Consider the following 57,671-nt stretch of genomic DNA (forward strand, 5'->3'; position numbering starts at 1 on the left):
AAGTGTCTCACTGCAATATACCAATAACCATTTCAAAGACAAGAACGGTAAGCCGATTCCAATACCATTAGAAAAAGTTCGTTTTGTAGGGGCTGCAGCAAATGCAGAACGTTACTATGGTGTATCTCTACTACATTTGGTCAAGCTTCCCACAATCAGGATTTTGTGGTATTACTCTCCGGTGGTTTTATAGTAGATGTGCCTAAAGCATTAATTACCCTAAATATAACAAAACCCTACCATCGCAGGGTTTTACCTATTATTAATGATTAGTTTGCAATACCTTTATGTCTTAATAAGGCGTCTAATTGCGGTTCGCGTCCGCGGAAGCGTTTAAACAGTTCCATTGGTTCTTCAGAACCACCACGGGTTAAGATTTCATCTAGGAAAGATTTTCCGGTGATCGGGTTAAAGATGCCTTCTTCTTCAAAGCGTGAGAAAGCATCGGCTGAGAGAACTTCCGCCCATAAATAGCTATAGTAACCTGCGGCATAACCACCTGCGAAAATGTGACTGAAACTGTGCGGAGCTCTTGCCCAATCTACGCTTTTAATCACTGCAACTTGAGATTTTACCGCTTTTAAAGTGTCCAAAATTTGATTGACTTTTTCCGGCTCAAAAGTGTGATGTAAGCGGAAATCGAAAATGCCAAATTCAAGCTGACGTAAGATAAACATTGCTGCTTGGAAGTTTTTGGCTTTCAATAGTTGGGTGAGCTTTTCTTTTGGCAATGGTTCTCCTGTTTCATAATGACCGGAAATAAACGCTAAGGCCTCTTCTTCCCAGCACCAGTTTTCCATAAATTGACTTGGTAATTCTACCGCATCCCAAGGTACACCGTTGATACCGGCGACATCAGACACATCAATTTGAGTGAGCATATGGTGAATACCATGACCGAATTCGTGGAATAGCGTTGTGACTTCGTCATGTGTGAATAAAGCCGGTTTGTTGCCGATAGGTGCGTTAAAGTTACAGGTTAAATAGGCAATCGGTGTTTGGATTGAACCGTCAAGTTTGCGTTTTCTGCCGATACAATCATCCATCCACGCACCACCACGTTTGTTTTCACGAGCGTAAAGATCGAGATAAAAACTTCCGCGGATTTGATCTTTTTCGTCAATTAAATCAAAGAAACGAACGTCTTTGTGCCAAGTATCTACATCAAAACGTTCTATCGCACGGATATTGAAAATACGTTTAACCAACTCAAATAGACCGGAAATAACGCGATCTTCAGGAAAATACGGGCGAAGTTCTTCATCGTTAATGGCGTATAAATGTTGTTTTTGTTTTTCGCTGTAAAAACCGATATCCCAAGGAGCAAGCTCCGTTACGCCAAAGTTTTTTTCACAATAGTCTTTCAGTTCTTGTAGTTCTTTTTCTCCCTGTGGTTTTGCCCGTTCTGCCAAACTATCTAAGAAATCTAAAACTTGCTGTGGGTTTTCTGCCATTTTGGTGGCAAGAGAAAGCTCGGTGTAAGTGTTAAAGCCGAGTAATTTTGCCAATTCTACGCGTAAGGTCAGGATTTCTTCCATAACTTGACTGTTATCCCATTTACCGGCATTTGGTCCTTGGTCTGAAGCTCTTGTGGTGTAGGCTCGATACATTTCTTCACGTAACGCACGGTTTTCACAATAGGTCATTACAGGTAAATAGCTTGGAATTTCAAGGGTAAATCGGTAGCCTTTTAAATCTTTATTTTCGGCGGATTGTTTTGCGGCCAGTAGGGCGGATTCCGGTAAGCCTGTGAGTTCCGCTTCATCTTCTATCACTTTTTCCCACCCCATTGTGGCATCAAGTACGTTATTACTGAATTGTGAGTTGAGTTCGGATAGGCGGGATGAAATTTCGCCGTAACGTTTTTGTTTTTCCTCTGATAAAGCGATTCCGGAAAGATCGAAATCACGTAGTGAATTTTCAATGGCTTTTTTTTGCGCTACGGAATAAGTGGTAAATTCAGGGCTGTTTTTAAGTGCTAAATAAGCGTTATAAAGTCCTTTATGCTGTCCCACCCAAGTGCTGTATTCGGAAAGTAATGGAAGGCAGGCTTGATAGGCTTCACGTAATTCCGGACTATTCTTCACCGAATTTAGATGAGAAATCGGCGACCAAGCACGGCTTAGACGATCGCTGACTTCCGTTAAAGGCGAAATGAAGTTTTCCCAAGTAAAATGCGGTTGATTTAGCACTTGTTCTATCGTATCACGACAATCTTGAATGAGTTTTTCAACAGCGGGTTGAACGTGTTCAGGGGTAATTTGTGAGAAAGGCGGTAGGCCTTGGAGATTAAGTAGTGGATTTGACATAAATGTTCCTTTTTCTAAAACCGTTCTTTATGTGGCTGCAAATTCTATAATATCAAGGTTGAAAAATCTAAAAAATCAGCAATAATTGCTCACATTCTATGATTCTAGGAACATTATGAAGTACATTTATATTTTATTGGGGTTTCTTTCTCTTGGGCTCGGTATCATTGGTATTTTTCTTCCGATTTTGCCGACAACGCCGTTTCTTTTACTTACTTTATTTTTCTTTGCTAAAGGTTCAAAACGTTTGGAGACTTGGTTTCTTAGTACTGCCGTTTATCAAAAGCATTTGAAATCTTTTAATGAACGCCGTGCAATGACAAAGAAAACGAAGATTTCTATTTTGTTTGTTTCAACAATGATGTTGCTAATCGGTTTTTATTTTACACCTAGTGTGATTGGCAGAAGCGTTATTGCTGTGTTGATCGCCGTAAAATATTGGTTTTTCTTATTTTGGATTAAAACTGAAGAAATGGAAAACGAGGCTGAAAATGAATAACTTTTCCTTATTCGGTTTAAAAAGTGCGGTCATTTTTTCCGTTCTTTTTCTTCTGAGTGGCTGTGATAAATTAAATAGTCCAAAGACGCAGAAAAACCAAACTGAATCAACAAGTTCGGTAACGCAGTCTGTTCCTAAAACGGTGGAATCTTATCGTGAGAAACTGATTCGTGGCATAAGATTTGAGCCTGTTTTAGAGCCTTGGCAAGTAAAAGAGGAAGAACAACTTTCGCTTATTCGTGATTTATTTGAGGGGTTGACGGCTTATGATGAGCAAGGAAATATTGTACCGGCAGCCGCCGAAAGTTGGCAAACGCAAGATAATAAAATATGGCGGTTTGTGTTACGTGAAGGTTTAATGTGGTCAAATGGCGAACCTTTAACGGCGCAAGATTTTGTGTTTTCTTGGCAGACACTTTCCCAATCGCAAACACCGCTGAAATCTTATTTATTATATTTAAATTTGAAAAATGCAAAATCGGTACTGGATAAAAAACAGCAGCCTGAAAATCTTGGAATCTCTGCCGAAAATGACCGCACTTTATTAATTTCTTTGGATAAACCTACCCCTTATTTACCTGAAATGCTGGTTCATATCGCATTGTTGCCGCAATATCAGGGGGCAAAGGCGCAGGTATCAAATGGCGCTTATATGTTTTCATCACGTGATGGAAACGGTGTCCATTTAGTGAAAAATCCATATTATTGGAAGAAAGAGAATGTGTCGTTCAAACGTGTGGATTATGTGCCTTACGATGGAGAAGAAACGCTTTCAAGATTAGATGTCGTGTGGGATATTGGAGATACAACAAATAATATTCAATATTTTCCAAAACTATGCGGTTATTTTTATGAGTTCAACTTGCGCGATCCCAAATTAAGCAATCCTTTAGTGAGAAAAGCGATTGCCTCAAGGGTTTCTGTTGTCGGGATTACGCATAATGAAATGCCAAATGGCATTCCTAGTTCTTATTTTTTGCCAAAAGCGATGTTGCAAGGGGCCGATTCAAGATGGGAACCTGTGGTGGCGGAACAGCTATTGGCGAAAGCTAACATAACAGAAAAGCAGCCATTAATTTTACAGTTGAGTTATGATGATTCTCCACTACATCGCAGTATTGCAAATCGATTAGCGCAGCAATTATCGGAATCGGATTTATTACGACCTGAAACGCAATCAATGAGTTGGCAACAGCTACAAGAGAAGCGGGTGAAAGGAGAATTTCAGTTGGTACGTTCCGGTTGGTGTGGGGATTTTAATCATCCTATGGCATTTTTAGGATTATTTTACTCAAAAAGTCCGGATAATAAGAGCGGTTATGTGAATCCGCAATACGATAAACTTTTTGAGCAAGCATTAAAAAGCGCATCAGAAAAAGAGCGATCGGAAATTTACTTAAAATTAAGTGAGATCATTCAGCAAGAAAATATCGTTCTTCCACTGTTTCAATATACGACACCGGTTTATATTGCACCTTCAATAATGGGAGCGAAACAAAACCCGATAGGATCGATTTCCAGCAAAGACCTGTGGCGAAAAGTAGAAATCACCGAATAACCATAATAAAAATGCCCCGTCAGGAAACAAACGAGGCATTTTTTGCTTAATTGTCTTTATCTTTTTTAATTTCTTCGCATTTTTCAATATCGCTACATTTGCCATAAAGATACAAACTGTGGGCTTTTAATTGAATACCGTATTGTTCGCTAATTTCTTTTTGACGCTGTTCGATAAGATTATCGGAGAACTCAAACACTTTACCGCAATCTTCACAGATGATGTGATCGTGGTGTTCTGTCGGAGCAAGTTCAAAAACCGATTTATTCCCTTCAAAATTATGACGAATTAAAATGTGTGCTTCGTCAAATTGGTTTAATACGCGATAAACCGTGGCAAGACCGATATCACTACCTTGTTCTAACAAAATTTTATACACATCTTCTGCTGAAAAATGCTCATTTTTGTGATTTTGCATTAATGCTAAAATAGTTAGACGAGGTTCGGTGATTTTTAAACCGGCCTTTTTTAGCAATTTAATATTTTCTTCAGACATAAAGTTTCCTTTTTTTAGAATGTTAGGCAAGTTCGGCTAAACACATCTCTTCATAAATTTGTTTACACCATTTTTCTACGCGTTCCGCCGTAAGCTCCGGTTGGCGATCTTCATCAATACATAAACCGATGAAAGTGCCGTCGTCTAATAGTGCTTTTGAGGCTTCAAAAGTGTAACCTTCCGTCGGCCAATTACCGACAACAATTGCACCACGAGGTTCAACAATATCGCGCACCGTGCCAATGGCATCACAGAAATAATCCGCATAGTCTTCTTGGTCGCCACAACCGAAAATTGCGACTAATTTGTCAGTAAAATCAAGTTCCTCTAATGTTGGGAAAAAATCATCCCAGTCGGCTTGGGCTTCACCATAATACCAAGTAGGGATACCAAAAAGTAAAAAATCGTAGGCTTCAATATCTTCTTTTGAGGTTTTTGCAATATCACGAATATCGACTAATTCATTGCCTAATTGTGTTTGAATCATTTTGGCGATATTTTCGGTATTGCCTGTATCGCTACCATAAAATAGACCCACTACTGCCATCTTTCTTTCCTTCGAATAAATGTTTAAAAGCTATAAAAACCAAGGGAAAAGCCCCTGTCAATCGCGCGAACTATAGCATAAATCAATTCTCATTTGAACCAATTAATTCTTATTTAAAAACCGATTGATTGCCCGAATGACAAACTCGGGTTTCTCTGCATGAACCCAATGCCCACAACCATTCACCGTAAATGAGGTAGCATTCGGAAATTGTTTTAAAATACTGGGGGTATCCTCCACTTTGATGTAAGACGAATCTCCCCCTTTTATGAACAATGTCGGTGTATCGGTCTGAACGAATTGCCAGTCCATCAAATGTGGGTAATTGTTGAAAAGTGCGGTCAAATTGAAGCGGAAAAATTCAGGTGAATTCGGATCAAAAGATTTCAGCATAAATTGTACCACCGCAGGATCTTGGATTTTTTGTTCTAAAATCGGTTTGGCTTCTTGACGGCTTTGTGGGGCAGCATTCTTGACAGAAAATAGCCCTTTAAATACATCTTGATGTCCTTCGTTTCCGTAAGCAACAGGGGCAATATCAATCACAATTAATTTTTCAACGAGTTCGGGATAAAGTGAGGTCAATTTCATTGACGTTTTTCCACCCATAGAATGCCCGATCAGAATCACTTTTTCTAACCTAAGATGTTGAATAAGGGCGAATACATCTTTTGCCATTAAATCGTAATCCATTGATTCCGAATGAAAACTTTGTCCGTGGTTGCGCAAATCAACCCGCAAGATAGAATAATTATCACTAAAGGCACGTGCGATAACGCCAAGGTTATTCATATCGCCGAATAAACCATGAATAAAAACCAGAGTGGATTGATTAATTGCTTGTTTTGTTTGGTGAAATTGATAGTTTAATAATTGGGAATTAGACATATTTTTCGCGTGAGAATTTGTGAGGAAATCGTTATAATGAGCGGAAATTCTAGCAAATGGAGAGACAAAAATGAAGATAATAGAAGTGGATGAAGAATTGTATCAATACATTGCAAAGCAGACCCAATCTATTGGTGAAAGTGCCTCGGATATTCTTCGCCGTTTGCTTAATTTGCCTGCCAATTCGAGCAGCACCTTAGATTTCGTTTCTTTTGATGATACAAGGAAAAAAAGTGCGGTTAAATCTGATGATGTTTCTGTAGAGGAAATTAATTCAAATAAGGCATCTCAATCGCACATTGAAGTTGTAGAACCTGCCGCACCTAAAGTCGTGAAAAAACAATCGAATGAAGCTATTAATCAGATTTCGGATAAAGTTCGTGCTTTGTTAAATTCTGTCGAATTTAGAGAAGAGAGCAAAGCGGTAGTGCGTTTTTTAGCGATTTTACGTGTTCTTTATCGTACGGATCCGGAAAGTTTTGCCCAAGCGACAGAGTCTTTACAAGGACGTACCCGTGTTTACTTTGCCCGTGATGAAGCGACATTATTGATGGCAGGTAATCATACCAAGCCAAAACAAATTCCGGATACGCCTTATTGGGTGATTACCAATACAAACAGCGGACGTAAAATGCTGATGTTGGAAGGCGCAATGCAATCTATGAATTTGCCTGAAAGTTTGATTGACGAAGTGCGGGCATATTTTGTCAGCAACTAAACTATTTCCTTGGCAGGTTTTTGCCAATGATCCTCTGTATTGCGGAAAAATCGCATTGCGTTCATCGCAAGGCGATCTTTTTACGTGGGCTGATATCGCTTATAAGATCAATCAGATGGCGGCATTTTTGCAAATGCGTGGCATAACGGGTGGTATTATATCTAAAAGTGCGGTCGCTTTTTATGGTAAAAATTCAGAAAGCATTCTTTTTCTCTATTTGGCGGCGATTCAATGCGGTGTCAAGATTCTAGGTTTAAACCCGGCATTTCCTGAGGAAAAAGTGAATGAGCTATGCCGAGAATATGGCATTGATTTATGTTTGCGTGATGAAGATCTTGCACAGGCTTATTCTATTTCACCACAGAATGTTTTTACTCAGGCGGATTTTTCTCAACCTGCAACGATGACGCTTACCTCAGGTTCAAGCGGTATGCCGAAAGCTGTGGTGCATAATGTTCAATCTCATTTGGATAATGCTGTCGGTGTGTGTCGATTAATGAATTTTGATTCCACCCAATCTTGGTTATTTTCTCTGCCTTTGTATCACGTTTCAGGGCAAGGGATCGTGTGGCGCTGGCTGACCTGTGGAGCGGAATTGCATTTCCCACAAGCGGATTTTTATGCTTCATTATTACAATCTACCCACGCTTCGTTAGTGCCGACCCAATTACAGCGTTTACTTGATTATTTGGTGCAATATCCTCAAATGGATTTCAGTACGCGTCATATTTTATTGGGTGGCGCGCATATTCCGGTTGAACTGACTCAAAAGGTTCACCAATATGGGATTGCCTCGTACAGCGGTTATGGTATGACGGAAATGGCATCAACGGTTTTTGCGAAAAAATCCGATGATTTTTCGGGCGTGGGGCAACCGCTTTTGGGACGAGAGTTTCGACTGGTTAATGATGAAATCTGGCTTAAAGGTGCGGGGCTTGCTTTAGGGTATTGGAAAAATAATGAAATTAAACCGCTGACAAATGAGGAAGGTTGGTTGCAAACCAAAGATAAAGGTGTTTGGCAAAATAATGAATTGGTGATTATCGGACGTTTAGATAATATGTTTATTTCCGGTGGAGAAAATATTCAACCGGAAGAAATTGAAAAGCTACTCTTACAATCAGGCTTCGTGAAACAAGCCTTCGTATTACCGAAGGAAGACGCAGAATTTGGCGCAAGACCGGTCGCAATTCTTGAGTTTCACGAACGGTTCACGGAAAGTGCGGTCGAAAAGTTACGCATTTTTTTACAAGAACGTTTAGCCCGTTTTAAGCTACCCGTTGCCTATTATGCGTTGCCCCAAAATTTACAACAGGGTGCCATTAAAATTTCACGTAAGGTGTTGGCGCAATGGTTGGCGCAGCAAAAATATGACAAATAGAAAATATAACAACATAGGAAGAATATGAAATTATCCCGTTTTTTAACCGCACTTTCCGCAAGTCTTATTATGGGCTTTGCGTTATCTTATCCGGCTGTGGCGGAGCAGGCAACATCTTTGCCGACCGAGCAAAGTTTGAACGCTGATTTGGCGATTGCGCAGAAAATGGCTGATGGGGAGTTGAAAAAAACAAAGATTGAGCGGTTACAAGGCTCGCTTAATTTGTTGCAACGCATTCAAACTCAGCAAAAAAATAATAACGAATTAGATAATGCACTGAATAGTGCAGATGCGGAGATCCAAAAAAATACCACGGAATTACAGCGTCTGAAGAAATCATTAGAGCAAGTAAAGTCTGATGATTATAAGGCGCGTTCATTAGATGATTTACAAGAGACGCTTGATAAACTCAATGCTCAGCAGCAGGAAACACAAATTGAATTGACGGCAGCTAATACTTTAGTTGCCGGGCAGAGTTCCGTTTCAGAGCGTGCGCAAACTACATTGGCGGATAATTTAAAACGTAGCCAAGAGTTAAACCAACAACTTTCCGATAGCGCATTAAGTAGCGAATTGCAACAGCAATACCAGTTGGAATTGCAGCTTATTGATCTCAAAAATAACGCCAATCAAACGTTATTGAAAAACAGTGATCAGCTTTCTTTGCTTTATCAAAGTCGCTATGACTTGTTGAATATGAAACAGCAGCTTCAGCAACAGCAGATAGCGGCAATTCAGGAGGCGATTAATCAAAAGAATTTGGAACAAACCCAAGATAAGGTTGAACAAGCACAGCAACGACAACAAAGTGCGGTTAAAAATGACTACATTCAGAAAGCCTTGGATTTCAATGCCCAGCTAAGTCAGTTTTTGTTACAGCAAACAGAAAAAACAAATACGCTGACGCAAGATGAACTCAGAATGCGTAATGTGTTGGATAACTTAACTCAAACACAGCGTACTCTTGATGAACAAATTAGTGCTTTGCAAGGGACGTTAGTGCTTTCGCGTATTATTCAACAACAAAAACAAAAATTACCGACAAACTTAAATATTCAAGGGTTATCAAAGGAAATTGCCGATTTACGAGTACAAATTTTTGATATTACCCAGCGTCGTAATGAGTTATACGATCTTGACGCCTATATTCAAAAAATTGAAACGGACGAAGATCAAACCTTTACAGCGGCAGAAAAGACACAGTTGATAAGTTTGTTTACAGAACGCCGCAAAATGGGATCTGATCTTATTAAGTCACTAAATAATCAGTTAAATTTAGCGATTTCTTTAGAACTCACCCAACAGCAAATTACGCAGATTAGCGATCAAATTCAGTCAAAGTTAGAGCAACAAAGTTTCTGGGTAAAAAGTACTAACCCGATTAATTTAGACTGGCTGAAGATGTTGCCGATGTCATTAAATGAACAAGTTAATAGCATTGTAAAGCATTTAGGATTGCCGACTAATTATGATAATTTGCCATCGTTGCTCACTTATGTCTTTCTTCTATTGTTGATTGGTGGGGCGATTTTAAAATTCAAACCAAAAATTAAGCAACGCTTAGCAATGATTAACGGTGAAATAAATACCTTGCGTGCGGATACGCAGTGGCATACACCGTTGGCGTTAATATTAACCGGATTATTAAATTTATCCGGCACACTTTGGTTCTTAGCGGTTTGTCAATTGATCGGTTTTTTCTTCTTCCGTAACCCACAAGAATTTTGGGATTGGTCGTTCCGAATGGCAGGCTATTGGTGGTTCTTTAATGTGTGGTTTGCGATTTATCGTCCGAACGGCATTTTTGTACAACATTTCGGTTTCGCCCAATCGGATGCGGAAAGATTTCGCGGCGTAATAAAACGTATCATTATCGCAGTTATACTGTTATTAAATACCTCGGTATTTAGTTATGCGCTGGATAATGGTTTGGCGAATGATGTATTGGGTGAATTAATTACTATTGCTTCACTTGTTTTCTGCCTTGTAATTATTGCACCTCGTTTTAATCGTGCATTGCGTGCTTATGAAGAACATCAATTGCAACGCAATAATCTTATCGTAAAAGCGATTCAGATTTTGCTACAGCTTACACCAATCGGGTTTATCATCTTAGTAGTGTTGGGGTATTACTACACTGTATTAAATCTTATTCAGCATATCATCAATTCTTATATTGCTTGGTGCATTTGGTTTATTTTACGTAACGTGATTTACCGTGGAATTACGGTATCATCTCGCCGTTTGGCACATCGTCGCTTAATGGAAAAACGTCGTCAAAAAGCAGAAGAATTTAATGATGGTTCACCTTCAGATGATGTGGTTGTAATGAATGATCAAGAGGAAGGGTTAGCGTTAAATGAAGTGAGAAATCAATTATTACGTTTTGCTGATCTCTTTATCTGGACAGCATTGTTCGCTATTTTTTACTTTGTTTGGTCGGATCTTGTAACAGTAGCCAGTTATTTGCGTGATATCACATTATGGCAACAAATTTCTGTCGTTGATGGTGCGAATGTGTCGGAAAGTATTACGCTCTTTAATTTATTGGTCGCTTTGGTTATTGTCGTGATCACCTATGTATTGGTGCGCAATATTTCAGGAATTTTGGAAGTGATGCTTTTCTCGCGACTGAAATTATCGCAAGGAACACCTTACACTATTACTACATTATTAACCTATATTACCGTTGCCATTGGTAGTGCGTGGGCATTTGCAACATTGGGAATGTCTTGGTCGAAATTACAATGGCTATTCGCTGCACTTTCTGTCGGTCTTGGTTTCGGTATGCAAGAAATTTTCGCAAACTTTGTTTCCGGTATTATCTTGCTTTTTGAACGACCGATCCGAGTGGGAGATACGGTAACGATTAACGGCGTAAGCGGCACGGTTGCGAAAATTCGGATTCGTGCGATTACATTGATTGATTTTGATCGGAAAGAAGTGATTGTACCGAATAAATCCTTTGTTACGGGACAGGTGATCAACTGGGCGCTTTCAAATACGATGACCCGTTTAGTGGTGAGCGTTGGAGTTGCCTATGGTTCTGATTTGGAATTGGTGAAAAAATTATTACTCCAAGCCGCCAATGAACAGCCGACGATTTTAAAAGATCCTGAACCGAGAGCATTTTTCTTAACTTTCGGGGCAAGCACATTGGATCACGAATTGCGTGTCTACGTAGGACAGCTTTCTGAACGCACAAATACCATTGATGCACTCAATCGCCGGATTAACGAACTCTTTGCCGAAAATAATATTGATATTGCATTTAATCAACTTGATGTCTTTATTAAAAATAATGATACGGGTGAAGAAATTTCTTTCGTCGAGGCGAACAGCACAAAATTAGCCGCAAAATAAGAGAAAACAAGAGGTAAAGTATGGCAGGCAACACAATTGGACAACTTTTCCGTGTGACTACCTTTGGTGAATCGCATGGCATCGCACTTGGTTGTATCGTAGACGGCATTCCGCCGAATATGGCACTGTCCGAAGCGGATATTCAACCTGATTTAGATCGCCGTAAACCGGGGACATCCCGTTACACCACGCCGCGCCGTGAAGCGGATGAAGTGCAAATTTTGTCCGGTGTTTTTGAAGGTAAAACCACCGGCACCAGTATTGGTATGATCATTAAAAACGGCGATCAACGCTCTCAAGATTATGGCGAAATTAAAGATCGCTTCCGCCCGGGGCACGCTGATTTTACCTATCAACAGAAATATGGGATTCGCGATTATCGTGGCGGCGGACGTTCTTCTGCGCGTGAAACCGCAATGCGTGTAGCGGCAGGAGCTATTGCGAAAAAATATTTGCGTGAACAGTTCGGCATTGAAGTGCGTGGTTTTTTAAGTCAAATCGGTGAGGTAAAAATTGCACCGCAGACAGTCGGAAAAATTGATTGGGAAAAAGTAAATAGCAACCCGTTTTTTTGTCCTGATGAAAGTGCGGTCGAAAAATTTGATGAATTAATTCGCGAGCTAAAAAAGGAAGGCGACTCCATTGGGGCGAAACTTACGGTGATTGCCGAAAACGTTCCCGTAGGGTTAGGCGAGCCGGTATTCGATCGTTTGGATGCGGATCTTGCGCACGCATTGATGGGAATTAATGCGGTGAAAGGTGTGGAAATCGGCGATGGTTTTGAAGTGGTGAAACAACGAGGGAGCCAACATCGTGATGAAATGACTCCAACGGGTTTTGAAAGCAATCACGCAGGCGGTATTTTGGGCGGTATTAGTTCAGGTCAACCGATTGTTGCAACAATCGCTTTGAAACCGACTTCCAGTATCACCATTCCGGGGCGTTCTATCAATTTAACGGGTGAACCGGTAGAAGTAGTCACTAAAGGCCGTCACGACCCTTGCGTAGGGATTCGCGCCGTACCTATTGCAGAAGCAATGATGGCGATTGTGTTATTGGATCATCTATTACGCTTTAAAGCTCAGTGCAAATAATATAATGTGTAACTGTGGCATAATGCCGATAAAATGAGTAACAAAATGGAAAAATTTTTACTGAAAACTGCGGTCATTTTTACCGCACTTTTTTCTTTAAATTTACAAGCATCTCCGCAAGATTGGCAACAAATTAAACGTCCTATTCCGAGTGATGACGGTAAAGCCAAACCCATCGGTAGTTATTCCAATGGCTGTATTATTGGCGCACAAGCCTTACCTGCAAAGGGAGAAGGTTATCAAGTGATTCGTATGAACCGTAATCGTTATTACGGACATCCGGATATGATTCGATACCTTAAACGTTTGGGGGAAAAAGCCAAGGCCGCAGGTTTACCGACAATACTTGTGGGCGATATCGCTATGCCGGGGGGCGGACGTTTTTTAACGGGGCACGCAAGTCATCAAATGGGCTTGGATGCGGATATTTGGTTGCGTATGGGGGCGATGTCGGATAAGGATGCCCTTAATTCTGATGGAAAAGGATTACTGGTTGTTAATCGCCAAGCACAACGGGTTGATGAGCGGGTATGGAATAACCACCATGCTACACTCATTAAGTTGGCGACAGCCGATCCGAATGTTACCCGTATTTTTGTGAATCCGGCAATTAAACTAAAACTTTGTCAAACAGCCGGTAATGATCGAGGATGGTTGCATAAAATCCGTCCTTGGTTTGGTCATGATTCGCACTTTCACGTACGTTTAAAATGCCCTGCAGATGCCGCATATTGCGAAGATCAAGCACCGATTCCCGCCGGAGACGGTTGTGGTGATGAACTTTATTCATGGTTTGAACCGAAAAAAACAAGTGCCGGAGCAAACAAACCTAAAGTTATTCCGCCTGAACCGTTTTTATGTCAACAGGTGCTAAGTTCACCGAATCGACACGAATGGTTAGAGTAAGGCTAAGTAAGATACTGGGAAGAGAAAATGGAATTAGGCATTGATGTTTTAGCGGTACTTTTCGTTGTGGCGTTTGTTGCCGCATTTATTGATGCGATTGCAGGTGGCGGTGGCTTAATTACCATTCCCGCCTTGTTGATGACAGGAATCCCCCCGGCCGCCGCTTTAGGCACAAACAAGTTACAAGCAATGGGCGGTGCATTTTCAGCCAGTATGTACTTTCTGCGTAAAAGAGCGGTCAATTTGCGGGAATTTTGGTTTATTCTCATCTGTGTTTTTTTAGGTTCTGCGACCGGCACAATAATGATTCAACTGATGGATGTCTCGGTTTTCAAAAAATTGTTGCCATGGTTGATTCTAGCTATCGGTCTGTATTTTTTATTTACCCCGACATTGGGGGAAAGTGATCGTAAACAACGTTTAAATTACTTTGTTTTTGGCTTAATAGTTAGTCCTTTTTTAGGTTTTTATGATGGATTTTTTGGACCGGGAACCGGCTCCATTATGAATTTGGCTTGTGTAGTGCTATTAGGCTTTAATTTGGCGAAAGCAACCGCACATGCCAAAGTGATGAACTTTACCTCAAACCTTGCTTCTTTTTTATTTTTCTTAGCCGGCGGACAAATCTTATGGACAGTAGGGATTGTGATGATGCTAGGTAGTTCTGTGGGGGCAACGTGGGGAGCTAAAATGGTGATGACAAGAGGCAAAACACTCATTCGTCCCATGGTTGTCATGATGTCATTCACTATGACCGCCAAAATGGCGTATGATCAAGGTTGGTTTAATTTTTAAAGTGCGGTCGATTTCACAATAATTTTGTTATGACGGATTCTCAAAAAAATATACGTTTAACGGCTCGAGTTGGTTATGAACCTCATTTTTCATGGTCGTATTTAAAACCTCAATATTGGGGAATATGGGTTGGTATTTTACTTTTGCTGTTGTTGGCGATGATTCCTTTTCGTCTGCGCGATAAGATTGCCGGAAAACTGGGTAAATGGATTGGACGCAAAGCGTTAAAGCAACGTAAGCGGGCACAAACCAATTTGCAATTATGCTTTCCGAATTGGACGGAACAACAACGTGAACAGGTGATTGACAAAATGTTTACCGTTGTCGGACAGGTGATGTTAGGTATCGGCGAGATTGCCGTTCGTTCCAAAAAGCATTTACAAAAACGCAGCGAATTTATTGGCATTGAGCATATTCAAAAAGCGAAAGCGGAAGGGTATAACATTATTTTAATGGTACCGCACGGCTGGGCGATTGATGCCTCCGGTATTATTTTACACACTCATGGTATGCCGATGACCTCAATGTATAACCCTCATCGTAACCCGTTGGTCGATTGGCTTTGGACGATCACACGTCAGCGTTTCGGTGGAAAAATGCATGCGCGTCAGAACGGTATTAAACCTTTTTTAAATTATGTGCGCAAAGGCGAAATGGGGTATTACTTACCCGATGAAGATTTCGGTGCAGAGCAGAGTGTGTTTGTGGATTTCTTCTCAACTTATAAAGCAACTTTACCGGGCTTAAACAAAATGGCGAAACTTGCGAAAGCGGTCGTTATTCCGATGTTTCCACGTTACAACGCCGAAAGTGGAAAATATGAAATGGAAATTCACCCCGCTATGGAACTAAGCGATGATCCCGAACAATCCGCCCGTGCAATGAATGAAGAGATCGAATCTTTTGTCACGCCGACACCGGAGCAATATGTTTGGATCTTACAATTACTGAGAACCCGTAAAAACGGAGAAGATCTTTATGATTAAGGTGCTATTTTGTTAAATAGTTTCGGGCGGGTACAGGACCCGCCCCTACCAACATAATCAAATTTTTTTGTGCAACTGCTGCATAATATCGTAAAATTCATTGTATTTTATGACCGCACTTTTTCTTCGAATTAGGCCGCAAATTTCAGCGTATTACGCTTCGGCTGAATTTGGTGGATCGTATTTGTTACCGTGCCGACAATTGATAAATCTGCCCAATTTTTGGTTTTAATATTTCTCATTTGAGAATCAAGTGCCATAAACATAAACTCATTGTTATGTGCGATGAATTCATAAACGTGAAATTCATTTTCAACTTTAAGCACCACAAGATCGCCTTCCGAAAGCATCTCATTTTTTTCAACGACTAACATATCGCCTTGTTCAATTCCCCATGCAAGCATATTCGGATTCGTTACGCGAATAAAGCAAGTTTGTTGCGGACGTTTAATGCAATAGAGATTTAGATCCAGTTTTTTACTGAATGTGGATCTTTTTTCGATATCGTTGAAAAATGGTATCGGATGATAAGAAAACGTTGTCTCATTTTGAGTGGCAGTATTTGCGTAATTCATCATCAGGTTTTCCTTTGGTTAAAAAATAATTGGTTATTTATACAGGTGATAATATACTGGTGTTCTATACAGTCTGTCAACATTGGGTAGAAAAAATTTTTTTATTTAGCAAAATTTTAGAAAAAATATAGTAAACGTCATAAAATTCTTAACCTCCTAAAAAAAGAGAAGAAAACGTTTTCTTTTAAATAAAATTTAGGCTATCTTTGCCTAGCTTGGGGGGATCAGCGATGATCCGAAGTTTAATCTTACTTTTATTTAATATTATTATGAATGTATCACGTTTATTACATTTTCTTTTTCAAGGCAATTTGGTAAAGCGAATTGCTATTGGTCTTATCCTTGGAATCCTTGTTGCGTGGGTAAATAAACACCTCCACCAATCTTTAGGTTTTGATCTTGCCGCAACAGTAGGTGTGCTTGGTCAAATTTTTGTAAAAGCCTTACGTGCAGTTGCGCCTATTTTGATTTTCTTCCTTGTTATGGCGGCTTTGGCAAATAAAAAAGTCGGCTCAAAAAATAATATGAAAGAAATCGTTGTGCTTTATTTATTAGGCACGTTTTTAGCGGCGGTTGCGGCTGTCGTGGCAAGTATGCTTTTCCCTTCCGAAGTGGCATTGTCAGTGAAGGAAGATGCAAGCTCGGCGCCTCAATCCGTGAGCCAAGTTTTGTTAACATTGGTGCTTAATGTAGTGGATAATCCGTTAAATGCAATTTTTAAAGCGAACTTTATCGGCGTGTTGGCTTGGTCTATCGGTTTGGGGATTGCATTACGCTATGCTTCCGAATCAACCAAACAAGTGGTAGCGGATTTTGCCGAAGCGATTTCAAAAATCGTACACGTGATTATTTCATTTGCGCCGTTCGGTGTATTCGGTTTAGTGGCTGAAACCTTATCGGATAAAGGATTAGAGGCATTAGGCGGATACGTACATTTATTATCGGTATTAATCGGTACAATGCTATTCACTGCATTTGTTTTAAATCCGGTTTTGGTTTATTGGAAAATTCGTAAAAATCCATATCCGTTGGTATGGACTTGTGTACGCGAAAGTGGTGTTACCGCGTTCTTTACTCGTAGTTCTGCAGCAAATATTCCGGTCAATATCGGTTTGGCAAAGCGTTTGAATCTTGACGAAGAAACCTATTCTGTTGCAATCCCGCTTGGTGCAAATATTAATATGGCGGGGGCGGCCATTACGATTACTATACTGACTTTAGCGGCGGTTCATACGTTAGGTATAGAGATTTCTTTTGTTAGCGCCGTATTGTTGAGTATCGTTGCCGCATTGTGTGCTTGTGGTGCATCGGGGGTTGCGGGAGGCTCATTATTATTGATTCCGCTGGCTTGTAGTTTATTCGGCGTGTCTGATGATGTTGCTGCGCAGATGATTGGTGTTGGCTTTATTATAGGAATCTTACAAGATTCTACCGAAACAGCGCTGAATTCATCAACCGACGTGCTATTTACCGCCGCAGTATGCATGGAAGAAGAACGTAAGAACAGTGCGTAATTAAGTTTAAGAAGGTGGACGAAAGTTCGCCTTTTTTATTTTGGGGCAGGGGGGACATTCTTATGTACAAAGTGCGGTCTAATTTGTTAGACTTTTTGTCGCTGACTTAACTCAAAAGAGGGAATAAAAAATGGATGGATTAACCATTGCTACATTAGTTTTTCTTGTGCTTGTCGTGGTGATTTTGTTTTCAACGGTTAAAACCGTGCCACAAGGTTATAACTGGACGATCGAACGCTTCGGGCGTTATACCCGCACTTTAATGCCGGGGTTGAATTTGGTTGTGCCGTTTGTGGATCGTGTCGGTCGTAAAATCAATATGATGGAACAAGTGTTAGATATTCCCTCACAAGAGGTGATTTCTAAAGATAATGCTAACGTATCCATTGATGCGGTGTGTTTCGTGCAAGTGATTGATGCACGCCGTGCCGCTTATGAAGTAAACCATCTTGAGCAAGCCATCATCAATTTGACAATGACAAATATTCGTACTGTGCTAGGTTCGATGGAGTTGGACGAAATGCTTTCGCAACGTGATGCGATTAATGGTCGCTTACTTGCGATTGTAGATGAGGCAACCAACCCTTGGGGGATTAAAGTGACCCGAATTGAAATTCGTGATGTGCGCCCGCCACGTGAATTAATTGATTCGATGAACGCACAAATGAAAGCGGAACGTAACAAACGTGCGGAAGTGTTGGAAGCAGAAGGGGTTCGCCAAGCCGAAATTTTGCGTGCCGAAGGGGAAAAACAAGCACGTATTTTGAAAGCGGAAGGGGAGCGTCAGGAAGCCTTTTTACAAGCGGAAGCGCGTGAGCGTGCGGCCGAAGCGGAGGCGAAAGCAACGCAAATGGTATCCGAAGCCATTGCAACCGGTGATACGAAAGCAATCAATTACTTCATTGCACAAAAATATACGGAAGCCCTCAAGGAAATCGGTGGTGCGCAAAATAGTAAAGTCGTACTTATGCCGTTAGAAGCGGGGAATTTGATCGGTTCTGTGGCAGGAATTGCGGAATTATTGAAAGGCGATAAAAAAGCCTAATCGTTATTTCATTTTTTTAGTGCGGTTGAAATTTATGGATTTTATGACCGCACTTTTCTCTATAAGGGAGGCTATATGGCGGAATGGTTGACTGCGTGGACATTATGGCATTGGCTGGTGTTGGGATTTGTCTTGCTTATCGCTGAAATAATCGTGCCGGGTGTATTTTTACTGTGGTGGGGACTTGCGGCATTAGTTACCGCACTACTTCAATTTATTTTCCCGACTTTTTCGTTCGCAGGGCTTGTCATTTTTTATGCCGTCTTAGCCGGTATGCTATCGGTGATTTGGTGGAAGTATCAACATACTAAAGATCACCGGGATCAATCTCATAGCACATTAAATCAGCGTGATCACGCTATGCTTGATAAACAAGGCACAGTACAAGAAATTGCGGCAAACGGCATTGGGCGCGGTGCTTTTGGTGATACGACTTGGCGTATTCAAGGGGAGCATCTTGCGGTGAATGATCTCGTCAAAGTTGTTCGGGTAGACGGTATAACGCTTATTGTGAAAAAGGTAACAAAATGAATCATCTTATTATTTTTGCCCACCCGAATTCTAAAGGAAGTTTTGGGCGGGCCATTGCGGATCGTGTAGCAAAAGCCGGTCAAGAACTTGGCGTAAATACATGGTTTCGTGATCTTTACAGCTTGGATTTTAATCCGATTATTTCCTTTGAAGAACTGCAGGCAGCAAACCAAGGTATTATTCCCGAAGAAATAAAATATGAACATCAACTGATTCGCCAAGCGGATTTGATTACTTTGGTTTATCCGCTTTGGTGGATGGGATTTCCTGCAATTTTAAAGGGATATTTGGATCGCGTATTAAGCCATGGATTTGCTTATAAAACGGAAAATGGAGAATCCGTAGGGTTGCTTCAAGGTAAACAAATGCAACAATTTATCACCATTGGTAGCAGTGTGGGTAAATACAAAGAATTTGGTGTAGATAAATCATTGAATCATTGTTTAATAAACGGCTTATTTAATTATTGCGGCATTTTAAACGTGGAATATGAATTGTTCGGCGATATTCATTTGATTGATGATGAGGCACGCCTTGCAATGATTGAGACGGCTGAACAAAAAACACGGGAAAAATTGACCGCACTTTTAAAAGGAAATTGTCAATGAGCACTGAAAAACAACTGAATCATTTTTCCTTAATCAGCCGTTTATTCGGTAATTTATTTTATCGTGCACCGACAGATCCGATTCTTGCAGGTGCGTTTGATTGGCTTCAACAAAAAGGCTTAAACCAAGTTTGGGTATTGGAAGCCGATAAAGAAAGCGAGGCGGCATTAGATAATCTCCAACTAAAAATTGATTTATCCTTACTCGACCAAGAATATCAAAAACTCTTTGGCTCCGAGGGCAAAGTGGCAACATCAATTTCTGCTTATGCTATTGATGTTGCGGATTTCATCGCATTTCGTCACGAACGTGGTATGCCTGAAATTGACAATGCGGATCATTTTTCCTTGCTTTTACTTACCGCTTCTTGGCTCGAAGACAATGTAGATTCCGTTTCCGCTCAAAAAACTTTATTTGAGGCGTTTTTATTGCCTTGTGCGGCAAAATTTTTAACTCAAGTGGAAACCTACGCGACTTTGCCGTTTTATCGTTCCCTCGCATATTTAACACGTGAAATCTTAGCGGCAATGGCAGATGAGTTGGAAGAAAACTAATAAGAAGGGCTTGTTTTAAACAAGCCTCTTTTTTTGTTCAATTATCCTAATGTTGCCAAGATAATCTGTTCCTGATCAACATGCACCCAAACCTGTTGTGCGATTTGGTAGTTATTCGGCTGGTTTATCGTGGCGCAAAATTCAATTTCAGTATTATCGAATTGTAAGATCGCTTCTTCCTCATCAAGTGATTTTATCGTAACCGGAAATTGGTTTACCTGATTATCTAAGGGCTGTTCAGTGATTTTTACCCAAGGTGCTTTAAACATCAACATCACTTCTTTTTCTGTCATCAGCTTTAAGCGTGCGGCACTTTTTGTAGTAATCGAAACTTGCATTGGTTCCGGTAAATGAGCGACTTCCACATCTACCACGCAACGGGAATCAATAATGCGTTGACGTGCCACTTTGCCGAAGAATTGATTGCGTGCACTACTTTGCAGGGAAAAGCGGGCGGTTGCCGTGAGTAGGCTATCAAGCGGTAGGTTTTCATCTTGTAAAATTCGAAAAGCGTTATCTTGTGTTTTCTCCAGTAAATCATAAAGTTGGAGTAAGCGTTCCGCATAACCGGTTAATGCTGTGCCTCCGCCGTTTTTCCCGCCGGTATTGCGTTCTAATAAAGGGCTGGGACTGATTTTATTCATTGCCTCAAGATGATCCCATGCGCTTTTATAGCTGACGTTGGCATTTTTAGCCGCTTGATTGATTGAGCCGCATTGCTGAATTTCTTTAAGCAAACGAATGCGTTTGGGATCAATAAAGACCGCTTGTTGAAGTTTAATTGTTAATAAAATTTCAGTGTTTTTCATATCCACCTCTAAATGCTGATGATGACATTCTACTCGAAAATACAAATTTTTGTATGAGTATCCTTTATTTCGCTATATAATTAAGTAGATAATGTTCGATGTGGAGATGATTTATGAAAAAAACAACCGTTATTTCAACCGCACTTTCCTCTTTGCTTCTGTCGGTAGGATTGGGATTTTCCACAGGGGCTTATGCAAAAGTTACCGTATTTGCAGCGGTCTCTATGACTGATGCATTGCAACAAGTTGCCGCAGATTATGCAAAACAAAATCCTAAAAATGATGTGGTGTTTTCTTTTGCTTCTTCTTCAACTTTGGCAAAACAAGTGGAAGAAGGGGCACCGGCCGATATTTTTGTTTCGGCAAGTAATAAATGGATGAAATATCTCTCTGAGAAAAAACTAACGCTGAAAGAAACCGAAAAAGTATTGGCCGGCAATGAGTTGGTATTAATTGCGCCGATAAAAAGTGCGGTCGATTTTGTTGATGTTTCCAAAGGGGAATGGACTGAAGCATTAAAAGACAGTTATTTATCCGTAGGTGATCCGGCACACGTACCGGCAGGGCAATATGCGGAAGAATCATTAACCAAATTAAATCTGTGGGATAAAGTGAAAGCCCGTTTAGCCCGAGCAAAAGATGTGCGAGGCGCACTGGCATTGGTTGAGCGAGCGGAAGTACCTTATGGCATTGTGTATAGCACTGATGCAAAAGTGAGTAAAAATGTGAAAATCGTGGGAATATTTCCGACAGATAGCCATAAACCGGTAGAGTATCCGATAGCGATTTTAAAAGATCGCAATAATGCGGATTCGCGTGATTTTTTGAAATATCTTGAATCGGATGCGGCAAAAAAAGTGCTTGAGAGCTATGGTTTCTCTGTGAAATAATTTGGGATAAGTTTGTGAGGTAAGGGCTGGAAACAGTCCTTTTTTATATTTAGTGAGTAGTTCGTTTCTCCAAGCCAAAATAAGGATTTCGTTTGTTCACTCAACTTCTTTCTTTTTTTAATCTAAGCTCATTAGAAATCGATGCCATTCGCTTGAGTTTAAGTGTGGCATTCAACGCAATGCTTTGGAGCTTGCCTTTTGCGATTTTGATTGCATGGTTATTGGCACGCAAGAATTTTTACGGTAAATCATTTATCACAGGTATTATCCATTTACCTTTGGTGCTTCCTCCGGTGGTCATCGGTTATTTATTGTTGGTTGCTATGGGGCGAAATGGAGTTATCGGCAAATATTTGTATCAATGGTTCGGCGTGTCTTTCGGATTTAGCTGGAAAGGGGCGGCTCTGGCTTCTGCGGTTGTGGCGTTTCCTTTGGTTGTTCGGGCAATTCGCCTTTCTTTGGAAAGTATCGATATTAAGTTGGAACAAGCTGCACAAACCCTAGGAGCATCTGCTTGGCGTGTATTTTTCACCATTACTTTACCCCTTTCATTGCCGGGCGTGTTAGCCGGCTTAGTGCTTGGTTTTGCCCGCTCTTTGGGCGAATTTGGTGCAACCATTACCTTTGTTTCGAATATTGCCGGAGAAACACAGACGATTCCTCTTGCAATGTATTCTTTTATTCAAACACCGGGGGCAGAAGAGCAAACGATGCGTTTATGTCTCTTTGCGATTATTCTTTCATTGATTTCTTTACTTGCTTCCGAATGGCTTGGTAAGCGAATGCAGAAAAAATTGGGGGAAGCTAATGTTGCAAATTAATGTGAAAAAACAATTAGCGCAATTTACGTTACAAACGAATTTGCAAATTCCGGCTCAAGGTGTCACGGCGATTTTCGGTTTATCGGGTTCAGGCAAAACCTCATTAATTAATTTGGTGAGTGGCTTAATGCTACCGGATGAAGGATTTATTCGTTTAAATGACCGCACTTTGGTAGATATTGATAACCAAGAAAATATCCCCACTCATCAGCGAAGAATCGGCTATGTATTCCAAGATGCGCGTTTGTTTCCTCATTACACGGTGAAGGGGAATCTACGCTATGGTGCGAGGAATATTGCGAAAGCGGATTTTGATTATATTGTGGAATTATTGGGTATTCGGCATTTGTTAAAACGTTATCCGCTTACGCTATCGGGCGGGGAAAAACAACGTGTTGCTATCGGAAGGGCTTTGCTTGCCGATCCGGATATTTTACTTATGGATGAACCGCTTTCTGCGTTAGATGTACCGCGGAAACGGGAATTAATGGAATATCTTGAATGCCTTTCCAACGAAATTAATGTGCCTATTTTATATGTTAGCCACAGTTTAGATGAGCTTCTCTGTCTAGCGGATCGTGTCGTGTTAATGGAGGACGGCGTTGTTAAGGCCTATGATACGCTAGAAAGAATTTGGAACAGTCCGGTTTTTGCTCCGTGGAAAAGCGAAAGTGGACAGAGTAGTGTGCTGGCGTTACCCGTTTATTTACATAATCCGCCTTATAAAATGACCGCACTTTCTTTGGGTTATCAAACGCTGTGGATTAATCAAGTTCAGGAGGAGGTGGGGAAACTTGTACGTGTGTGCATTTATAGTTCGGACGTGTCTATCGCCTTACAAAAGCCGGAACAAACCAGTATTCGAAATATTTTATGCGGGCAAATCGTGCAGATCGAAGTGCTTGATAAACGGGTGGATGTCGCCGTGTTGGTGGAAGGACATAAAATGTGGGCGAGTATTAGTAAATGGGCGCAAAATGAACTGCGTTTTGCGGTGGGAATGAATGTTTACGTACAAATTAAAGCCGTGTCGGTGGTTTAAGTTTATATATCCTTAGATTATAAGCTATAACAAAAAATAATTAGATTTTTGATTTGGAAGCCTATCTAATACCACTATCCGATTGTTTTATGAAGGAAATAAATATGCTATTTCTTGTACTTGCCATTTTTGCACTTATTCTGGTCCTGCTCGGTCATCTTTATAAAAAGACCCAAAAACTAGGGCAAACAGTATTTATCGGCTTGGTGCTTGGTTTGGGGTCAGGTGCGTTGTTACAAAATATCGGCAATGGAGAGAGCGTAAAAAGCACATTAGACTGGATCAATCTTGTGGGCGGTGGTTATGTTCGTTTATTACAAATGATTGTAATGCCTCTGGTTTTTGTCTCCATTCTGTCGGCAATTACCCGTTTAAATGAGGCGCGTTCTTTAGGAAAAATTAGCTTTAGCGTGCTTTCGGTATTGCTTGTTACCACCGCAATTGCTGCCTTTATCGGCATTATTATGGTGCAAGTGTTTGGTTTAACGGCTGAAGGATTAGTAGCGGGGGAACGTGAATTAGCAGCGCAAACGAAAGTATTAGGTCGTGCGGATCAAATTAACGGATTAAGTGTCCCTACCATGTTGCTTTCTTTCATTCCGAAAAATCCTTTTGCCGAATTGACAGGGGCAAATCCGACTTCGATTATTAGTGTTGTTATTTTCTCTGCATTCTTAGGTGTGGCGACATTGAGTTTACGCAAAGAAAATCAAGAATTAGGTGATCGCATTGCACAAGGCGTAGAAACTTTAAATAAATTAGTCGCACGTTTGGTGCGTTTTGTTATTCGTTTAACACCTTATGGCGTATTCGCATTAATGATTAAAGTCGGCGCAACATCCAAATGGGCGGATATTTTAAATTTGGGTAGCTTTATTGTTGCTTCTTATATTGCGATTTTCCTAATGTTTGTTGTACATGGCGTGTTGCTTTTTTTATCCGGTATCAACCCGATTCAATACTTCAAAAAAGTTATGCCGACATTGGCGTTTGCATTCAGTTCCCGTTCAAGCGCAGCTACTATTCCGCTTAATATAGAAACACAGACGAATAAACTCGGTAATAATTCGGCTATTGCAAATTTCTCTGCAACATTCGGTGCGACAATCGGGCAAAATGGTTGCGCAGGGATTTATCCTGCAATGTTGGCAGTCATGGTTGCCCCAACCGTGGGGATTGATCCTTTCAGCGTAAGTTATATCGCCACGCTTGTTTTAGTGGTTGCGATTTCTTCCTTTGGCATCGCCGGAGTGGGCGGTGGTGCGACATTTGCCGCAATCGTTGTTCTTTCTACTTTAGGTTTGCCTTTGGAATTAGTGGGATTATTGATTTCTATCGAACCGCTAATTGATATGGGACGTACTGCATTAAATGTAAACGGTGCAATGACAGCCGGCACATTGAGTAGTAAGTGGCTAAAATTGAAAGAATAACTGTAGGTGTTATTCTCATTTTATAAAGATATTAAGTCTTTATACATAAATAAAAACCTGTAAAAAAACTGCCCCAAAAGTTGGTTAACTACCGATAAATGGGGCAGCTTTTTTTATGGCTAAATTTATTTAGTTATTCGAATAGTACGTTATTAACTCCTAGGTAGGTTTTGACAGACATATTGTTCTTGATAATTTTAATAAATCGCTTTATGGGGGAGGGATTGAGTTACTTGTGAAGTCCATTCAATACTTTTTTACTCCAAGTTTGCTATAGAAACTGGTTATTATTCATCAATTTAGTTACAATTCGACGGTTTTATTTTTTAACTCATTTTTAGGAGAATATTATGAACTTTCCCAAAATCGCTGAACAAGTGATAGAAAAGCTAGGTGGCAAAAGTAATATTGCCACCGCAGCACATTGCGCAACACGTTTACGCATCGTCTTGAATGATGAAAGTAAAGTTGACAAAGAAGGTATTGACAATATTGACGGCGTTAAAGGTCAATTTTCTGTTGCCGGTCAATATCAAATTATTTTTGGTTCGGGTACTGTGAATAAAGTTCACGAAGAACTTACTAAGCAACTCGGCATTGGTGATGTGAGTAAAGCGGAAATTGCCGAAGCGGCTGCCGGTAACCAAGGCTTATTACAACGTTTGGTGAAAGGATTAGCGGATATTTTCGTCCCTATCATTCCGGCGATTGTAGCAGGCGGTTTGTTGATGGGGATTCATTCAATGTTAACCTCCATCGGCTTTTTCTGGGAAGGTCATTCTGTGGTGACGAAATACCCTGAAGTTTCCGATTTGGTGGACTTCATTAATACAATTGCGAATGCGCCGTTTGTATTTTTGCCGGTATTGCTTGGTTTTTCCGCCACCCGTAAATTTGGCGGTAACCCGTTCTTAGGTGCGGCACTAGGGATGCTTTTGGTTCATCCTGCCTTGGCAGATGGTTGGAACTATGCGAAAACCTTAATGGAAGGCAACATCAAATATTGGAATATCTTTGGTTTTGAAATCGAGAAAGTCGGCTACCAAGGCACGGTGATCCCAACTATTATTTCTGCTTGGGTACTTGCTACATTGGAAAAAACATTCCGTAAATTCGTGCCGTCTTATTTGGATAACCTTATCACACCGTTATTCTCATTGTTTATTGCCGGTTGTTTGGCATTTACCGTGATTGGTCCGTTCGGTCGCGAAGCCGGTTCTTTGATTTCAGCAGGTTTAACTTGGCTCTATGATACTCTTGGTTTTGTCGGTGGTGCGATTTTCGGTACTTTTTATGCGCCAATCGTAATTACCGGTATGCACCAAACCTTTATTGCGGTGGAAACGCAATTGTTAGCGGATGTAGCCCGTACCGGCGGTACTTTTATTTTCCCTATCGCTGCAATGTCTAATATTGCTCAGGGTGCCGCCTGTTTAGGTGTGGCGCTTGCATTGAAAGATCCGAAAGTTCGCGGTTTAGCCGTGCCTTCCGGTATTTCCGCATTATTGGGTATTACCGAACCGGCAATGTTCGGTGTGAACTTACGCTATCGTCAGGCTTTCTTTGCCGCAATGATCGGTTCAGGTTTGGCAAGTGCCTTTATTGCTTTCTTTAATGTAAAAGCCATCGCATTGGGAGCGGCAGGCTTCCTTGGCATACCATCAATCAAACCTGATAGTTTGGCGATGTATAGTGTAGGAATGGCGATTTCCTTTATCATTGCATTCAGCTTATCTTTCGTAATGGTAAAACGTGCGAATGCAAAATAGTTTTTAATTAAAACAAAAAAGTGCGGTGAAAATAACCGCACTTTTTCTATCTAATCCAATCTTTTTAAATAACCCGTTCCCAACTGATTCATCTGTCGCATAATCCATTGCTGTTTTTTACGAATTAAAACGCTCGGTTTATTTACTTTGTAGATAATCGGATTAGGTAACACAGCGGCTAGCAATGCCGCTTCTCTTTGGGTTAAGTGTTTTGCCGATTTTTTAAAATAAAAACGGCTTGCCGCTTCCACACCAAAAATTCCGTCACCGAATTCTGCAATATTTAGGTACACTTCTAAAATTCGTTTTTTTGACCAACCAAGCTCTAATAATATTGTTGCGGGTACTTCCAAGCCTTTACGTAACCAGCTTTGCCCGTGCCAAAGCATCAAATTTTTAGCGGTTTGTTGTGAGATAGTTGAACCGCCCCGAATTTGGCGTTTTGATTTTTCGTTATATTTAAAGGCTTTTTGAATGGCTTTCAGATCAAATCCGTGATGTTGAGAAAATTTTTGATCTTCGGCTGCAATGACGGCGAGCTGCATATAAGGTGAAATATTTTCAATTCCACGCCAACTTGATTTTGCGTGATAACGGAAATCACCTTGTAGCCAGTGGCTGATTTGTTGTTGTGCCATATAGGCTGAAAAGGGAATAGGAACAAAGCGAAAAATCAACACAAAAGCAAAAATGGCGAAGAAAAACCGAATTGCTATGCGTTGCCAATTTTTCTTCCACCATTTGGGATTGAGTAATTGTAAAAGTGCGGTCAATATTCGCTTAGTTTTTTTCAATATTATCAAGATGTTGTTTTACCCATTCTATAAAATCGGGATCCATTGTTTTAATCATATTAGAACCGCGGGTGATGGTTGCCGCACTGGTATTCAGATTTTGCTGAATTTCACGTTGGGATAAATTTTTGTCTAATAATTGAGAGACAATTTGTAAACGTAGTCCCACGGCATCGCGTTCGTCAGGTGTGAGAAGTAAAGTTAAAAGCTCTTGGGCTTTTCCTTGTTTGAACGCGGTTTGCAGCATTGTAAGGAAAGCATTCCACTGATCTAAATTTCGGCTGATATACATAATGAGTATCCTATACTATTAAACTAGTGCGCTTAGTATAACCGATCAAATTCTTCTTGACTAAAGGTTTGTGGGTTTTCTTGATGTTGTAAAATTTGATAATAAAAGTCGTATGCCAGTACATTTTGCACATAGCCTCGTGTTTCAAAAAATGGAATGGAGGCGATAAATTCGTCCATTGTCAGTTTACCATTGGCTCGTGCTAACCATTTTTCTACACGGCTTGCCCCTGCATTGTAAGCGGCGGCAATAAGAATACGATTATTAGGATATTTAATGTTTAACTCTGTTAAATGTGCCGTTCCAAGCAAAATGTTATTCAGTGGTTTGAATAAATCATTCTCGCTTTGGTATGGCAGTTGATTGTTATCCGCCGTTAATTGCGCGGTGCTTGGCAAAAGTTGCATTAAACCGCGCGCATTGGCAGAAGATTGCGCCATCGGGTTAAACGCACTTTCTTGACGGGCAATCGCCATGGCAAAGGTTTTGCTAATATGAGAGCCTTTTTTTAGTGTGGCGTTTCGATAATGTCGTTCCGTGTTTAAGGCAATATCAAAATAGTCTTGATAGGCATTGGGTAAACGTAAACTGAGGTGATCCCAAGCCTTTGCAATAATTGAGCCGGCAACCCCTAAATCAAACCAACCCTGTTGATTGGCATAATCGCTTAAGGCGATTTGTTCGGCTTGTTTTGATTCACCCGAAAGATTTTCTAACAAGAAATGCCAGCGTTGTTTTGCCGCACCTAAGCGATTTAATTGACGTAGCTCCTCAATTTCGGCTAAAGCCTCTTGGTGTTTTGCCAACTTATCTTTCATTTTTTTCATCGATTGTTTTTGCTCGAAACGATAATTCGCACCACGATTTTTCGGGTTTAACATCGCTTTTGCCAACATCGGATAGAAACCGCGTTCTTTAGAAAGTGCGGTCAATATTTCTTGTGTTTTCCGTTTGTCGGTTTTTGCCAGCCAGTAGCGCCATTCTTGTTTTTCTTTTCCCTTCTCGGAAAGCGCATTTAACCAAGACATAAGATCGGTTTTTTGCCAAATTGCCATACGCAAACGGCGTTCGGTCAGATTATCTGCCTTTAATTTCAGAATTTCTTTATCACGCCATTGTTGAAAATTTTGGTTTTCGTTATCAAAAAAACGACCGATAAAGGCGATTTTCCAATCACGCAGTTGAGTTTCATTGAGCTGCCAATTTTTCGCCCACTGTTCATAAGTTGAAAAATTTGGTTCGTTGATATTTTCAGGAATAGTGCGTAAATAGCGGGCGAAGGTTTGTATAACGGCAAATTGATTACGAATGTTGCCGTTTTCAAGAATCGGCGTTTTCTCTGCAAGCATTTTTAAACCGGCAGGCTTTTTTAGTAAATCGATATCATTTTGTAAGTCGGTTAAAACGGCTGCATTTTCTTTTTCGCTATCTAATTCTTTTGTGAGTAACTCTAAGCCTTTTATATCATTTTTTAGAAACAGCTTTTCCGCCTTTTGATAAATCTTATCCGTGCTTCTGCCGCCATTTGCAAGCCATAGTTCCCAAAGCGGGCTGTTGTTGGTGAGTTCGCCGTTGTTTAACCAAAGGGTTTCAAAACGTAACAAAATATCGGGATTAGTATTTGATTTAGCCGCTTTATCTCTCTGATATTCTAAGTTTAGCGCAGCGATTTGCATTGCTAAGGTTTGCGGTTTGATTTTTTTCGTATAATTTACCAGTTCCGGCGAATTACTGTTATTGAGTAAAGTCAGTAGGCTTTGCTTTAAACGTGAACGAAGAAAGTGCTGAGGATATCGGCGAAGGTAACCTTCAATTTCATCTTTTAATGCAATGACCTCTTCAGGGGAAGAAGTTGGTGTAATCAATTTGATTTGGCTATCAAAATAAGCAATTTGCGCCTCTTTTTGTAATGGATAACCTTTTAGCGATTGAATAAGTTGTTGAAAAAGCGGTTTGTTTTCAAAAACTCGATGATTTTTTACCGCACTTTTTAATAAATTTTCTAACTGTAAAAAAGTCGCACGTTGCTCCGAGCGTTTTAATGCGACAGATTGTTGGTTTTGGAGCCATTTGGTTTGTTCTTCGGCGAGATTGACTTTCGGCACACTTTCCGCTTTTGTTTTATGTGTATTTGCCATAATTGATTGAGAAAGTGCGGTTAAAATAACAAGAGAAATGAGTGAGTGTTTTTTCATATACTTTCGGTCATAGCTTAGTGAAGCGATTAAAATCATAAAATGGGATTAGCAAAAAAGCGAATCCTTAGATTCGCTTTTTAATAGATTAGTTTCGTTAAAATACTTTTTTAAAGGGTTTTACAATCACCTCGCCGTATACACCGGCTTCGACATAAGGATCTTGGGCTGCCCAATCTTTTGCGGCAAGTAAGTTATCAAATTTTGCGATAACGGTAGAACCGCTAAATCCTGCCTCACCGGGGTTTTCATCATCAATGGCGGGATTTGGCCCTGCGGTGAGCAGGCGATCTTCCGCCTGTAACTGTTTTAGGCGTGCAAGATGTTGTTCACGTACGGCAAGACGTTTTTCAAGTGTGCCGGGAATATCTTGAGCAAAAATGACGTAATACATTGTTTTCTCCTTTTAGTGTTGGGATTGGTATTCTTCAATGGAAGCCAAGGCTTTTTCTAATTCGTGATTGCCGTCTCGAGGGATAGCCCGTGATTTTCCGTTGCCATCTACCGCAACAAAGGTGAATACGGCATCGGTTACGCAATAACGTTCACCGATAGGTTCACTGGAGACTTTTTTCACCCATACTTCCACTTTAATTTGAATGGAAGAACGACCGACTTTTAAGCATTGTCCGTAACAGCATACCACATCGCCGACAGAGATGGGTTTGATGAAGTTCATACTATCCACGGCAACGGTAACCACACGACCGTGCGCAATTTCTTTGGCTAAAATCGCACCGCCCATATCCATTTGCGACATAATCCAGCCACCAAAAATATCACCATTTGCATTGGTGTCAGAGGGCATGGCAAGGGTGCGTAGTAATAATGTGCCTTTTGATTGGCGACCGTCTTTATCAATAAAATTTGAGGACATTATTGTTCTCCATCTTTGTGATCATTTTGTTCATCTTTTGGTAAAAATTTGTAAATGTAAGCACCGGAAAGAATGGTTGCGATAACCGTCATACCGATTAAACCGAAGGATTTAAAATCCACCCAAGCTTCTTCCGACATATTGCGGCTAATATAAATATTCACCAACATACAAATAATGAAGAAAATCGCCCAGCCGAGATTGAGGGTATTCCAAGCTTTTTCGGGTAATGTTATTTCTTTGCCGAGTAATTTTTTTACAAGTGGTGTTTTAAATTGAAATTGTGCAATGAGTAACACAATGGCAAAGAGAGCGTTAACAATCGTTACTTTCCATTGGAGATAACGCAATTCGTTGAAATATGCGGTTAAAAGTCCAAAAAAAACGACCGCACTTGCCATTATTTTTTGTTGTTTTTCAATCGTGCCGTATTTCCATTTTAAGACAGCCATTTGTACCATTGTGGCAACCACTAAAACGATAGCGGCATCACGTACCCCTCCCAATTTATAAGTGATAAAAAAAAGAATCAGTGGAATAAATTCAAGTAATTGTTTCATTTATTGCTCCTGCATAAATAAACTGTAAAAGCGGTATGTGATGACCAATACGAAAATATTTATCAAAGCCGCAAGGATACTTGCTATAACTGCAAAGATGATGTTGTTAGAAATGGAGACAATTTGAAATATCAAAATCGGAACGACAACGTATATGAGTAACGCATAGACAAATAATGCACTTTTTTTATTCACTCCCTGTAACCAAATTGTTTTCAGGCTTTGCCCGATTCCTGCTTGTGTCGTTAAATAATGTGTCGCCGATAAATTTAAACGAACGAAAAAATAAACTCCGAAAATAACGGCAAAGAGAGAAATAATCGATGGTGAGGTTTGTGTAGCAACGGCGGCGGTTATTTCAAGTAAGCCGAGTAATAACGGGGTGATAGCAGCCAGTTCTAAAATCACCACGCCGATAAAACGTGGCAATGTTGCGTTAAAGCTTTGCCCTAAAGTGCGGTAATTTTGTCGGCTGATTTGGTGGATAGTTGTTATTCCCCATGCGCCGATAAAAGTTGTCGCTAACTGCGTGATAGAAAATGACAGCAAGAAAGCCGTTACATCAAGTTTTGTGAGATCGGGTAAAGCACTGCCGGTAGTCAGCTCTTTTTGAGAAATGAGAGGAGGGCTTAATAATACACTTGCCACTTGTACCATAAATAAAATCGATACAAATCGAAGCATTGTTTTCTGCTGGTTACGAAAAAAATTCCAACTATCTTGTAAAATCTGAGTAAAGTTAATATTCATTCCGTTTTCTCTTTATTAAAAATAGCGTGATTATACCTTGTTTATGTTACCACGGCATTTATCTTAGCTAAAAATCCGGTTTTTTGATATGGCTCAAAATTTTTAAATTTCATTTTTTCAATAAAAGTGCGGTTATTTTATGCAATAAATTTTATTAATTTATAAAAATTTGAAGTAGATCACAGAAAGACTACTCAAAATGAAGTATATTTCACGGCGTAGATAGCCATAAACTTTTTATGGTTATCCAATCAAAATAATACTTAAGGAGTTCAATATGAAAAAAACAGCACTTGCATTAGGTTTAACTGCCGCATTATTTAGTGGCGTAGCAAGCGCACATCAAGCAGGTGATTTTATTTTACGTGCCGGTGGTGTGTTTGTATCAGCAAATTCTGAATCTACAACTAAAACTAATGTGCCGGTTAATTTAGAAGTGAGTGATAATGCACAGTTAGGTTTGACCGGTACGTATATGTTTACCGACAATATTGGTTTAGAGTTATTAGGCGCAACGCCATTCTCACACAAGGTAAAAGCGAATGTTCCGGGATTAAGCGGTTTAACAAATGGAGCTGTCGGTGATAATTTAGGTAATGTGGTGAAAGTAAAACAATTACCACCAAGCTTATATTTACAATATTATTTCTTAGATAAAGATGCAGGTTCTCGCCCATACCTTGGTGTGGGTTTAAACTATACGCGTTTCTTTAATGCAAAATCAACTAATCCGTTAATTACTGATGTTAACGTGAAAAAACATTCTTTCGCACCTGTTGTAAATGCGGGTATTGATATTAAATTAACTGATAATTTATATTTGAATACAGCAATGTGGTACACCCGCATTAAAACTACTGCTAAATTTAAAGTTCCAGCTGTCACTGCCGGTTATGAACATGAAGTGAAACTTAAACTTGATCCGTTTGTATTCTTCACCGGTTTAGCGTATCGTTTCTAATAAAATAATTTGTCCTCTATTTAATAAAAAGCGATGAATGGTTTCATCGCTTTTCTTTTGTGCTTTATTATTCGTTGGCATAGCCTTGCTTTGGTAGCGGTTTTCCATCTAAATAGGCTATGCCGTCTTTTAGATGTAGACGATCTTCAATAAACCATTTAATCACCATCGGATAAATGGCATATTCTTGCTCTCTTGTTCGTAATTCAATGTCTTCTACATTGTCATCGGGAAAAATCGGCACTTTGGCTTGTAATATTATTGCACCGCTATCCACCTCTTCATTCACAAAATGCACAGTCGTGCCGTGCTCTGTATCACCGGCGTCTAATGCCCGTTGATAAGTATGTAAGCCTGCATATTTAGGCAGTAGGGAAGGGTGAATATTTAGTATTTTTCCAGGGAAACGTTGAGTAAAGGCTGGTGTTAAAATTTTCATATAACCGGCAAGTACAATTAAGTCTATGCCCATTGCTTGTAAATAATCACCGATGGCATTATCCATTTCCTTATTGTCGACGAAATGTTGGCGCAAAAAAACTTGTGTAGGAATGACCGCACTTTTTGCCCGTTCCAATCCAAATGCCTCGGCTTTGTTACTGACAACACAAGCGATTTTAGCCGGTATGAAGCTTTTTTCACAAGCATCAATAATGGCTTGAAGATTTGTTCCTTGCCCTGAAATTAAAACAGCAATTTTTTTCATAACAATCCTAAAAGAGAAAAAAGAAAGGCGAATTTTCATTCGCCTATATTGAAGAGATTATTGAATGACGACTTGTTCTTCGTTATCCGTGGCGGACTCAATGTGTCCGATAAGCCACGCATTCTCACCCGCTTGTTTTAAAATCGCCAGTGCGGTTTCCACTTGATCTTGTGGCAATGCTATTACCATACCTACGCCACAGTTGAAAGTGCGGTACATTTCGTAAGTGGAAATATTTCCTTGTTCTTGTAACCATTTAAAAATGGGTTGCCATTCCCAACTTTTCTCATCAATGACAGCTTTAGTGTTTTTCGGTAATACCCGTGGAATATTTTCCCAAAAGCCGCCTCCGGTGAGATGTGCAATAGCGTGAACATCGGTTTGTTTTATGAGAGATAAAATAGATTTTACATAAATTTTAGTCGGGGCAAGGACTTGTTCGCTTAATGATTGACCTGCTAATTGTTCTGTTGCCGGATTGACACCGGAAACTTCAATCACTTTACGAATTAAAGAATAACCGTTTGAATGCGGACCGCTTGAGCCTAAAGCAATTAAAGCGTCGCCGTTACGCACTTGGCTACCATCAATAATTTCAGATTTTTCAACCACACCGACACAGAAACCGGCTAAATCGTAATCGCCTTCGTGGTACATACCCGGCATTTCAGCCGTTTCACCGCCCACAAGCGCACAGCCTGATTGTACACAACCTTCCGCAATGCCTTTGACCACATCAGAAGCGACATCCACTTCCAATTTTCCGGTGGCGTAATAATCTAAGAAAAACAGCGGCTCGGCACCTTGTACCACTAGATCATTCACACACATCGCAACTAAATCTATACCAATGGTATCGTGTTTTTTCAAATCAATCGCCAAGCGTAATTTTGTCCCTACGCCATCTGTGCCGGAAACTAAGATCGGTTCTTTATATTTACTTGGAATGGCGCACAATGCCCCGAATCCCCCTAACCCGCCAATGACTTCCGGACGGGTAGTGCGTTTTACATGCGGTTTGATTCGTTCGACAAGTTCGTTGCCGGCATTGATATCTACACCGGCATCTTTATAACTTAATGATTGTTTGCTCACAATGTATCCCTGTGTCAGTTAAATAAAATCAGCGCGGATTGTATCAGTTTGAGCAAACGTTTGCGATAAAATTTTGAGCTGTAAATCAAAAGTGCGGTCGCTTTTTTAACTGTTTGCTCCGTTTAGTTAAGCCAGAATAGGTATCCGAACGTTGCGATGACAAATACACAAACAATATTTAAAACAACACCGGCTTTCACCATCTCACTTTGTTTTACCTCACCGCTACCGAATACGATGGCGTTCGGTGGGGTTGCCACCGGTAGCATAAATGCACAAGACGCCCCTAATCCGATAATCAAGGCAAGACCGATTTCCGGAATGCCTAAAGATTGCGCAATAGAGATGAAAATCGGTACAAGTAATGCCGCACTGGCGGTATTGGAGGTAAATTCGGTTAAGAAAATAATAAAGGCGGCAACTAATAACCCGATTAAGTAGTAGTGCTGACCTTGTACGAGGAAGACGATACCATCGGCAAGAATTTTACTCGCTCCGGAATCTTTTAGTACGGCACTTAACGTTAAACCGCCGCCAAATAGCATCAATACGCCCCAATCGGTATTTTCTTGAATTTGTTTCCAGGTTGCGACACCGGTTGCACAAATGATGATGGCGGCAAATAAGGCGACAATGCTGTCGAAACTGGCAATATTTTTTTGCAGTCCCAATAGCCCGCTAAAAAACGGATTGATTTTTGAGCTAAATACCCAACAAAATGCGATAAAAATGAAGATGATAAGTGTGAGAATCCGTTGAGAGTTCATTTCTATTTTTTCGAAGGATTGTTCAAAATGGACATTGAGTTTCGGCTTGAAAACAATCCAGAGCGTGCCGATCATTAAAGGTAATAAAATGATCATAATCGGTAAGCCATACCATAACCAATCAGAGAAAGTGAGGTGTAGGTTACTGGCTACGATCGCATTCGGCGGACTGCCGACTAAGGTTCCCATACCGCCTATGCTGGCACTATAAGCAATGCCTAATAATACGAAAACATAAGTGTTGTGTTCTTTCTCGCGATCCATCTGACTTAAAATTCCCATGGCGAGCGGCAACATCATAGCTGCGGTTGCGGTATTACTCATCCACATAGAAAGGAAGGCGGTAATTAAAAACAGATAGATGACGGCAATTAAAAGATTTCCTTTGGCAAGCGCCATAATTTTATTGGCGATCATTTTATCGAGCTTTTGCATATGTAGTGCTGTGGCTAACGCAAAGCCGCCAAAAAAGAGGAAAATCGTTGGGTCGGAAAATGTGGCAAGTGCTTGCTTGGTTGTGACTAAATTTAATGAAATAGCCAATAATGGCACAAGTAACGCCGTAATCGTAACGTGTAATGCTTCGCTTAACCAAAGCACTGCGATAAAGCCTAATAGGGCAAGGCCTGCATTTTCCTTAGGTGCGAAAGGCAAGAATTTTAACAAAATAAAAAATAACACGATATCGGCAAGGAATATGATGCCGTTTTTATGGCTTTTACCTGAAGATGTTGTGTTCATAAAGTTCCCCCACATTTTTATAAATCAACCAAATAAACCAATGTTAAAGGAATGTTACAAACTTGCAATGAGTAAAATTAAAAAGTGTGATCAAGTGCAAAAAATTTAACAAAAAAGTGCGGTTATTTTTAACCGCACTTCAGTTCGCTCACAAAAGTGAGTCGTCTTTTGTCTTTTTATAGCGTATTTACTTTTTCTTAACCGGACGTTGCCAGCCCTGAATGTGGCGTTGCGGCACACGTGTAATCACCAGCTCATCTTTACCTACATTGCGTGTAATCGTTGAACCGGCACCGATGGTTGCGCCGTCTTCAACAGTAACCGGAGCGACAAGCTGAGTATCCGATCCGACAAATACATTATCCCCAATTGTCGTTTTGAATTTGTTTGCACCATCATAGTTACAGGTAATGACCCCTGCGCCGATATTACAATTTGCACCGATTTCACTGTCTCCTACATAGGTTAAGTGATTCACTTTAGAACCTTTGCCGACAACGGATTTTTTGATTTCAACAAAGTTACCTACGTGGGTTTCGGCTGCAAGTTCCGTACCGGGACGCAAACGTGAGAAAGGCCCGATAGCGGCTTTTTCACCAATGATCGCATCTTCCAATACTGAATAGGGTTTCACTTCCACGTCATCACCGATCACAACATTTTTCAGCACGCAACCGGCACCGATTTTTACGCGATTGCCTAAACGCACATTACCTTCAATAATGACATTGATATCAATTTCAACGTCTTTGCCGTGTTCAAGTTTTCCTCTTAAATCGAAACGTTTTGGATCAAGCAACATTACACCTTCAAGCAACAGACGTTCCGCTTGTTTGTGTTGATAGTAACGTTCAAGTGCGGCGAGTTGTAAACGGTTGTTTGCACCTTCCACTTCCATCATTTCAGTCGCCTGTACCGCTACGACTTGGCAACCGTCTTGATTTGCCAATGCAACTAAATCCGTTAAATAATATTCACCTTGCGCATTGTTATTGCCAACACGGGCAAGCCATTTTTTAAAGCTGGCGCCATCCGCTACCATTACACCGGTGTTCCCTTCTTGAATTTTTAATTGTGCTTCGTTGGCATCTTTTTGCTCAACAATCGCCACCACATTACCATTTTCACGAATAATGCGCCCATAGCCCGTAGGGTTGTCTAAATTAACCGTTAATAGTGCAATGCCGTTTTCAGGTTTCGCTGCAATTAATTTTTCCAATGTTTCTTTTGAAATAAGCGGTACATCTCCATAAAGCACGAGGATATTTTCATCATCTTTAAAAAAAGGTGAGGCTTTTTGCACAGCGTGAGCGGTACCCAATTGTTCCGTTTGCAACACCCAATTTACCTTTTCATTTTCAAGGTGTTCACGCATCAATTCACCGCCATGCCCGTAAACTAAATGTACATTTTCCGCACCCAGTGAATTTACCGTATCAATGACATGTTTCACCATAGGTTTACCTGCAATTTTATGCAATACCTTCGGTAAATCCGAATACATACGCGTGCCTTTTCCTGCTGCCAAAATGACCGCACTTAATGTTTTGTTTGTCATAAATGTTCTCTTGTGATCAAAAAATGGGGTTATTTTAGCGTAGAACATGAGAGATGATAAGTTGTTTATCTTTTCTAAGAAGGCATATAATGAGACCGATTATTTTAATCGGTTTAGAGGCGAATATGCGCAATAGAGATGAAATTATTCTGCAATTAATCAATCATCAAGGAAAAGTGAGTGTGTTGGAGTTGGCGGAGCAGTGTGCGATGTCTGTTGAAACGATTCGACGTGATTTAAATCGTCTCGAAAAGAAAGGATTGCTCTACCGAACACACGGCGGTGCAGTCAGCAAGAAAACCACCGATCTTGGTGCTTTTTTTCAAACGCGTCAGCATATTAACGCTGCGGCTAAACGTTATATCGCCAAAAATGCGCTTGAATTACTCTATGAGAATGCGGTTATTGGCTTGGATGCGAGTTCTACCAGTTGGTATTTTGCCCACCTAATGCCTGATATTCCTTGTACGGTAGTGACTAATTCGATGTTTAATATCAATGCTTTGGTGAATAAGCCTCATATTAAAACAATTGTTACCGGTGGTGTTTATTCTTCAAAATATGAAGCCTTTTACGGCCCTTTATCCGAATATTTACTCCAACGTTTACACATTAATTTTTCTGTTTTTTCTTGTTCCGGTATTGATAGCCAAGGAAATATTTGGGAATCAAATGAACTTAATGCTTCTATAAAACGGAAAATGATGGATGCTTCAGAACAATGCTACCTCTTGGTTGACCATTCCAAATTTGAGAAAAAAAGCCTTATACAATTAGCTGAATTGAGAAAAATTAACACTATTTTTACTGACTCTGATCTGCCGTATGAACTTCAAAACTATTGTGAAAATGCGGATGTAATGACTGTTTTATAAAAAGTAATGACTGAATTGACCGATATTCCTTGAAAACTACAATAATCGGTCATTGAATTTTATCAAAAATGACCGATTATTGTGATCTTGCTCACAAATCCAAAACAAAACTCATCTCCTACCTGTCTTCCCCCATCAATTTAATAAAAAATGCTATCAAGTTAAGTTGATAAGCAACTCGTTCAAGTAGTTCATATAAATAACCGCAATGATAAAGGAGTTTTACTATGACACTTTTCACTCAGTCAAACCGCGTAAAAATTGGCATTCGACCAACTATTGACGGACGTAGAATGGGCGTTCGGGAATCTTTGGAAGCACAAACGATGCGAATGGCACAAGCTGTCGCAACATTGTTGGAAAGTCATATTCGCCATACCAACGGTGATTTTGTGCAGTGCATTATTGCCGATAGCACTATCGGAGGCGTAGCGGAAGCAGCAGCTTGCGCCGAAAAATTCAAACGGGAAAACGTAGGATTAACGATTACGGTAACCCCTTGTTGGTGCTACGGTTCGGAAACCATCGATATGGATCCCCATATGCCGAAAGCCATTTGGGGCTTTAACGGTACCGAACGTCCGGGCGCGGTTTATTTAGCGGCTGCATTAGCCGGTCATTCGCAATTAGGGTTGCCGGCGTTTTCTATTTATGGCACGGAAGTGCAGGAAGCGGACGACACTTCGATTCCGAATGATGTGAAAGAAAAATTGTTACGTTTTGCCCGAGCGGGGCTTGCGGTGGCAACATTGCGCGGTAAATCTTATTTATCTATCGGTTCGGTTTCAATGGGGATTGCCGGTTCTATCGTTAATCAACAATTTTTCCAAGAATACCTCGGTATGCGGAACGAATATGTGGATATGAGCGAGATCAAACGTCGTTTGGATCGCCGAATTTATGATCAAGAAGAATTAGATTTAGCTTTATCTTGGGTAAAAACGTACTGCCAAGAAGGTATTGATGTTAATAATCCGGAACATCAACGCACTGCCGAGCAGCGTGCCGAATTATGGGAGACCGTTGTTAAAATGACCTTGATCACCCGTGATTTGATGGCGGGTAATCCTAAACTGGCGGCACTAAATTATGGCGAAGAAGCCCTTGGTCACAACGCCATTGCTGCCGGTTTCCAAGGACAACGCCATTGGACGGATCACTTGCCGAACGGTGATTTTATGGAAGCGGTATTAAATACCACTTACGATTGGAACGGTGTCCGCCCACCTTATATTCTCGCCACTGAAAACGATTCTTTAAACGCCGTTAATATGCTATTCGGTAATTTACTTACCGGACAGGCACAAATTTTTGCCGATGTTCGCACTTATTGGAGTGAAGACGCGGTTGAACGGGTTACCGGTTTCCGGCCGGAAAGCGGATTTATTCATTTAATCAATTCCGGTTCGGCAACCTTAGACGGCACGGGACAACATACCGATGCACAAGGCAATCCGGTGGTGAAACCGGTGTGGGAGGTCTCGGAGCAGGACGGCAAACGTTGTTATGAGCATACCCGTTGGTGTCCGGCTGTACACGAATATTTCCGTGGCGGCGGTTATTCTTCTCAATATCTCACCAAAGGCGGTATGCCGTTTACAATGCACCGTATCAATCTGATCAAAGGTATCGGTCCGGTGTTACAAATCGCCGAAGGCTGGTCAATCGATTTACCTGAACAGGTCCACAATATCTTGAATAAACGTACTAACGAAACTTGGCCGACCACTTGGTTTGTGCCGCGTTTAACAGGTAAAGGCGCATTTAGCGATGTATATTCGGTGATGGCTAATTGGGGGGCGAACCATTGTGTTGCCACCTACGGACATATCGGTGCGGATCTGATTACCCTCGCCTCAATGTTGCGTATTCCGGTTTGTATGCACAATGTGGAAGATAAGGCAATCTTCCGTCCGAGTGCTTGGAACGGTTTCGGACAAGATAAAGAGGGGCAGGATTATCGTGCCTGTGCCAACTTCGGCCCACTTTATCGATAATTTCCGCTTTAACCCAAAAGTGCGGTCGATTTTGACCGCACTTTAGGAGGATATTATGTCTATCGTCTTAATTTTTGATTGCGGAGCGACCAATTTACGCACTATTGCCGTGGATCAATTCGGCAAAATTGTGGCGTCCCACCATTTGCCGAATAAGACCAAGCAGGGTTTGGAATCACCCGATTATCATATTTGGGATTTTGAGGAAATTTGGCAAAAGTTATTACATTGCGCTCGGCAAACGCTGACTCATTTAAAAGAAATCGCTATTCCGTTAAATGAAGTCATTGGTATCGGTGTAACGACTTTTGGCGTAGATGGGACAATATTCGATAAACGGGGCGAACAATTGTATCCGGTTATTTCGTGGAAATGCCCTCGCACGCAAGAGATAATGCAACGTCTTGAACATTATCTTGATGTACAAAAACTGTATCAACGTAACGGTGTCGGGCAATATGCGTTTAATACCTTATTCAAGCTGTTGTGGTTAAAAGAAAATCAGCCGACGCTTTATGCTCGAATGGATAAGTTCCTGTTTATCTCATCGATGATTACCTATCGTTTAACCGGCAATCTCACCACCGACCGCACAATGGCGGGTACATCAATGATGACAAATCTTTCTAGTGGTGATTGGGATCAGGAAGTGCTGCAAGTATTAGGTTTAACGCCCGATCATTTTCCGCCGATGTTAAATGCCGGAGAACAAGTCGGTATATTGAGTTCTATATTAGCGGAACAGCTTGGTTTATCGCCTGTTCCTGTTATTTCCTGCGGGCACGATACGCAGTTTGCCGTGTTCGGATCAGGGGCGGCGTTACATCAACCCGTACTCAGCTCTGGCACTTGGGAAATATTAATGGCGCGAACCCACATCGCCGAACCGAATACCGATTTTCTTGCGCAAGGATTAACCACCGAATTTGATGCTCAATCCGACTGTTTTAATCCGGCGGTGCAGTGGGTCGGTTCGGGGGTAATGGAATGGGTCGGCAGAACTTTCTTCACTGATGTGATGAATAGTGAGCGGTATTACGAAACAATGATCCGTGAAGCGGAACAACAAGCGGTCGGTTCCGGCGGCATTTTTGCCGGTGGCTGTTTTTCTGAACTTCACAACGGTACGCTTTACGGTTTATCAATGCATTGTCAACGCGGACAGATTTATCGGGCAATGTTGGAATATATGGCGTTACGGCTGAAACAGGGGCTAACACTTTTACAACGAGTCAGCCATTTCCAAGCAAAAAGTGTAATTTGCGTTGGCGGCGGCTCAAAGAACCGCCTGTGGAACCAAATTCGTGCCGATGTATTAAATTTGCCGATAGAGATTGTCGATGTGTCTGAAAGCACGGTGTTAGGTGCGGCAATGTTTGTTTTCTCCGCTCTCGGGGTTTATCCGAATGTCGAAACAGCCCAGCAGCAAATGCGGGCAAAAACGCAACGAATCAATCCATCGGCTCAATCTGACGCTTATCAACAATGGTTACAACAATATCAGGAGCGACTATGTTAAAAGGTATTCACCCGGCAATTTCCCCCGAACTGTTAAAAACGCTTGCCGAAATGGGACACGGTGATGAATTGGTACTTGCCGATGCGCATTTCCCGGCACATGCTCTTCATCATAAGGTGATTCGGGCGGATGGTGTAAACATTGCCACTCTCTTAGCCGCAATCAGCCCGTTATTTGAATTTGATACTTATGTGGAATCGCCGTTAATTATGATGCAAGCGGTTAGCGGTGATACGCTCGATCCGCAAGTCGAACAACGCTATACCGCCGCCATTAAAAGTGCGGTCGGAAATTTCCCTGTTTTAACCCGAATTGAACGCTTTGCTTTTTATGAACGAGCAAAATCCGCTTATGCAATCGTTATCAGCGGTGAAACCGCTAAATACGGCAATATTATTCTCAAGAAAGGCGTTACGCCCGTTTCGTTATAGTCAAAAGGAATTTCATTATGACAAGAACTGAACTTTCACAAAAAATAATCGATACCTGCCTAGAAATGACCCGTTTGGGCTTAAATCAAGGTACCGCAGGTAATGTCAGCGTTCGCTATCAAAACGGTATGCTGATTACGCCGACCGGTACACCCTATCATTTGCTCACTCCCGAGCAGATCGTGTTTGTTGATAATGACGGCAAGCATGAGGAGGGAAAGCTCCCTTCCAGCGAATGGCATTTCCACCTTGCGGTTTATCAAGCCAGACAAGATGTTAATGCGGTAGTCCATAACCATGCGGTGAATTGTGCGGCAGTTTCTATTTTAGAAAAATCCATTCCGCCGTTTCACTATATGATCGGTGTCGGCGGTGCAGATCACATTCCTTGTGTGCCTTATGCCACCTTCGGCACGCCAAAATTGGCGGAATATGTACGAGAAGGTATTCGACAATGCAAAGCGATTTTGCTCGCTCATCATGGAATGATCGCCGCTGAAAGCAATTTAGATAAAGCCTTATGGCTTGCCCACGAAGTAGAAGTGCTTGCCGAGTGGTATATCAAATTACTTTCTACCGGTTTGGATATTCCGTTGCTGTCCGAACAAGAAATGACAGTGGTATTGAATAAATTTCAATCCTACGGGTTGCGGATCGAAGAGTAGTTTTTTTACCTGCCTTTCTCCAATTTTCCCTTACATTAAGGAGTAATCTATGACTGCAAAAGTATTAGAGAAGAAGTATGTCGTCCCCTTTGTTTTAATTACCTCATTATTCGCACTATGGGGTTTTGCCAATGATATTACCAACCCAATGGTCGCAGCGTTTCAAACGGTTATGGAAATGCCGGCGGCGGAGGCAGCCCTTATTCAATTTGCTTTCTATGGCGGTTACGGCACAATGGCAATTCCGGCGGCATTGTTTATCGGGCGTTACAGCTATAAAGCCGGTATCCTGTTAGGTTTGGCACTTTACGCTATCGGTGCGTTATTGTTTTATCCGGCAGCAATTTATGAAGAATTTATCTTCTTTTTACTTTCCATTTATATCCTCACCTTTGGTTTGGCATTTTTGGAAACCACAGCAAACCCTTACATTCTCTCAATGGGTGATCCGGAAACTGCGACCCGCCGTCTTAATTTCGCTCAATCTTTTAACCCATTAGGTTCTATTACGGGGATGTTTATCGCTTCCCAATTTGTTTTAACCGCATTGGAATCGGATAAACGGAATGCCGATGGCAGTTTAATTTTTAGTACATTGTCTATGGCGGAGAAAGCGGTGATTAAAACTCACGACTTAGAAATTATTCGTACTCCTTATATCATTTTAGGGCTTGTTGTAATCGGCATTTTTATCTTAATCGCCTTATTTAAAATGCCAACCACTAAAATTGAAGAAGAGGCAAAAATCTCATTTACCGTTGCGGTTAAACGCTTAGCTGCGAATGCCAAATATCGCGAAGGGGTTATTGCTCAAGTGTTTTATGTCGGTGTACAAATTATGGTGTGGACGTTTATCATTCAGTATGCCGAACGCTTAGGTTTTACTAAAGCCGAAGCACAGCATTACAACATCATCGCCATGAGTATTTTTATCGCCAGCCGATTTATCAGTACCGCATTAATGAAATATCTTAAAGCAGAATTTATTTTAATGTTATTTGCACTCGGCGGTTTCTTTAGCATATTGGGCGTTATTTTTATTGATGGTGTTAGCGGTTTATATTGCTTAGTGCTTACCTCTGCCTTTATGTCATTAATGTTTCCGACGATTTACGGTATTGCCCTCAACGGCTTAAAAGAGGAATCCACTCTTGGCGCAGCCGGATTGGTTATGGCGATTGTCGGCGGAGCGTTAATGCCGCCATTGCAAGGAATGCTTATCGACCAAGGCACAATAATGGCAATGCCGGCAGTAAATGTTTCCTTTATCTTACCTCTCCTTTGTTTTGTGATGATTGCCATCTATGGTTTCAGAACCTGGAAAATACATAAATAAATTTAAATTTGACCGCACTTAAGTGCGGTTATTTTTTTAGGTGTTTTTTAATAATACACAGGTATACCTTCAAGTTTATTTGGCTATAAAAAATAAACCGGAATTGTTGTAGTTATTAATATTCTTTGTGGGAGTGGTGTTTATACTAAATGATATTTTTTAACATTTTGTTTTTTAAGTGAAAAATTTTGTTTTTAAAAGTTCTATAATTAAAAAACTATTCTCTTCAATATGGTTTCATTTTTTTATGAAATGTGAGCTACTTCACAGAATTAAAATGCTTCAAATTTAATAGTGATTTTATTGATTCAAGTCAATATATTAGCCCCAAAAATTTTTCTATCCTGTTATCATCTTCCTACTCAATAAGAGGTATTGGTATATTTTATTAGAGAGCGAGAAGTAATTATGGCTAAATTTAAAAGTTTTTCGGTTTTAACCGCACTTATTTTTGTGGGGCTGGGTGCAATAATGCTTTTTGGTGTGCAACAAGTAATGAAAGCAACAAGTTCCACTGAATTTTGTTTGAGTTGTCATTCTATGGAACAGCCTAAAGCGGAATGGGAAGCCAGCTCTCATTTTTCCAATGCTAAAGGTATTCGGGCTGAATGTGCCGATTGTCATGTTCCGCAAGACGGCTTGCATTATGTTAAGGCTAAATTTATTGCTTTGAAAGATCTTTGGTACACCATCACTGATAAATTACCGAATCAAGAAGCTTATGAAAAACATCGGTTAGAGATGGCTCAACGGGTTTGGAAAGAGATGAAGGAGACTGATTCAGCCACTTGCAAATCCTGCCATAGTATAGATGCGATGGAATTGACCGAACAATCCGAAGCCGCACGGAAAATGCATAAACTGGCACAAGAAACGAATCAAACCTGTATTGATTGTCATAAGGGCTTGGTGCATTTTATGCCGGAAATAGAAGTCGATAACGCCGCTGCTGCAGATGAATTATCGAAACATGGCGGAGAATTTTCTACTAATGATAAGGTACTTTACGCATTAACAATGAAATCGGTTCAATCGGTACAAGGTGGTGAGGTGCGTTTAATGCCTTATGCCGAATTAACCGATTGGAAAGAAACTAACGGTAAAATGACCGCACTTTTGAAAGGTTGGCAGCAAGTCGGTGCCGAAAGTGTGATGTATATGGATTTAGGTAAACGAATTACGGTGGCGTTACTTGGTGATGAGGTAAAAGATAAAGTAAGTATTGTGAAAACGGTGCATGATTCTGTGACTGATTCCGAATGGAGAGAGATTACAATGGAAATCGTTGTGCCAAAAGAGGCGGTGACAGCCAATATTTCCGTATTAAATCAATTTGGTAATAATTTAAATCAAACCCATTGTAGCGGTTGTCATGCGGTAATTGGTGCGGATCACTATACCGCAAATCAATGGATCGGCGTAGTCAACTCGATGAAAGATCGTACATCAATGAGTGCTGATGATGTGCGTACTCTAACGATTTTTTTACAACGTAATGCAAAAGATATGGTTGGTTCATCTCACTAATATTTTAACTTTAAACCTGGAGTCTATTATGAAAAAAGACAAAATCAATATGAAGCGTAGAGATTTTTTGAAAAATTCCTCGCTAAGTGCTGCCGGAATTTCATTAAGTGGAGCTGTTGGCGGTGGTGTTATAGGTGCGTTAACTTCCGCCCCGGCAGTGGCTGCAGAATCAACAACGGTCGTTACTGCGGCACACTGGGGAGCACTCGGTGTTGTTGTTGAAAATGGTAAAGTGGTTAAATCCGGTCCGGCGATTGTTCCTGCGTTAGAGAATGAATTGCAATCGGTTGTGGCAGATCAACTTTATAGTGAAACCCGTATTAAATATCCTATGGTGCGGAAAGGTTATTTAGCAAATCCGGGAAAAAGTGATACCACCCTGCGTGGTAATGATGAATGGGTACGGGTTTCTTGGGAACAGGCTTTGGATTTGGTGGATAAAGAGTTTAAACGGGTTAGAGCGGAAGGTGGCTTTGAGAATATATTCGGCGGCTCCTACGGTTGGAAAAGTTCGGGGTCTTTACATTCAAGTCGTACACTGTTGCACCGCTACTTAAATGCTACCGGAGGATTCGTCGGACATAAAGGTGATTATTCTACCGGTGCCGCTCAGGTCATTATGCCGCATGTGCTTGGCACGATTGAGGTTTATGAGCAACAAACCAGTTGGGAAACGATTTTAGAAACATCGGAATTAGTCGTGCTGTGGTCAGCGAATCCGATCACGACGATGCGTATTGCTTGGACGGCAACCGATCAAAAAGGGTTGGAATATTTTAAAAAATTAAAAGAATCGGGTAAGCGGATTATCTGTATTGATCCGGTTAAAAGCGAAAGCTGTGAATATCTCGGTGCGGAGTGGATTCCTATCCATACGGCAACTGATGTGGCATTAATGCTGGGAATTGCACATACTTTAGTTGTTTCTGACAAACATGATAAAGCATTCTTGAAAAAATACACGACCGGTTATGATAAATTTGAGCAATATTTGTTAGGAAAAGAAGACGGTCAAGTAAAAGACGCACAATGGGCAGCCAAAATTTGTGGTGTACCTGTGGAAGTCATCACGCAATTAGCCAATGATTTTTCATCTAAACGAACGATGTTAATGGCAGGGTGGGGAATGCAGCGTCAACGCTATGGTGAACAAACTCACTGGATGTTAGTTACTTTGGCTTCTATGCTAGGTCAAATAGGCTTACCCGGCGGTGGCTTCGGATTAAGCTATCACTATTCTAATGGCGGCGTACCGACAACAACCGGTGGGGTAATCGGTGCTATGTCTGCGACATTAGATAACGATACGTCAAATACAGGGCAGTCTTGGCTATCGAAATCAGCTAAACTCAGTTTCCCGCTTGCCCGTATTTCAGATGTGTTATTAAATCCGGGGAAAACGATTGAATTTAACGGTACGAAAATCACCTATCCGGATATTAAGTTAATTTATTGGGCTGGCGGTAATCCATTTGTACACCATCAAGATACCAATACGTTAGTGAAAGCATGGCAAAAACCGGAAACCATTATCGTTAATGAAGTTAACTGGACTCCGACTGCCCGTATGGCGGACATCGTGTTACCGATAACGACAAGTTATGAACGTAATGACTTAACAATGACGGGAGATTATTCAATGATGCATATTCTCCCGATGAAAAAGGTTGTCGAACCGCTATTTGAGGCTCGGAGTGATTACGATGTGTTTGCAGATCTGGCAAAACGAGCAGGGGTGGAAGACCTATTTACCGAAGGCAAAACGGAAATGGATTGGCTGAAATATTTTTACCAATCCGCGTTTGATGCCGCCCGTAAAAACCGAGTATTAATGCCAAAATTTGAAAAATTCTGGGAAGAGAATAAACCTATTACTTTTAGTGCAAATGAAAAAGCGAAGAAATGGGTACGTTACGGAGAGTTTCGTGAAGATCCGTTGCTTAACCCATTGGGTACGCCATCAGGTAAAATTGAAATTTATTCTGAGGTGGTTGCTAAAATGCAGTATGACGATTGTAAAGGGCATCCGACCTGGATGGTTCCTGAGGAATTTGCCGGTAATGTGACGACTGAAGCACCGCTTGCATTAGTCACGCCACATCCTTACTATCGCTTACATAGCCAATTAGCGAATACTTCATTACGTGAAAAATATGCGGTAAGCGATCGTGAACCTGTATTAATTAACACGGAAGATGCCAAGGTTCGTGGCATTGTGAATGGCGATGTGGTACGTGTTTTCAACCAACGTGGTCAAGTTTTGGCTGGGGCTGTGGTTACGGACGGTATCATCAAAGGCACGGTGGCGTTATATGAAGGTGCTTGGTATGACCCGCACGAATTGGCTACGGCAGAAAAACCATTGTGCAAAAACGGTTGTCCTAATGTTTTAACCCGTGATGAAGGCACATCTAAATTAGCACAAGGCAATTCACCGAATACCGCTATTGTTCAAGTTGAGAAATTTGTAGGCGAAGCACCGGCAGTGACGGTATTTAAAGAACCTAAATATATGCAAATTTAATTTTAGGTAATTAGGAAATAGATGCCGCCCGAAATGAGGCATAGATTATAGGGCTGATTCAGGTGTTGTAGCGGATTCAGCCCTTTTAATTTCCTTCAAAAATAACCTCTTACACTTTAATAAACCCAATTTTTAGAGACGGATCAATTCAGCTTTCCATTGAGTTATCTCAACAAATCAGGTAAACTACCGTCCCGTCTTTGATAGCTAATCCGCTTTGATTTTTAACCGCACTTTCCTCTTTTGGAGGTATGTAGGCAAAGTGATTAGCTATAATCATTTCTATCCCAACACAGATTAGGTTCTCTATGGCTACAAATTATATTTTCGTCACCGGCGGTGTGGTTTCATCGTTAGGTAAAGGCATTGCAGCAGCCTCATTGGCGGCAATTTTAGAAGCTCGCGGTTTAAACGTGACCATTATGAAACTCGATCCCTACATTAATGTGGATCCGGGAACAATGAGTCCAACGCAGCATGGTGAAGTATTCGTTACTCAAGACGGCGCAGAAACAGATCTGGATCTTGGGCATTATGAGCGTTTTATTCGCACCAAAATGACGAAACGTAATAATTTCACCACAGGTAAAATCTATTCTGAAGTATTACGCAAAGAACGTCGTGGTGATTATTTAGGGGCAACTATTCAAGTTATTCCGCATATTACTAATGAAATTAAAGATCGTGTTATTGCCGGTGCGCAAGGCCATGATGTCGTGATTGTAGAAGTGGGGGGAACAGTCGGAGATATTGAGTCTTTACCCTTCCTCGAAGCTTTGCGTCAGCTTGCCGTACAAGTAGGACGTGAACACACCTTATTTATGCATTTAACCCTAGTCCCTTATATTCCGACAGCCGGTGAAGTGAAAACGAAACCGACACAGCATTCCGTGAAAGAATTGCTTTCTATCGGGATTCAACCGGACGTATTGATCTGTCGTTCTGACCGAATGATTCCGCCGAATGAACGTGCGAAAATTGCGTTATTTTGTAATGTGCCGGAACGGGCAGTCATTTCATTAAAAGACGTAAATTCAATTTATCAAATTCCGGCATTACTAAAATCTCAAGGTTTAGATGATTTCGTATGCGAGCGTTTTCATCTGAATTGTCCGGAAGCGGATCTTTCCGAATGGGAACAAGTTCTTTATAAACAAGCGAATCCGGTGGGGGAAGTCACCATCGGTATGGTCGGGAAATATATTGAATTGCCAGATGCCTACAAATCCGTGAATGAAGCCTTAAAACACGCGGGTTTAACCAATCGCCTAACCGTGAATATCAAATACATTGATTCGCAAGATGTGGAAACCAAAGGCGTAGAAGTATTAAAGGGTATAGATGGTATTCTTGTGCCGGGTGGTTTTGGTTATCGTGGTGTGGAAGGCAAAATTATGACCGCACAATATGCGCGTGAGAACAACATACCTTATCTTGGTATTTGTTTAGGCATGCAGATTGCATTAATTGAGTACGCACGTAATGTAGCAGGCTTAGCCAAAGCAAATTCCTCCGAATTTGACCGCACTTGTGAGCAGCCGGTGGTGGCATTAATCACCGAATGGCAGGATGCGGAAGGCAACACTGAGGTGAGAACCGATAACTCGGATCTTGGTGGAACGATGCGTTTGGGGGCACAACAATGCCATTTAATCGAAGGCAGTCGAGCGCGTGAATTATATGGTTCGGAAATTATTGAAGAACGTCATCGCCATCGCTATGAAGTGAATAATACCTTGCTTCCGCAAATTGAAAAAGCCGGTTTGAAAGTCACCGGTTTATCGGCGGATAAAAAATTAGTGGAAATCATCGAAGTACCGAATCACCCTTGGTTTGTGGCTTGTCAATTCCATCCGGAATTTACTTCCACACCGCGTGACGGCCATCCGCTATTTGCAGGGTTTGTAAAAGCCGCTTACGAAAACCATAAAAAATCTGCGTAAACTTTGTTCGATTTATTAATCACTTAGTGCGAAATCTCTAAAAGTTTAATACCGTAGATAAAAAATCAGGGGGATTATCCCCCCTGATTTCCGATAATCCACAGTAATTAACCGGCTAATAGCATATCGTTTTCCCTATCGGAATGATTTTGTCCGTTATATTTAGCCTTACGATCTCATCAAGTCTTTTCTCTTGATTGTTTATTAATGGGAAACGGATGTTGTTTTTTTCAAACAATAATATCCCACAATTGCCGAAATCGTAGAGCCAAGCAATATCCCCAAACGTGAAAGCGCATTCACACTTTCGCCTGCGTTCGCATCAAAAGCGAGACTTGCCAAAAACATCGACATAGTAAAACCGATACCGCATAAAATTGCCACTGCAAAAATTTGTTTAAAATTAATTCCCTCGGGCAGTTTTGCAATGCCTAATTTTACCGAAAGGTAGCTAAAACCGAATACGCCGATTGGTTTACCAATAATCAAACCTAGGGCAATGGCAAGCAATAATGGGGAAGATAACATTGAAACATCAATCCCTTCAAAACTCACTCCGGCGTTGGCAAAGGCAAATAGCGGCAAAATGAGGAATGACGTCCAAGGCATTAGAAGATGTTCAAATTCTTCTAACGGTTTTTCACCTTTTTCGCCTTTCAATGGAATGCAGAAACCGATAATCACCCCCGCAAGCGTGGCGTGTACGCCGGATTTTAATACGGATGCCCATAAAATTGCGCCCACTACCATATAGGCACAAAGAGCGGTGACTTTAAAGCGATTTAATGTGATGAGTAAGACGATGGCAATTCCTGCAAAAATAAGTGCTTGAATGCTTAACCCGTGAGAGAAAAATAAGGCAATGACGACAATTGCACCTAAGTCATCGATAATCGCTAGAGCGAGTAAAAAGATTTTTAATGGCAAGGGTACTTGTTTACTCAGAAGAGCCATAATGCCGAGAGCAAAAGCAATATCCGTTGCCATTGGGATCGCCCAGCCGTTAGCGAAAGCAGGTTCTTGGCGTGCGATAAACACATAAACTAAAGCCGGAATCACCATACCACCTATTGCTGCAATGGCAGGGAAAACGGCCTGTTGATAACTGGAAAGAGAGCCTTCTAACAGTTCTCGCTTTACTTCCAATCCCACTAAAACGAAAAATACCGCCATAAAGCCGTCATTAATCCAATGAATCAGTGTTTTATCAATAGAAAAGCTACCGATTTTAATACTCACGGGTAAATTTAAGAAACCATTGTAAGCCCCATTTAAAGGGGAATTGGCAAAAAACATTGCGATTAATGCAGAGCAAAGTAATAAGATGCCACCGGCAGATTCAAGTTTAAAAAATCGCTGTATAAGTTGTAACACAAAATCTCTCCAAAAAAGTTAAAAATAAATTAACAAAAAATCAACGAAGCTCGGATATTATCATAAATTTTCGCTATATATGGAAAATACCGCTAGAAAAGTGCGGTCATTTCCTACATATTTTTTGTGGTTAAGCCATCAATGTGATTTTGCTCACATTTTTGCATCTAAAGAGTAGGGTTCTATTCATCTTTATAGTAAACTTGTCGCCCCTTTTTATTTACTGAGAAGATATATGTTTAGTCGTAAAGATATTATTGTTTTGGGGATGATGATTTTCGCGCTCTTTTTAGGGGCCGGAAATATTATTTTCCCGCCGATGGAAGGATTTTCCGCCGGTCATCATTGGGCGAGTGCCTCTTTAGGTTTTGTTTTAACCGGTGTATTAATGCCATTTATCACTTTAGTTGTGGTGGCGGTACTTGGACGCGGTGAAGAACTTATGCGCGATTTACCGAAATGGGCGGAAGTTATCTTTTTAACCACCTTATATTTGGTGATCGGCTCTTTATTTGCAATGCCACGAGTGACGAATGTGGCTTATGAAATGGCTTGGTTACCCTTAAGCATTATGGAAGATAGTAGTAGCGCACACTTTATCTTTTCACTTATATTTAATCTTATCGGTATGTTATTTATGCTGCGTCCGAACACGATTATTTCTAGCGTCGGCAAATTTATGACGCCTGCTCTACTCGTGTTATTAGTTGTGGTTGCAGTGAATGTGTTGATTTCTCCTCTTTCGGAAATTGTTGAACCGAGCAATGCCTATGTGACGAATTCACCGATTACGGCCGGTTTAATCAGCGGTTATCAAACGATGGACGTACTCGCAGCGATTGCTTTCGGCGGTATTGTGGCACGTGCATTGGCAGTGAAAAATGTTTTTGCCGCACAAAAAGTAATGAAATACACCATTTCCGCCGGTTTTATTTCTGTGTTTTTACTTGCGGCATTGTATTTCTCATTATTTTATTTAGGTGCAACGGGGGCAAAAGTTGCAGAAGGTGCGACCAATGGCGGACAAATTTTTTCTCATTATGTGAACGCATTATTTGGAATTGGCGGCACTTGGATTATGTCGGGTATTATTATTTTGGCAAATCTTACGACACTTGTAGGCGTAACCAGCGCGTGTGCAGATTATTTCTCTAAATTCCATACCCGTTTGTCTTATCCGTTTTGGGTGGTACTTTTTACCATTTTAACTACTGTCATCGCACAAACAGGTCTAACGGAATTATTACGAATTACTATTCCGGCATTATTGTTAATTTACCCTGTTGCGATTATGTTGGTGTTTTTACAAATTATCCGTAGTAAATTGCCGAATATTAAATTTAGCTATTATTTTACTTTACTTGTTACCGTCTGTTTCAGTGCCTGTGATAGTTTGAAAAATATGAATTTATTACCGCAATCAATTGAAAATCTGTTGGCTCATTTACCGCTTTATTCTTCCGGTATGGCGTGGTTGATTCCATCATTTGTTGTACTTGGTTTATCTTTCCTGTTGGGAAGAAAGTCGGCGTAATTCAATTTTTCATGATAAAAAATACCGAGTCCAAAATGCTCGGTATTTTTACAAAGTGCGGTCATATTTTGAAATGTTTTATAAATCTAAACGCTGGCGAACGATTTCAAATAAACATACACCGGTTGCCACAGATACATTTAATGAGGAAACCGATCCCGCCATAGGAATACTGATGAGTTGATCGCAATGTTCACGCGTTAAGCGGCGCATACCTTCACCCTCCGCCCCCATAACCAGCGCGATTGCACCCTTAAGTTTGGTGTTATAAATGGTTTCTGCGGCTTCACCTGCCGTACCGACTACCCAAATATTATGATTTTGTTGTAGCTCACGAAGAGTACGGGAAAGGTTTGTTACCCGAATGAGCGGAACGGTTTCCGCTGCGCCGCAAGCGACTTTACGTGCGATAGAAGTGAGCTGTGCCGATTTATCTTTCGGAACGATAACCGCATCGACACCGGCGGCATCTGCGGTACGCAGGCAAGCGCCAAGATTATGAGGATCGGTCACGCCGTCAAGCACCAACAAAAGCGGATCTTGTTTATTGGTGAGAACGGTATCGAGATCATTTTCATTGAGTTCTTTTGCCGCCTGCACGCGAGCTATCACACCTTGGTGGACTTCGCCGTTCGCTTTTTTATCTAGAGTTTGGCGATTTACAAATTGTACACCGATGCCCATTGCGTAGAGTTCGTTTAATAAAGGTTGCAGACGTTTATCTTCACGGCCTTTTAGCACAAAGACTTCAATTAAACGTTCAGGTGTATGAGCTAAAATACTATTAACGGCGTGAATACCGTAAATCTGTTCGGACATAAACTTTCTCTCAATTTAATTCAACGATGTAAGCGAAGGGCGTGAAAATTTTCGCAGCTATCGGCGTAAATTATGACAATTCCCATCGCTTTACTGAACAACTATTTCGGTATTATGAATACTTGTACGAAATATCATAGATATTACCTCTCTTAAGAAATAAAATCCTCTTTGTACAACCGATACATAATGCCGAATTATTTTTTTGATTTCTTAGAAACTTCTTTCTTTTTTACCGCACTTTTTCGTCTTTTACCGATTTTTGGCGGTAATTCTTTAAATATTTTCTTCGCTTTTTCTTTAGCGGTTTTTCCTGTTCGGCGTGCTTTTCGTTCACTGCTCAATAGGGAAAAATCTATCATTTTTTGTTCTAAATGTACCGCTTCTACGCGAACACGCACTTTATCGCCCAAGCGATATTGCATACCGCTGTTTTCACCGATTAAACGTTGTTTTGCGGCATCGAACTGATAATAATCATTTTCCAACGTAGAAATATGTACTAATCCGTCAATGAAGAGTTCGTCCAAACGCACAAACAAACCGAAACCGGTAACGGATGAAATTACGCCGTTAAATTCATTGCCTATATGATCCTGCATGTATTCGCATTTTAGCCAGTCAGCCGTTTCACGTGTAGCATCATCGGCGCGGCGTTCGGTCATTGAACAATGATCACCTAATAAATCCATTTCATCAAAAGAATAATGATAGCCGCCCGTTTCGGTGGTTTTGCGTTTTGAACCCTGTTTTTTAGCAAGCAAATATTTAATACCACGATGAAGTGTTAAATCGGGATAACGGCGAATCGGCGAAGTGAAATGCGCATATTCTTCCAATGCTAAACCGAAATGTCCGATATTATCGGCATTATACACGGCTTGACTAAGAGAACGGAGTAGCATCGTTTGAATTAACTCGTGATCAGGACGTTCTTTCACCTTCTCCAATAGGGTTGCGTAATCCTTAGTGAGCGGTTTTAAACCGCCTTCTAAGGCTAAACCGAATTCATTTAAAAATGTGCGGAATGAAGTGAGTTTTTCTTCACTTGGCGTAGCGTGAATACGATACAATGCCGGCTCATTGTTTTTTTGCATAAAATTTGCCGCCGCAATATTGGCAAGAATCATACATTCTTCAATGATTTTATGGGCGTCATTCCGAACCACCGGTTCAATCCGTTCAATACGTCCCATCGCATTAAAAATAAATTTGCTTTCAACGGTTTCAAAATCTATCGCACCACGCTGTTGACGGGCGGAAAGCAACGCTTGATATAAATCATAAAGCGCTTCCAAATGTGGAACAAGCAGGGCATAACGCTCCCGTAATTCGGTATCTCCCTCCAGCATTTTTGCTACCTTGGTATAGGTTAAACGTGCGTGAGAGTTCATTACCGCTTCATAAAAACGATAGTCGGTAAGTTTGCCCTTAGCGGAAATTTGCATTTCACATACCATACATAGGCGATCTACTTGCGGATTAAGCGAACATAAGCCGTTAGATAAAATTTCCGGCAGCATTGGAACGACTCGGTTTGGAAAATAGACGGAATTACCCCGATTATGGGCTTCAGCATCTAGAGCGGTGTGCAATCGTACATAATAGCTCACATCCGCAATCGCAACCCAAAGTTTCCAGCCTTTGTCCTGTTTTTCACAATATACGGCATCATCAAAATCGCGAGCATCTTCCCCGTCAATGGTAACGAGCGGTAGATTGCGTAAATCAATACGTCCTTTTTTCGCTTCTTCAGGTACTTCTTCCGTAAATTTTTTAACGTATTTTTCGACCGCACTTGGGAATTTATGGGGAATGTCGTGATTGTGCAAAGCGATTTCCACTTCCATTCCTTTCGCCATATTATCACCCAAAATTTCCGTGATAATCCCCACCGGTTGACTGAAATTGGAAGAACGCTCCTGCAATTCCACCACAACCACTTGTCCCATACGTGCGCCATTGCGGTGTTCGTTTGGGACTAAAATATCACGCCCAATGCGGCTATCATCCGGCACCACATAGCCGAAACCGTTTTCCAAGAAAAAACGTCCCACAATTTGTTTTTTTCGGTTTTCCAGCACGCGAACAATGCGGACCTCACGCCGACCTCGGCGATCTAAACCGGCCCTTTGTACTAAAACGAAATCACCATGCATAACACGTTGCATTTGGTGGTTGGGAATAAATAAATCCTCTTTTTGTCCCTCCACCTGCAAGAATCCGTAACCTTCACGATGACCGATCACCGTACCTTTTATGAGATCTAATTTCTCCGGTAAGGCATAGCGTTTACGTTTTGTGAATACAAGTTGCCCGTCATTTTCCATTGCTCGCAAACGGCGGCGCATCGCTTCGATTTGCTCTTCATTATGGATAGAAAGTGCGGTCAAAATTTCTTCCCGATTCATCGGTGCATTATTTTCGCGAATGATATTTAAAATAAACTCACGGCTTGGAATGGGATTACCGTATTTTTTCAATTCCCGCTGATAATGGGGATCTTGATGAGATAAGGTTTTGGTTTTTTTTATCATTATTTGGCTTTTTTTTAAAAATTTCGGAAAGTTTGGCACTAAGGAAGAGATAATGCAAGGGAATAGGGAAAATTTGTGAGGCGGAAATAGACTTTATTTCTAAATCAAAGAAATAAAGTCCCATTTACTGAAAAATCTTTCCATTATTCTTGAAAGAATGTGA

Annotated in this window: 51 protein-coding genes (1 of these 51 running past the window's edge); 31 read left to right on the forward strand and 20 right to left on the reverse strand. The window is 40.9% G+C overall.

Annotated features, from left to right (window positions below; genetic code table 11):
• Positions 1-193, forward strand: the final stretch of a protein-coding gene (locus HEMROJRC1_RS07665) for a hypothetical protein (protein WP_226692359.1). 1,415 nt of this gene lie to the left of the window's left edge; the window shows 193 of its 1,608 coding nt (coding positions 1,416-1,608); its start codon lies off the left edge, out of view; it ends in the stop codon at positions 191-193.
• A 76-nt stretch (positions 194-269) separates the two neighbouring features.
• Here the strand turns inward: HEMROJRC1_RS07665 and prlC are convergent, their stop codons facing one another.
• A complete protein-coding gene (gene prlC, locus HEMROJRC1_RS07670) occupies positions 270-2,309 on the reverse strand; it encodes an oligopeptidase A (protein ID WP_226692360.1) in 2,040 nt (679 codons plus the stop codon).
• Positions 2,310-2,424: 115 nt separating this feature from the next.
• On the opposite strand from prlC, the gene HEMROJRC1_RS07675 reads away from it, so the two are divergent.
• Together HEMROJRC1_RS07675 and HEMROJRC1_RS07680 are read left to right on the forward strand one after the other, a co-directional pair.
• Positions 2,425-2,808 (forward strand): DUF454 family protein, encoded by a 384-nt coding sequence (locus tag HEMROJRC1_RS07675; protein WP_226692361.1) that lies wholly within the window; start codon positions 2,425-2,427, stop codon positions 2,806-2,808.
• On the forward strand, positions 2,801-4,366 hold the full coding sequence (locus HEMROJRC1_RS07680; protein ID WP_226692362.1) for a peptide ABC transporter substrate-binding protein: 1,566 nt from the start codon (positions 2,801-2,803) through the stop codon (positions 4,364-4,366). The genes HEMROJRC1_RS07675 and HEMROJRC1_RS07680 overlap by 8 nt, the downstream gene beginning before the upstream one ends.
• A gap of 46 nt (positions 4,367-4,412) precedes the next feature.
• On the opposite strand, the gene fur is transcribed toward HEMROJRC1_RS07680, so the two are convergent.
• The 3 genes from fur to HEMROJRC1_RS07695 all read right to left on the reverse strand — a co-directional run bounded on the left by fur (position 4,413) and on the right by HEMROJRC1_RS07695 (position 6,297).
• Complete coding sequence (gene fur, locus HEMROJRC1_RS07685; protein ID WP_194812794.1) at positions 4,413-4,862, reverse strand: ferric iron uptake transcriptional regulator; 450 nt, start codon at positions 4,860-4,862, stop codon at positions 4,413-4,415.
• Between the two features lie 22 nt (positions 4,863-4,884).
• On the reverse strand, positions 4,885-5,409 hold the full coding sequence (gene fldA / locus HEMROJRC1_RS07690; protein WP_226692363.1) for a flavodoxin FldA: 525 nt from the start codon (positions 5,407-5,409) through the stop codon (positions 4,885-4,887).
• 102 nt (positions 5,410-5,511) lie between these two features.
• Positions 5,512-6,297, reverse strand: a complete 786-nt coding sequence (locus HEMROJRC1_RS07695) for an alpha/beta fold hydrolase (protein ID WP_226692364.1) — start codon at positions 6,295-6,297, stop codon at positions 5,512-5,514.
• A gap of 70 nt (positions 6,298-6,367) precedes the next feature.
• On the opposite strand from HEMROJRC1_RS07695, the gene seqA reads away from it, so the two are divergent.
• Genes seqA through lpxM form a run of 7 tightly spaced genes read left to right on the forward strand, consistent with a single transcriptional unit; the run spans position 6,368 to position 15,540 of the window.
• The gene (gene seqA / locus HEMROJRC1_RS07700) at positions 6,368-7,015 is read left to right on the forward strand and encodes a replication initiation negative regulator SeqA (RefSeq protein WP_226692365.1); all 648 of its coding nucleotides are present in this window, start codon (positions 6,368-6,370) and stop codon (positions 7,013-7,015) included.
• A complete protein-coding gene (gene menE, locus HEMROJRC1_RS07705) occupies positions 7,002-8,396 on the forward strand; it encodes an o-succinylbenzoate--CoA ligase (protein ID WP_226692366.1) in 1,395 nt (464 codons plus the stop codon). Before seqA ends, menE begins: the two co-directional genes overlap by 14 nt.
• Before the next feature lie 24 nt (positions 8,397-8,420).
• Complete coding sequence (mscK, locus tag HEMROJRC1_RS07710; RefSeq protein ID WP_226692367.1) at positions 8,421-11,759, forward strand: mechanosensitive channel MscK; 3,339 nt, start codon at positions 8,421-8,423, stop codon at positions 11,757-11,759.
• Positions 11,760-11,779: 20 nt separating this feature from the next.
• Positions 11,780-12,853: a chorismate synthase gene (aroC, locus tag HEMROJRC1_RS07715; protein ID WP_226692368.1), complete on the forward strand. Its 1,074-nt coding sequence runs from the start codon at positions 11,780-11,782 to the stop codon at positions 12,851-12,853.
• Between the two features lie 45 nt (positions 12,854-12,898).
• Positions 12,899-13,759 (forward strand): penicillin-insensitive murein endopeptidase, encoded by an 861-nt coding sequence (mepA, locus tag HEMROJRC1_RS07720; RefSeq protein ID WP_226692369.1) that lies wholly within the window; start codon positions 12,899-12,901, stop codon positions 13,757-13,759.
• Between the two features lie 27 nt (positions 13,760-13,786).
• The gene (locus HEMROJRC1_RS07725; RefSeq protein WP_226692370.1) at positions 13,787-14,554 is read left to right on the forward strand and encodes a TSUP family transporter; all 768 of its coding nucleotides are present in this window, start codon (positions 13,787-13,789) and stop codon (positions 14,552-14,554) included.
• Positions 14,555-14,583: 29 nt separating this feature from the next.
• Positions 14,584-15,540, forward strand: coding sequence for a lauroyl-Kdo(2)-lipid IV(A) myristoyltransferase (gene lpxM / locus HEMROJRC1_RS07730; protein ID WP_226692371.1), 957 nt, complete (start codon positions 14,584-14,586; stop codon positions 15,538-15,540).
• Positions 15,541-15,671: 131 nt separating this feature from the next.
• Here lpxM and HEMROJRC1_RS07735 read toward each other — a convergent pair whose 3' ends face one another.
• Entirely contained in the window at positions 15,672-16,115 is a 444-nt protein-coding gene (locus tag HEMROJRC1_RS07735; protein WP_374707302.1) for a LexA family protein, read from the reverse strand.
• Between the two features lie 269 nt (positions 16,116-16,384).
• On the opposite strand from HEMROJRC1_RS07735, the gene sstT reads away from it, so the two are divergent.
• The 5 genes from sstT (at position 16,385) to HEMROJRC1_RS07760 (ending at position 20,367) form a co-directional block, all read left to right on the forward strand.
• Entirely contained in the window at positions 16,385-17,629 is a 1,245-nt protein-coding gene (gene sstT, locus HEMROJRC1_RS07740; RefSeq protein WP_226692955.1) for a serine/threonine transporter SstT, read from the forward strand.
• A 130-nt stretch (positions 17,630-17,759) separates the two neighbouring features.
• Positions 17,760-18,674: an SPFH domain-containing protein gene (locus HEMROJRC1_RS07745; protein WP_226692373.1), complete on the forward strand. Its 915-nt coding sequence runs from the start codon at positions 17,760-17,762 to the stop codon at positions 18,672-18,674.
• A 75-nt stretch (positions 18,675-18,749) separates the two neighbouring features.
• Positions 18,750-19,205: an NfeD family protein gene (locus HEMROJRC1_RS07750; RefSeq protein WP_226692374.1), complete on the forward strand. Its 456-nt coding sequence runs from the start codon at positions 18,750-18,752 to the stop codon at positions 19,203-19,205.
• The gene (locus HEMROJRC1_RS07755; protein ID WP_226692375.1) at positions 19,202-19,813 is read left to right on the forward strand and encodes an NAD(P)H-dependent oxidoreductase; all 612 of its coding nucleotides are present in this window, start codon (positions 19,202-19,204) and stop codon (positions 19,811-19,813) included. The genes HEMROJRC1_RS07750 and HEMROJRC1_RS07755 overlap by 4 nt, the downstream gene beginning before the upstream one ends.
• The gene (locus tag HEMROJRC1_RS07760; RefSeq protein ID WP_226692376.1) at positions 19,810-20,367 is read left to right on the forward strand and encodes a molecular chaperone; all 558 of its coding nucleotides are present in this window, start codon (positions 19,810-19,812) and stop codon (positions 20,365-20,367) included. Before HEMROJRC1_RS07755 ends, HEMROJRC1_RS07760 begins: the two co-directional genes overlap by 4 nt.
• A 41-nt stretch (positions 20,368-20,408) precedes the next feature.
• On the opposite strand, the gene HEMROJRC1_RS07765 is transcribed toward HEMROJRC1_RS07760, so the two are convergent.
• Positions 20,409-21,176, reverse strand: a complete 768-nt coding sequence (locus HEMROJRC1_RS07765; RefSeq protein WP_226692377.1) for a TOBE domain-containing protein — start codon at positions 21,174-21,176, stop codon at positions 20,409-20,411.
• A gap of 113 nt (positions 21,177-21,289) precedes the next feature.
• Here HEMROJRC1_RS07765 and modA point away from each other — a divergent pair, with 113 nt between their 5' ends.
• The 5 genes from modA to HEMROJRC1_RS07790 all read left to right on the forward strand — a co-directional run bounded on the left by modA (position 21,290) and on the right by HEMROJRC1_RS07790 (position 27,131).
• Positions 21,290-22,066 carry a molybdate ABC transporter substrate-binding protein gene (gene modA, locus HEMROJRC1_RS07770; protein WP_226692378.1) on the forward strand — a complete coding sequence of 259 codons (777 nt, stop codon included), beginning with the start codon at positions 21,290-21,292 and terminating at the stop codon, positions 22,064-22,066.
• A 92-nt stretch (positions 22,067-22,158) separates the two neighbouring features.
• Positions 22,159-22,887, forward strand: coding sequence for a molybdate ABC transporter permease subunit (gene modB / locus HEMROJRC1_RS07775; protein ID WP_226692379.1), 729 nt, complete (start codon positions 22,159-22,161; stop codon positions 22,885-22,887).
• A complete protein-coding gene (gene modC / locus HEMROJRC1_RS07780) occupies positions 22,874-23,929 on the forward strand; it encodes a molybdenum ABC transporter ATP-binding protein ModC (protein WP_226692380.1) in 1,056 nt (351 codons plus the stop codon). Before modB ends, modC begins: the two co-directional genes overlap by 14 nt.
• Positions 23,930-24,033: 104 nt before the next feature.
• Entirely contained in the window at positions 24,034-25,362 is a 1,329-nt protein-coding gene (locus HEMROJRC1_RS07785; protein ID WP_226692381.1) for an L-cystine transporter, read from the forward strand.
• 350 nt (positions 25,363-25,712) lie between these two features.
• Positions 25,713-27,131 (forward strand): sucrose-specific PTS transporter subunit IIBC, encoded by a 1,419-nt coding sequence (locus HEMROJRC1_RS07790; RefSeq protein ID WP_226692382.1) that lies wholly within the window; start codon positions 25,713-25,715, stop codon positions 27,129-27,131.
• Between the two features lie 50 nt (positions 27,132-27,181).
• Here the strand turns inward: HEMROJRC1_RS07790 and mtgA are convergent, their stop codons facing one another.
• The 7 genes from mtgA to HEMROJRC1_RS07825 all read right to left on the reverse strand — a co-directional run bounded on the left by mtgA (position 27,182) and on the right by HEMROJRC1_RS07825 (position 32,599).
• Positions 27,182-27,925, reverse strand: coding sequence for a monofunctional biosynthetic peptidoglycan transglycosylase (gene mtgA, locus HEMROJRC1_RS07795; RefSeq protein WP_226692383.1), 744 nt, complete (start codon positions 27,923-27,925; stop codon positions 27,182-27,184).
• Positions 27,912-28,217, reverse strand: coding sequence for a trp operon repressor (gene trpR, locus HEMROJRC1_RS07800; RefSeq protein ID WP_226692384.1), 306 nt, complete (start codon positions 28,215-28,217; stop codon positions 27,912-27,914). The genes mtgA and trpR overlap by 14 nt, the downstream gene beginning before the upstream one ends.
• Positions 28,218-28,249: 32 nt before the next feature.
• Entirely contained in the window at positions 28,250-30,412 is a 2,163-nt protein-coding gene (locus HEMROJRC1_RS07805) for a transglycosylase SLT domain-containing protein (protein ID WP_226692385.1), read from the reverse strand.
• A gap of 97 nt (positions 30,413-30,509) precedes the next feature.
• Positions 30,510-30,806: a YciI family protein gene (locus HEMROJRC1_RS07810; RefSeq protein ID WP_226692386.1), complete on the reverse strand. Its 297-nt coding sequence runs from the start codon at positions 30,804-30,806 to the stop codon at positions 30,510-30,512.
• Between the two features lie 12 nt (positions 30,807-30,818).
• Positions 30,819-31,289, reverse strand: a complete 471-nt coding sequence (gene yciA, locus HEMROJRC1_RS07815; RefSeq protein ID WP_226692387.1) for an acyl-CoA thioester hydrolase YciA — start codon at positions 31,287-31,289, stop codon at positions 30,819-30,821.
• Positions 31,289-31,849, reverse strand: coding sequence for a septation protein A (locus tag HEMROJRC1_RS07820; RefSeq protein ID WP_226692388.1), 561 nt, complete (start codon positions 31,847-31,849; stop codon positions 31,289-31,291). Before HEMROJRC1_RS07820 ends, yciA begins: the two co-directional genes overlap by 1 nt.
• Positions 31,850-32,599: a hypothetical protein gene (locus HEMROJRC1_RS07825; protein WP_226692389.1), complete on the reverse strand. Its 750-nt coding sequence runs from the start codon at positions 32,597-32,599 to the stop codon at positions 31,850-31,852.
• Between the two features lie 277 nt (positions 32,600-32,876).
• On the opposite strand from HEMROJRC1_RS07825, the gene HEMROJRC1_RS07830 reads away from it, so the two are divergent.
• Positions 32,877-33,560, forward strand: a complete 684-nt coding sequence (locus HEMROJRC1_RS07830) for an OmpW family protein (RefSeq protein ID WP_226692390.1) — start codon at positions 32,877-32,879, stop codon at positions 33,558-33,560.
• Positions 33,561-33,627: 67 nt separating this feature from the next.
• On the opposite strand, the gene purN is transcribed toward HEMROJRC1_RS07830, so the two are convergent.
• The 4 genes from purN to glmU all read right to left on the reverse strand — a co-directional run bounded on the left by purN (position 33,628) and on the right by glmU (position 38,427).
• On the reverse strand, positions 33,628-34,266 hold the full coding sequence (purN, locus tag HEMROJRC1_RS07835; protein WP_226692391.1) for a phosphoribosylglycinamide formyltransferase: 639 nt from the start codon (positions 34,264-34,266) through the stop codon (positions 33,628-33,630).
• A 57-nt stretch (positions 34,267-34,323) separates the two neighbouring features.
• The gene (gene purM / locus HEMROJRC1_RS07840) at positions 34,324-35,361 is read right to left on the reverse strand and encodes a phosphoribosylformylglycinamidine cyclo-ligase (protein ID WP_226692392.1); all 1,038 of its coding nucleotides are present in this window, start codon (positions 35,359-35,361) and stop codon (positions 34,324-34,326) included.
• Positions 35,362-35,483: 122 nt separating this feature from the next.
• Entirely contained in the window at positions 35,484-36,869 is a 1,386-nt protein-coding gene (locus HEMROJRC1_RS07845; RefSeq protein WP_226692393.1) for a DASS family sodium-coupled anion symporter, read from the reverse strand.
• Positions 36,870-37,056: 187 nt separating this feature from the next.
• Positions 37,057-38,427 carry a bifunctional UDP-N-acetylglucosamine diphosphorylase/glucosamine-1-phosphate N-acetyltransferase GlmU gene (gene glmU, locus HEMROJRC1_RS07850; protein ID WP_226692394.1) on the reverse strand — a complete coding sequence of 457 codons (1,371 nt, stop codon included), beginning with the start codon at positions 38,425-38,427 and terminating at the stop codon, positions 37,057-37,059.
• Positions 38,428-38,552: 125 nt separating this feature from the next.
• On the opposite strand from glmU, the gene HEMROJRC1_RS07855 reads away from it, so the two are divergent.
• The 9 genes from HEMROJRC1_RS07855 to pyrG all read left to right on the forward strand — a co-directional run bounded on the left by HEMROJRC1_RS07855 (position 38,553) and on the right by pyrG (position 51,244).
• Positions 38,553-39,302 carry a DeoR/GlpR family DNA-binding transcription regulator gene (locus HEMROJRC1_RS07855; protein WP_226692956.1) on the forward strand — a complete coding sequence of 250 codons (750 nt, stop codon included), beginning with the start codon at positions 38,553-38,555 and terminating at the stop codon, positions 39,300-39,302.
• A 227-nt stretch (positions 39,303-39,529) separates the two neighbouring features.
• Positions 39,530-41,299: an L-fucose isomerase gene (fucI, locus tag HEMROJRC1_RS07860; protein ID WP_226692395.1), complete on the forward strand. Its 1,770-nt coding sequence runs from the start codon at positions 39,530-39,532 to the stop codon at positions 41,297-41,299.
• 55 nt (positions 41,300-41,354) lie between these two features.
• The gene (gene fucK / locus HEMROJRC1_RS07865; RefSeq protein WP_226692396.1) at positions 41,355-42,818 is read left to right on the forward strand and encodes an L-fuculokinase; all 1,464 of its coding nucleotides are present in this window, start codon (positions 41,355-41,357) and stop codon (positions 42,816-42,818) included.
• Positions 42,812-43,249, forward strand: coding sequence for an L-fucose mutarotase (fucU, locus tag HEMROJRC1_RS07870; protein ID WP_226692397.1), 438 nt, complete (start codon positions 42,812-42,814; stop codon positions 43,247-43,249). The genes fucK and fucU overlap by 7 nt, the downstream gene beginning before the upstream one ends.
• 17 nt (positions 43,250-43,266) lie before the next feature.
• Positions 43,267-43,914 (forward strand): L-fuculose-phosphate aldolase, encoded by a 648-nt coding sequence (fucA, locus tag HEMROJRC1_RS07875; RefSeq protein WP_226692398.1) that lies wholly within the window; start codon positions 43,267-43,269, stop codon positions 43,912-43,914.
• 49 nt (positions 43,915-43,963) lie between these two features.
• Positions 43,964-45,250, forward strand: coding sequence for an L-fucose:H+ symporter permease (fucP, locus tag HEMROJRC1_RS07880; protein WP_226692399.1), 1,287 nt, complete (start codon positions 43,964-43,966; stop codon positions 45,248-45,250).
• Positions 45,251-45,658: 408 nt separating this feature from the next.
• Entirely contained in the window at positions 45,659-46,777 is a 1,119-nt protein-coding gene (locus tag HEMROJRC1_RS07885) for a NapC/NirT family cytochrome c (protein WP_226692400.1), read from the forward strand.
• A gap of 28 nt (positions 46,778-46,805) precedes the next feature.
• The gene (gene torA / locus HEMROJRC1_RS07890) at positions 46,806-49,301 is read left to right on the forward strand and encodes a trimethylamine-N-oxide reductase TorA (protein ID WP_226692401.1); all 2,496 of its coding nucleotides are present in this window, start codon (positions 46,806-46,808) and stop codon (positions 49,299-49,301) included.
• A gap of 308 nt (positions 49,302-49,609) precedes the next feature.
• Entirely contained in the window at positions 49,610-51,244 is a 1,635-nt protein-coding gene (pyrG, locus tag HEMROJRC1_RS07895) for a glutamine hydrolyzing CTP synthase (protein WP_226692402.1), read from the forward strand.
• Positions 51,245-51,448: 204 nt separating this feature from the next.
• Here pyrG and nhaA read toward each other — a convergent pair whose 3' ends face one another.
• Positions 51,449-52,618 carry a Na+/H+ antiporter NhaA gene (nhaA, locus tag HEMROJRC1_RS07900; RefSeq protein ID WP_226692403.1) on the reverse strand — a complete coding sequence of 390 codons (1,170 nt, stop codon included), beginning with the start codon at positions 52,616-52,618 and terminating at the stop codon, positions 51,449-51,451.
• A 235-nt stretch (positions 52,619-52,853) separates the two neighbouring features.
• Between nhaA and brnQ the strand changes: the two genes are divergently transcribed.
• On the forward strand, positions 52,854-54,152 hold the full coding sequence (gene brnQ, locus HEMROJRC1_RS07905) for a branched-chain amino acid transport system II carrier protein (protein ID WP_226692404.1): 1,299 nt from the start codon (positions 52,854-52,856) through the stop codon (positions 54,150-54,152).
• Positions 54,153-54,230: 78 nt separating this feature from the next.
• On the opposite strand, the gene rlmB is transcribed toward brnQ, so the two are convergent.
• Both rlmB and rnr read right to left on the reverse strand, forming a co-directional pair.
• Positions 54,231-54,971: a 23S rRNA (guanosine(2251)-2'-O)-methyltransferase RlmB gene (gene rlmB, locus HEMROJRC1_RS07910; protein ID WP_226692405.1), complete on the reverse strand. Its 741-nt coding sequence runs from the start codon at positions 54,969-54,971 to the stop codon at positions 54,231-54,233.
• A 197-nt stretch (positions 54,972-55,168) separates the two neighbouring features.
• On the reverse strand, positions 55,169-57,508 hold the full coding sequence (rnr, locus tag HEMROJRC1_RS07915; protein WP_226692406.1) for a ribonuclease R: 2,340 nt from the start codon (positions 57,506-57,508) through the stop codon (positions 55,169-55,171).
• Positions 57,509-57,671 lie beyond the last annotated feature (163 nt).

It is taken from the genome of Rodentibacter sp. JRC1 (assembly GCF_020521555.1).
Taxonomy (GTDB): Bacteria; Pseudomonadota; Gammaproteobacteria; order Enterobacterales; family Pasteurellaceae; genus Rodentibacter; species Rodentibacter abscessus.

Bases quoted from the DNA above. Each gene is read 5' to 3' on its own strand.
- prlC (WP_226692360.1), bottom strand. From the start codon at position 2,309: ATGTCAAATCCACTACTTAATCTCCAAGGCCTACCGCCTTTCTCACAA.
- HEMROJRC1_RS07675 (WP_226692361.1), top strand. From the start codon at position 2,425: ATGAAGTACATTTATATTTTATTGGGGTTTCTTTCTCTTGGGCTCGGT.
- HEMROJRC1_RS07680 (WP_226692362.1), top strand. From the start codon at position 2,801: ATGAATAACTTTTCCTTATTCGGTTTAAAAAGTGCGGTCATTTTTTCC.
- fur (WP_194812794.1), bottom strand. From the start codon at position 4,862: ATGTCTGAAGAAAATATTAAATTGCTAAAAAAGGCCGGTTTAAAAATC.
- fldA (WP_226692363.1), bottom strand. From the start codon at position 5,409: ATGGCAGTAGTGGGTCTATTTTATGGTAGCGATACAGGCAATACCGAA.
- HEMROJRC1_RS07695 (WP_226692364.1), bottom strand. From the start codon at position 6,297: ATGTCTAATTCCCAATTATTAAACTATCAATTTCACCAAACAAAACAA.
- seqA (WP_226692365.1), top strand. From the start codon at position 6,368: ATGAAGATAATAGAAGTGGATGAAGAATTGTATCAATACATTGCAAAG.
- mscK (WP_226692367.1), top strand. From the start codon at position 8,421: ATGAAATTATCCCGTTTTTTAACCGCACTTTCCGCAAGTCTTATTATG.
- aroC (WP_226692368.1), top strand. From the start codon at position 11,780: ATGGCAGGCAACACAATTGGACAACTTTTCCGTGTGACTACCTTTGGT.
- mepA (WP_226692369.1), top strand. From the start codon at position 12,899: ATGGAAAAATTTTTACTGAAAACTGCGGTCATTTTTACCGCACTTTTT.
- HEMROJRC1_RS07725 (WP_226692370.1), top strand. From the start codon at position 13,787: ATGGAATTAGGCATTGATGTTTTAGCGGTACTTTTCGTTGTGGCGTTT.
- lpxM (WP_226692371.1), top strand. From the start codon at position 14,584: ATGACGGATTCTCAAAAAAATATACGTTTAACGGCTCGAGTTGGTTAT.
- HEMROJRC1_RS07735 (WP_374707302.1), bottom strand. From the start codon at position 16,115: ATGAATTACGCAAATACTGCCACTCAAAATGAGACAACGTTTTCTTAT.
- sstT (WP_226692955.1), top strand. From the start codon at position 16,385: ATGAATGTATCACGTTTATTACATTTTCTTTTTCAAGGCAATTTGGTA.
- HEMROJRC1_RS07745 (WP_226692373.1), top strand. From the start codon at position 17,760: ATGGATGGATTAACCATTGCTACATTAGTTTTTCTTGTGCTTGTCGTG.
- HEMROJRC1_RS07750 (WP_226692374.1), top strand. From the start codon at position 18,750: ATGGCGGAATGGTTGACTGCGTGGACATTATGGCATTGGCTGGTGTTG.
- HEMROJRC1_RS07755 (WP_226692375.1), top strand. From the start codon at position 19,202: ATGAATCATCTTATTATTTTTGCCCACCCGAATTCTAAAGGAAGTTTT.
- HEMROJRC1_RS07760 (WP_226692376.1), top strand. From the start codon at position 19,810: ATGAGCACTGAAAAACAACTGAATCATTTTTCCTTAATCAGCCGTTTA.
- HEMROJRC1_RS07765 (WP_226692377.1), bottom strand. From the start codon at position 21,176: ATGAAAAACACTGAAATTTTATTAACAATTAAACTTCAACAAGCGGTC.
- modA (WP_226692378.1), top strand. From the start codon at position 21,290: ATGAAAAAAACAACCGTTATTTCAACCGCACTTTCCTCTTTGCTTCTG.
- modC (WP_226692380.1), top strand. From the start codon at position 22,874: ATGTTGCAAATTAATGTGAAAAAACAATTAGCGCAATTTACGTTACAA.
- HEMROJRC1_RS07785 (WP_226692381.1), top strand. From the start codon at position 24,034: ATGCTATTTCTTGTACTTGCCATTTTTGCACTTATTCTGGTCCTGCTC.
- HEMROJRC1_RS07790 (WP_226692382.1), top strand. From the start codon at position 25,713: ATGAACTTTCCCAAAATCGCTGAACAAGTGATAGAAAAGCTAGGTGGC.
- trpR (WP_226692384.1), bottom strand. From the start codon at position 28,217: ATGTATATCAGCCGAAATTTAGATCAGTGGAATGCTTTCCTTACAATG.
- HEMROJRC1_RS07805 (WP_226692385.1), bottom strand. From the start codon at position 30,412: ATGAAAAAACACTCACTCATTTCTCTTGTTATTTTAACCGCACTTTCT.
- HEMROJRC1_RS07810 (WP_226692386.1), bottom strand. From the start codon at position 30,806: ATGTATTACGTCATTTTTGCTCAAGATATTCCCGGCACACTTGAAAAA.
- yciA (WP_226692387.1), bottom strand. From the start codon at position 31,289: ATGTCCTCAAATTTTATTGATAAAGACGGTCGCCAATCAAAAGGCACA.
- HEMROJRC1_RS07820 (WP_226692388.1), bottom strand. From the start codon at position 31,849: ATGAAACAATTACTTGAATTTATTCCACTGATTCTTTTTTTTATCACT.
- HEMROJRC1_RS07825 (WP_226692389.1), bottom strand. From the start codon at position 32,599: ATGAATATTAACTTTACTCAGATTTTACAAGATAGTTGGAATTTTTTT.
- HEMROJRC1_RS07830 (WP_226692390.1), top strand. From the start codon at position 32,877: ATGAAAAAAACAGCACTTGCATTAGGTTTAACTGCCGCATTATTTAGT.
- purN (WP_226692391.1), bottom strand. From the start codon at position 34,266: ATGAAAAAAATTGCTGTTTTAATTTCAGGGCAAGGAACAAATCTTCAA.
- HEMROJRC1_RS07845 (WP_226692393.1), bottom strand. From the start codon at position 36,869: ATGAACACAACATCTTCAGGTAAAAGCCATAAAAACGGCATCATATTC.
- glmU (WP_226692394.1), bottom strand. From the start codon at position 38,427: ATGACAAACAAAACATTAAGTGCGGTCATTTTGGCAGCAGGAAAAGGC.
- HEMROJRC1_RS07855 (WP_226692956.1), top strand. From the start codon at position 38,553: ATGCGCAATAGAGATGAAATTATTCTGCAATTAATCAATCATCAAGGA.
- fucI (WP_226692395.1), top strand. From the start codon at position 39,530: ATGACACTTTTCACTCAGTCAAACCGCGTAAAAATTGGCATTCGACCA.
- fucK (WP_226692396.1), top strand. From the start codon at position 41,355: ATGTCTATCGTCTTAATTTTTGATTGCGGAGCGACCAATTTACGCACT.
- fucU (WP_226692397.1), top strand. From the start codon at position 42,812: ATGTTAAAAGGTATTCACCCGGCAATTTCCCCCGAACTGTTAAAAACG.
- fucA (WP_226692398.1), top strand. From the start codon at position 43,267: ATGACAAGAACTGAACTTTCACAAAAAATAATCGATACCTGCCTAGAA.
- fucP (WP_226692399.1), top strand. From the start codon at position 43,964: ATGACTGCAAAAGTATTAGAGAAGAAGTATGTCGTCCCCTTTGTTTTA.
- HEMROJRC1_RS07885 (WP_226692400.1), top strand. From the start codon at position 45,659: ATGGCTAAATTTAAAAGTTTTTCGGTTTTAACCGCACTTATTTTTGTG.
- torA (WP_226692401.1), top strand. From the start codon at position 46,806: ATGAAAAAAGACAAAATCAATATGAAGCGTAGAGATTTTTTGAAAAAT.
- pyrG (WP_226692402.1), top strand. From the start codon at position 49,610: ATGGCTACAAATTATATTTTCGTCACCGGCGGTGTGGTTTCATCGTTA.
- brnQ (WP_226692404.1), top strand. From the start codon at position 52,854: ATGTTTAGTCGTAAAGATATTATTGTTTTGGGGATGATGATTTTCGCG.
- rlmB (WP_226692405.1), bottom strand. From the start codon at position 54,971: ATGTCCGAACAGATTTACGGTATTCACGCCGTTAATAGTATTTTAGCT.
- rnr (WP_226692406.1), bottom strand. From the start codon at position 57,508: ATGATAAAAAAAACCAAAACCTTATCTCATCAAGATCCCCATTATCAG.